Origin of the sequence: Amphibacillus xylanus NBRC 15112 (assembly GCF_000307165.1) — a bacterium.
Lineage (GTDB): Bacteria > Bacillota > Bacilli > Bacillales > Amphibacillaceae > Amphibacillus > Amphibacillus xylanus.
The window spans coordinates 2422199-2479869 of record NC_018704.1 but is presented as its reverse complement, the minus strand read 5'-3'; the positions used below and the strand labels follow the sequence as shown (position 1 = coordinate 2479869).

Here is a 57671-nt window from a genome sequence, read left to right as displayed (position 1 = left end):
TAGTTATTAGGTCCTGGAACGTTCAAAGCACTGGTTTATGGCATTTCTTTAAAGTTTTTAGCTACATTTAAATCTTTAAAGTTATTTATCCTGATCTGTCACATATGTTCTTATATATGAAAGATTTATTTTCGATAACCTATTAAAAAAGGAGAATCTAAATGTGCGATTATTAAAGTATTTAAAAATAATGCACTTAGCTGTTTGGATAATGCTCTTCATAATTATATCAAATGATACAATCCGAGCTGAGGAGTTAGAAGGTGAGCCGAAGGTACTGGTGATTTATACAACAAAGGATGGTGAATTAGGACCCGATCAACGTTATTTAGATTTACTAATTGGTCACTTTACTTCTGATATTCGCTTTGTGAGTAGTGATGATGTGAGAAAGAGTGATTTGCAATCTGTAACGCATTTATTCTATTTTGGTCAGTTATCTACGTATTTACCAACAACGTTTTTACCAGCACTTGATGGATTTGATGGTACCTTTGTAGCAATTGGTTACAATACAGAAAAGCTGGGCCAACGGTTTAATTTTATTGATACTAGACATGAGATTAATATCGATCAAATTTCGATTATAGGAACGAATAAGATTTTGGATATTAGTGAGTCGTCAATTGTTGAAGTAGAACCCGATCAAGGGTCTGAAATTCTGATGAGCGGTCTCATGAAGAGTGAAAATATCAACTATCCTGTGATGGTAAGGCATGAGCGCAATTATTATTATGCATTTGATTATATTGATTCAAGACAATCTACGCTATTCGCTGAATTATTACATGATGTTTTCCAGGTTGATCATGAGCATGCATATACGGGATATATTCGTTTGGAAGACGTTCATCCATTAGTTGATCCGGAACCACTTAAAGAGATTGCTAGCATTTTAAAGGAAAAGAATATTCCCTATATGGTTGCTGTTATACCGATTTATACGAATCCCATTACAGACCGAAGATATACTTTTGCTGATTCTCCGAAGCTATTAAAAGTATTGAGGCAGATTCAAAGAGATGGAGGAAGTATTGTGCTTCATGGGTATACTCACCAGTTTAGAGCTTCAGAAACGGGTGAGGGTTTTGAGTTTTGGGATGTGGAGAATAATTCACCAATTTATGCTCCAGCAGAACGGGAAATCACCCTGAAGACAGAGCAAGATTTCCCTTCACAAAAAGCGTATGACATTTACATTGACGATTTACAAGCATTTGAAAAATCATATACAGAAGCAAAAATCAATGATGGAATTGATGAGTTAACGAAATATGGTTTGTATCCGTTGGCGTTTGAAGCGCCGCATTATACAATGTCACAACATGGTTATCAGATTTTAGCTGATTACTTCTCTACTTATGTCGGGCAAGCCCAACTGAGTGATCAAGACTGGGAGATCATGGACACTGCTCCGTATATCACTTCTCCTTCATTTTTTCATAATATGCAGCTGCTTCCTGAAACGATGGGCTATGTTCAACCTGACTTAGAGGAGCCGATTCAAAGGATGATCGATCAAACGGAAAGATTAGGGCTCGTTCGCGATGGGATGTTTGCAGCCTTTTATCATCCTTATTTAGGCGCAGAAGGATTTCGGGAGTTACTATCAGAATTAGAAAAATTGCCAAATATGTCGTGGATAAATTTAAAAGAGCTGGATGTATGGGTAAAGGGTGAAAATGTCTCAATCTATACGAGAGATGGAGTAATTATATCAGAGTATGGCCGATATAAAGTTCTACTTTCATCCTTCGAAGCCATTGTTTATTACATTGGTGAATTTGTTCATTATCTTGCTTGGATAATTGCAGGATTAAGCTCGATTGCAGTAATAACATTTATTATTTGTGCTTTTTATTTAGTTAATAGAAATAAACTATTAGAGGGGTGAATCTCTTGGCAGATCTATTAATCTATCTAGCGCTATTACTCATTTGGGCAATGCTGCTTTACCATGCATTTCTAATGCTGGGGGGATATTTTCATGCATTAAAGTATCGAAACTTTAAGCGAGAACTTAACCTGCCAATCGAAGATTACCCTAAGGTTACGATTCTAATCCCTGCCCATAATGAAGAAATGGTAATTGAACAAACGATGCAATCAATGATTCGTCTTGATTACCCAAAGGAAAAACTAGAAGTACTCGTGATTAATGATAATTCTAGTGATCTAACAGGCCAGATTATTAATAGCTACGCTCAAGAATATCCATTTATTAGAGCGATTCATATTAGACCGCCACATGGGGGAAAGGGGAAGTCAGGTGCATTAAATCATGGATTAAAGGATGCGACTGGGGAAATAGTTGCTGTCTATGACGCTGATAATACACCAGAGCCTGAAGCAATCCGTAATTTAGCTCTTGGGTTAATGGTAGATAAACAGGCGGGTGCCATTGTAGGAAAGTTCCGTGTCATTAATGCAAATCGCAATTTGTTAACGCGGTTAATTAATATTGAAACATTGGCTTTTCAGTGGCTTGCTCAAGCAGGCCGGTGGTTCTGGTTTAAGATGACAACAATTCCTGGAACGAACTTTGTTATTCGTAAATCGATATTAGATGAACTTGGTGGCTGGGATGAAAAGGCACTATCAGAGGATACAGAATTAAGTATTCGTGTCTATAACCTTGGTTATTATATTCGCTTTTTCCCTGAAGCGATTACGTGGGAACAGGAACCAGAGAATATACGGGTCTGGTGGCGACAAAGAACGCGTTGGGCGCGTGGGAATGAATATGTTGTTATGAAATATTTATTTAGCATTCACAAGTTAAAGCATAAAAAGGTGATCATTGATATATTTTACTTTTTGTTTACTTACTTTTTATTTTTTTCTGGGGTTATAATTTCTCATGTGATTTTCATCGTTAATCTGTTTTATGATTTAGAGCTATCGATTGGCTATGTCTCATATGTATTACTAATTACCGGTTTTTTACTTTTTGTGACGGAAATTTGTTTAGCGCTGAGTATTGAACGAAAACAACTTACAACAAAAAACTTCTTTATTATCTTATTGATGTATTTTACTTATTCACAAATGTGGATTTTTCTAGTCGTGTATGCCGCGTTTATTGAGTTAAAACGCGTATTATTTAATCAGGAAGTAAAATGGTATAAAACGCAGCGATTTAAACAATTAGAACAAAAAACACACTCAGCATAATTCGGTAATAGAGGAGGTGGTTCAATGCTTAAAATTATGGTGATCTTTGGGACTCGTCCTGAAGGGATAAAAATGGCTCCACTTATAAATGCATTAAAACAGGAAGAAGAGATTCAGTGTGTCGTTGTTAATACAGCCCAGCATAGAGAGATGCTTGATCAAGTTTTGTGTCTTTTTGATATCGAGCCTGATTACGATCTTAATTTAATGCAGGTGGGACGACGTGTAGAAGAATTAGTAGGTGTTATGATGTCGGAATTATCAGAAATTATAACGAAGGAAAAACCAGATTTAGTACTTGTCCATGGTGATACGATGACAACATTTATCGGTGCTTATGCAGCATTTCTCAAGCAAGTACCGGTAGGACATGTGGAGGCTGGATTGCGAACATATAATAAGTTTTCACCATTCCCTGAAGAGATAAACCGCCAGATGGTGAGCAAAATTGCCAGCTACCACTTCGCACCAACTGAAAGAAACAAAGCATATTTGTTAAAGGAAAATATTAAAGAAGACTCTATTTATGTAGTAGGCAATACTGTGATTGATGCTCTGCTTCAGGTAGCTTCGAGACAGCAAGAATTGAGTCGGGAGCTAGACGATATTCTATCTAATTCTCTAAAGACGATATTGTTGACCACGCATAGACGAGAAAACTTAGATGATCTACAAAGTATCTATGAAGCGGTCAATCACTTAGTTGAAGATCACCCGAATATACAAGTCATCTTCCCAGTTCATAAAAATCCACTCGTTCGTGACCAAGCGATTCGATCATATCGAAATAAAGATCGGGTTCATTTGATTGAACCACTCGATTATGAAACTTTTGTTCATGTTATGAAGCATGCTTATTTAGTCATTACTGATTCTGGTGGAATTCAGGAAGAAGCACCATCATTAGGGAAACCAGTATTAGTTGCAAGGGATACAACCGAACGACCAGAAGGAGTTGAAGCGGGTACGCTAAAGTTAGTTGGAACATCACCAAAAGCTATTTATAAAGCATGTCGCAAATTGATTGTAGATTCCTCTGAGTATAAAAAAATGACTGAAATTAAAAATCCATTTGGAACTGGTGATACATCAAAGAGAATTATCGACATTATAAAATTAAATTTTCATGAGAAACTTAAACAAGATGACTTATTAAATCCGGTTAAAGTTAGGTAACTAAGCAAACAAATGGGCATATCCAAACTTAAATAGTAGAATGAAGATAAGAACTAATCTTAGGAGGAGTGTTACGATGGCAAAATATGAACTACCAGATGTGTGGCAGTGGGAAGATGAAAACTCAAATAGAAGTGGGAATCGTCCGACTGCCGGCGAACGTTTTGAGCAAAAATTACCCGTTGGAGACAAGCCTTTTCAACTCTATTCTCTAGGAACACCGAATGGTATTAAGGTGACGATTATGCTGGAAGAATTAAAAGAGTTAGGTGTTGATGGTGCAGACTATGATGTCTATACAATTAATATTGGGCAAGGCGATCAATTCGGTTCAGATTTTGTTAAAATCAATCCTAATTCCAAGATACCGGCTCTCGTTGATCAAGGTCAAAGTCCAAGGGTGGAAATCTTTGAATCAGGGTCAATTCTATTATATTTAGCTGAGAAATTTAATAAGCTCATTCCAACAGATGTTCATGGCCGGACAGAAACGCTTAATTGGTTATTCTGGCAAATAGGCGCAGGTCCTTATGTAGGTGGAGGTTTTGGTCACTTTTTTGCTTATGCACCAGAACCGATGAAATATCCAATTGATCGTTTTACAATGGAAACGAAGCGTCAGCTTGATTTACTTGATAAAGTCTTGGCTGATCGAGCATATATTGCTGGTGATGCGTACACAATAGCCGATATTGCAATTTGGTCTTGGTATGGCCGTTTAGCTTTAGGTAAATTATATGAAGGTTCTTATCAATTCTTAAATATGGATGAATATACTCATGTCTTAGAGTGGGCCAAACGGATTGCAGACAGACCAGGTGTTCAAAAGGGTTTGGCAGTAGAGTACAAATCTATAGAAGATTAATTTTTTAAAATAGATTAGTTATCCCCTTTTTAAATGATTTAATGCACAAGTTAATTAGCCAATAAACACCAGGCTAATAACTTGTGTTTTTTAATTTAAAAAATGTCGACTTATAGCGAATTATGTTAAACTATTTTAAGAGAACGATCGAAAAGGGGAGCAAGCATGAGTGTTTTTCAAGACTTAAAAAAATATAAAGGGCTACTCGCAATTGTATTTTTCCTGACATTGGGTAATACAATTGGTGAACTGTACTTACCCCGGTTACTATCATTAATCGTAGATAACGGGATAGCGGTAGAAGATGTTCAGTATGTACTTAAAATTGGTGGAATCATGTTGATTGTGACACTCCTGACGATTTTAGTACGTGGTTCAGCATCATTTTTCTCTGCAAAAGCAGCGATGGCTTTTTCACGAGATCTACGTAAAAGGATTTTTAATAAAGTAAACCATATGACTTTTGATGAAACAGAGACGTTAGGGATTTCATCTTTAATAACACGGACGACTAATGATGTGGGGCACATTGAACAATTTGTTCTACTCATGATGCGACCAATTTTACGAGCGCCACTTCAATTTGTTGGTGGTTTAGTGATGGCATATTTAACACATCGACGTTTAACCGCAATCGTGTTAATTAGTATGCCAATTATTTTTGTGCTGATTTATTTTGTTATTAGAGTGGTAATTCCATTTTTCCCGCAATTACAAAAGGCTTTAGATCGGGTTAACTTATTACTACGTCAACGATTAACTGGATTAAAAGTGGTTCGTGCTTTTTCTAGAGATGAAGAAGAGGAAGCAACCTTTGATCAAGCTAATAATCAATACTACCAATTATCGACACGGATTAATAATACGATGAGCACGGTGCAGCCTATTTTAGCTTTTGTTGTTAGTGTGACAACAGTTATTGCAGTCTATTTCGGTGCGAAATTTATTGTCGATGGCACGATGAATATTGGGGAACTTATGGCGTTTATTCAGTATACTGCTCAAGTCATGACTGGACTCGTCATGATGTCACGTATGCTGACGATTATTCCGCGGACATCTACATCAATTTCAAGAGTTAAGGAAGTCATTGATTATCCATCACGAAAAGTAGGTGGAACAACACGATTGAATGAATCCATGTATGCAATTGAAGCAAAAGATCTAACGTTTTATTATCCAGGTGCTAACTTACCTGCGTTATCAAAGATTAATTTTTCTTTAAAAGCAGGGGAGGTACTTGGGATTATCGGTGGTACGGGCTCAGGTAAATCAACATTTTTAAAATTACTGATGCAGTTTTATGAACCGACGGAGGGTGACCTGCTGATTAATGGAATCCCAATTAATGAGATTAACACAGATGATGTCCGTCAGCGTTTGAGCTATGTCCCACAGCAGAACTTCTTTTTCTCAGAATCAGTTCGCGGTAATATGCAGTATAGTAATCCTGACATTACGGACGAAAAGATTATTGAGGATTTAACTGTAGCTAAGGCACGAGAATTTTTACCTAATGATAATCCACTAGATTCAAAGGTCGTTCGTGGTGGTGCTAACTTCTCTGGTGGACAAAGACAACGCTTAGCAATTTCGAGGGCTTTAGCACGTGATGCCAATGTGTATATCTTTGACGATTCATTTTCTGCTTTAGATTACCGAACGGATTATGAGATTAGACAAGCGCTTGAGGATCGATTAGAAGGTGTGATGACAATTATCGTCGCTCAGCGTGTTGCAACGATTCGTCATGCTGATAAAATTCTAGTCTTAGAAGATGGAGAAGTAAAAGGCTACGGAAGTCATGATGACTTATTAGCTCATAACCCTGTGTATCGTGAAATTGCTCTCTCACAGGGAGAAGAGGAGGTGAGCACAGATGAATCAAAAGCATAAACAAGGTACATTAAAGCGTCTGCTCAGCTATTTAAGTAACTACAAGCTCATTTTGATCATTTCACTTGTGTTCACTGTAATAGTCACGATCATTCAAGTATTTACACCCGTTATATTAGGAAGAATTCTTAACCATTTGCAAATTGCATTTCGCGATCAAATTCCTGTTGATCTTGAGCGAATTTTGAAGATTGTTTTATTATTAATTGGCATGTATCTCGTATTAGCAGTGGCAGATATCGTTAAGGAACGAACACTCGTCTACTTATCACAACGATTGATTAGAGATATGCGTACAGAAGTGTCTAAGAAAATTAAGAAAGTGCCACTCAAATATTTTGATAATCAGTCAACTGGAGATTTGATTAGTCGGATGACAAATGACATTGATAAGGTTGGTCATAACATTCAGGTAAGTGTCAGTCAGATATTTGGTAGTCTGATGCTAGTGTCTGGGATCTTAATTATGATGTTAAAGATTAGCTGGATCTTATCAGTTGCGTTCTTACTCACGGTACCTTTAAGTTTCTTAGCAACAAAATTTATTACAAGTCGTTCGCGTCACTTTTTCCAAGAAAAATCAAGTGGTTTAGGGCGAATGGTTGGTTTTGTTGAGGAAAACTTTACTGGAACAGATTTAATTAAGGCATTTAGTTATGAAGAGCAATCAGATGAGGATTTTAGAAAAATTAATGACCACCTTTATGAAGTTTCTTGGCGAGCAAGTTTTATGGCAGGTGTGCTGTTGCCGGTTATGACATTCATCGGTAACCTTGCCTATGTAACGATTGCCATTATCGGTGGTGTGCTTGTTATCTCAAGAAGTATTTTGATTGGGGATGTCCTTGCCTTCCTGCAATATTCACAAAATATTCGACGTCCAATTGAAATTATTGCTGAGATGGCGAACCAGCTGCAGGAAACTCTCGCTTCAGCAGAACGTGTCTTTAAATTCCTTGATGCGCCAGAAGAAACTGAAAATGATACGAATCAAATTCATGCACCGATTCAATCGATTATCTTTGATCAGGTTAATTTTGCTTATGAGAAAGATAAGCCTGTCATTAAAAATCTTAATTTAAGTGTTGGGAAGAATGAAACGGTCGCCATTGTAGGTCATACTGGTGCAGGGAAATCAACAATCATAAATTTACTCATGCGCTTTTATGATGTATCGTCTGGTCAAATTCTGATTAATGGAACTGATATTCGGACAGTTACAAGAGAGAATCTTCGTTCGTTTTTCGGCATGGTTTTACAGGATACGTGGCTAATTCAAGGTACAATCTATGATAATATACGCTACGGGAATCTTAATGCAACTAAAGAAGAAGTCATTGAAGCGGCTAAAAAAGCTTATGCGCATCACTTTATTTCATCGTTACCAGATGGCTATGGGACTGAAATTAATGAAGAGGGTAATAACTTGTCACAAGGTCAGCGTCAATTAATTACTATTGCGCGTGCCTTTGTCAGTGATCCAGATATATTAATTTTAGATGAAGCAACTTCTTCTGTTGATACGCGTACAGAGCGGATGATCCAAAGTGCAATGACGAATTTGATGAATGGTCGGACTAACTTTGTTATTGCCCACAGATTATCAACAATTGTTGATGCCGATGTGATTTTAGTGATGGATAAGGGACATATTGTTGAGCAAGGTAATCATAAACAATTACTAAAACAAAATGGAACTTACGCAGACTTATACCGTAGTCAGTTTATGGAGTAAAGCAGTCGGATACTATCCGATTGCTTTTTTTTGGTTCTACAATTTTTGTTTTGGAGCATATGAATTGACAATATACCATATGGGGTATAAAATATACCTATATACAATGAGATTATAATGTAATTTCTGTCGTTAAGCGTAACGACTAATTTTTCACAAAAAATTATACCCCTATGGGTAATTAAGAAGTTTGACAGTCATGTTACAAAATAAGAAAATCAAGGAGTGAAATTAGAATGAAAACGATAATGGCTAAAGATCTTCAAGAAAAAATGAACCGTGGTGAGCCTGTGCAGATTATTGATGTTAGAGAGGACTTTGAAGTGTCAACAGGGAAGATACCTGGTGCAAAGCATTTGGCGTTAAGTAGAATTGCGCACGAATTGGGTGAACTGAATAAAAATAGTCACTACTATATCGTCTGTCAATCAGGCGGTAGAAGTGCACGTGCTTGTGAATTTTTATCTCATCACGGTTATCATGTTACAAATGTAAATGGCGGCATGATGGCATGGCCGGGTAAAGTAGAATAGGAGGGCTAGCTATGACGAGAAAAGTACTAATTGTTGGTGGAGTTGCTGGGGGAGCATCTGTAGCTGCGCGGGTAAGAAGATTAGATGAGCGTGCAGAAATTATTATGTTTGAGAAAGGGCCTCATGTATCCTTTTCAAATTGCTCATTACCTTATCATTTGAGTGGGATAATAGAAGACAGTGAAAAGCTTGTGTTATCATCACCAGAGACTTTTAAAAAACGCTACAATATTGAAGCAAGAGTTAATCAAGAAGTCATTAAAATTAATCGAGATGCGAAAACTGTTACTGTTAAAGATTATCTGACAGATCAAACGTATGAAGAAAGTTATGACAAATTGGTTCTTTCACCTGGTGCTAAACCGATTCGACCAAATTTAACAGGCGTAAATCGTGATCATGTTTTTACAGTACGGAACGTTGTCGATATTGAGAGACTAAATGCATATATCAAATACAATGGTATCAAGGATATTGCGGTAGTGGGTGGGGGCTTTATTGGTGTTGAAGTTGCTGAAAATCTGAGACTTGCTGGCTACAATGTGACGTTAGTTGAGTTTGCTAATCAGGTGCTGGCACCATTTGATGCTGATATGGCGCAGATACTTCATAAGGAACTAATTGATCAAGGCGTTGAACTCGTATTAAATGATGGATTAGCAGAGATTTCAGAACAATGTATCATTACTAACTCGGGTAGGAAAATTGAAGCGCAAGCAGTCGTTTTAGCTATTGGTGTTCAACCAGAAACAGACCTAGCGAAGGATGCTGGCCTTGAGATTGGTGAGACGAATGCAATTAAAGTTGACTCTAACTATTTAACAAGTGATAAACATATTTATGCAGTAGGTGACGCAATTGAAGTCTATCATCGCTTGTTACAAAAACCAACTCGATTACCTTTAGCTGGTCCAGCCCAAAAGCAAGCTAGAGCGGCAGCTGATCATATGTATGGCATGCCGATTCGTAATAATGGTGTGATCGGTTCATCTTCAATTCATGTTTTTGAATTGAATGCTGCTTCTACAGGATTGAATGCTAAAACAGCTGAGCAAGCAGGCATTAAGTATGATTATGTTTATATTATGCCACAAGATAAAGTCGGCTTAATGCCAGATAGTCATACACTGCATTTTAAGTTAATCTATGAATATCCAACAGGCCGAATTTTAGGGGCACAAGCGATTGGGAAAGGAAATGTAGATAAACGAATTGACGTTGTGGCAACAATGATTACGATGAACGGTACGTTAGAAGACTTAAAAGATTTAGAATTAACATACTCACCTATGCTAGGTACAGCTAAAGACGTCGTAAATCATGCTGCATTAGTTGGCCTAAATTTATTACATGGTAGATACAAAGAAGTGAAGGTATCTGAGGTGAGAGAATTAGTCGAAAGTGATGCGTTTATCATTGATGCTCGAGAAGCGCATGAATTTAATGCAGGTCATTTAAAAAATGCAATTAATATTCCTTTAAGTGAATTTAGAGACAGATTAGATGAAATACCTAAAGATCGACCTGTTTATATTCATTGCCGTTCTGGTCAACGAAGCTATAATATGGTGATGGCATTAACTCACTTAGGCTATGACCATGTATATAATATTTCAGGATCTTATTTAGGCATCAGCCTTTACGAATACTATCATGATCTTATATCAGGAAGAGATAAAATAGTTACCAATTATAACTTTAATTAATTTAGTAAAAGAGGGTATACAACAATGTATAGCCTCTTTTTTTTTCGTGCGAAAATGCCTTACTGTAAGAACCTCAACAAAATAGTAAACAAAGCAGGTATTTACTGAATTAGCGGTGAACTTAATACAATACAAACGCTATCTATTCGGTTATTTAGTAGCTTTTTGCATACTACTAATACAAGCAAAATATTTGTTAAATAAATATACTATTTTGTATAAAATAACTGTATAATAGCTTTGTATTTTAACACGTTATTATAAGGAGATAGAAATGAAAAATGATTCTATTATTCAATTTCGTAATGTAACAAAACAGTTTGATGATGAAACGATAATTATAGATAATGTAAGTTTTGAACTTGAACGTGGTAAGTTTTATACGCTGCTTGGTCCGTCAGGTTGCGGAAAGACTACAATCCTACGTTTAATTGCGGGATTTATTGAGCCGACAGAAGGAGATATTTTATTCTACGGTAAGAAAATTAATCATCTTCCAGCGCATAAACGTCAGGTGAATACGGTGTTTCAAGATTACGCTTTATTCCCACATTTGAATGTATTTGAAAACGTAGCTTTCGGATTGCGAATTAAGAAATTAAAAGAGTCAGCCATTAAACAAAAAGTAAAAGAGGCACTGACTTTCGTGAACTTAGATGGCTATGAAAATCGGGAAATCAACGAGCTTTCTGGTGGTCAAAAACAACGTGTCGCAATTGCCCGTGCGATTGTGAATGAGCCAGAGGTAATCTTACTTGATGAGCCTTTATCGGCATTAGATTTGAAATTACGTACACAGATGCAATATGAATTACGAGAAATTCAACGTCGTCTTGGGATTACGTTTATTTTTGTTACGCATGATCAAGAAGAGGCGTTAGCAATGTCAGATGAGATTTTTGTCCTTAATAAGGGGAAAATTCAACAAAGTGGTACACCGATTGATATCTATGACGAGCCAATTAACCGGTTTGTAGCGGATTTCATTGGGGAATCGAATATTATTGAAGGAAAGATGATCGAAGACTTTGTCGTTGAGTTTGCTGGTAAGCGATTCGACTGTGTCGACGGCGGTATGAATAAAAATGAACCTGTTGAAATTGTTATTCGTCCAGAGGATTTAGAAGTTAAACCAGAAGGCCAAGGGAAATTGAATGTTATTGTTACCTCCAGACTATTTAGAGGCGTTCATTATGAAGCACAATGTCGCGACCTTGAAGGTAATGAGTGGCTCGTACATACAACTAAGAAAATTCAGGTTGGTGACAAGATCGGCTTAGACTTTGAAGCAGGTAATATTCACGTCATGCGTTTTAATGAACGCGAAGAAGACTTTGATCGTCGGATCGAGCAGTATACGGAGGATGAAGAAATTGAACAATAAATTCATTCGTAACTTGTATATGGTTCCTTATGCTGTATGGGTTCTTATATTTGTAGTAGCACCGATTTTATTATTACTCTACTATTCATTTTTTGATATTCATGGTGAGTTTTCTCTCATAAATTATCAGCGCTTTTTTACACCTGTCTATTTAAAGCTAACGATTAGCTCATTTTGGTATGCATTTATTATTACGGCAATTTCGTTGCTTGTGTCTTATCCAACTGCTTATTTCTTATCGAAGACAAAGCATAAGCAGCTATGGTTATTATTAATTATCGTACCATCATGGGTGAATCTATTGTTAAAGGCTTATGCTTTTATCGGGATATTTGGTGCGTATGGAGCAGCTAACTATATTCTTGAATGGATTGGTATTGGCTCAAGGCAACTATTGTTTACTGATTTTAGTTTTGTGTTTGTCGCGGTCTATAATTTCATTCCATTTATGATTTTACCGATATTTAATGCCATTAATGGCTTAAACCCAGCATTAATTGATGCTTCACACGATTTAGGTGCTTCAAGACGGACGACATTTAGACGTGTTATTTTCCCGCTGACACTTGAAGGGGTGAAAATTGGTTGTCAGGTTGTCTTTATTCCGGCACTATCATTATTTATGTTAACGCGATTGATTGCAGGAAACCGTGTTATTACACTTGGAACAGCAATTGAGCAGCATTTTCTTGTGACGCAAGACTGGGGGATGGGGTCTACGATTGCCGTATTCCTTATTTTAATTATGTTTATTATTATTCGGATTACTGGATTTAGAAAGCGAGGTGCATAAGATGCAAGCAAAAACTTCACCAGCAGCTAAGATATTTTTAACTATTGTGATCTTCGTTCTTTATGCACCAATTATTTATCTCGTGATTTACTCCTTTAATAGTGGCGGTTCGATGAGTAGCTTTGAAGGCTTTACACTGGATTGGTACAAAGAATTACTCGGTGATACGCGATTATTAATTATTGTTTTGAACACGCTTGTTATTGCATTGTTATCAGCACTATTTGCTACAATTATTGGCACATTTGGTGCGATTTGGATTTACCATCTAAAAAGAAGTAAAAGTACAATTATCGGCTTGAATAATGTGCTTATGGTAAGCCCTGACGTTATTATTGGTGCATCGTTTTTGATATTATTTACGATCGCTGGTATTAGGTTAGGTTTCTACTCGGTATTGCTATCACACATTGCCTTTTGTATTCCAATTGTCGTATTAATGGTTCTTCCGAAGCTGATTGAGATGAACCCGACGTTAATTGATGCGGCAAGAGATTTAGGAGCGACGAGAATAGGTGTATTTACAAAAGTTATTATTCCTTACATTACACCAGGGATTTTTGCTGGTTTCTTTATGGCATTAACGTACTCACTAGATGACTTTGCAGTTACATTTTTCGTAACGGGTAACGGTTTTTCTACGCTATCAGTTGAAATTTACTCAATGGCGCGACAAGGCATTTCATTACACATTAACGCCTTATCAACAATATTATTCTTCTTTACCCTCATTCTTGTGGGAATCTATTATCTCATTTCCCAACGTGGCGGTATTAAATTGGGAGGGTTAAGACGATGAAAAAAATTATGACTGCTTTTGTTGGGATTGTGCTAGTTTCAAGTCTTTTGCTTCTAGTTATTAACCGTCTAAATGCAGCGAAGGGCTATTCCGGTGCTGACACGTTGACTGTCTTCAACTGGGGCGATTACATTGATATGGATTTGGTCAGTCAATTTGAAGAGGAAACGGGTATAACGGTTATATATGAGACGTTTGATTCTAATGAAGCGATGCTAACTAAAATTCAGCAAGGTGGTACGACATATGATATTGCTGTCCCTTCAGAATATATGATTGAGAAAATGATGGAGGAAGATCTGTTAATTCCTTTAGATCATGAAAAGCTACCAAATTTAATTCATATTGATGAACGTTTTATGGATTTACCCTTTGATGAAGGTAATAAATACTCTGTCCCGTATTTCTGGGGAACAGTCGGTATTTTATTTAACCCTGAACTACTACCAGACAAAAGCTTTACAAGTTGGAATGATTTGTGGGATCCAGATTTAGAAAACGGGATTTTACTTATTGATGGAGCTCGTGAAGTGATTGGAATGGGGCTAAATTCATTAGGCTATTCACTTAACGATACGAATCGCGATCATTTAGACGAGGCATTGGAAAAACTCAACACATTAACGCCAAATGTTAAAGCGATTGTAGGTGACGAGAACAAGCTGCTTATGGCTAACAATGAAGCGGCTGTTTCAATTGCTTGGTCTGGTGATGCAAGAGATATTATGTGGGAAAATGAGGCGTTAACATACGTCGTCCCAGAAGAAGGATCGAACTTGTGGTTTGATAATATGGTTATACCTAAAACGGCCGATAATATCGAGGGCGCCCACCAATTTATCAACTTTATGCTTGATCCTGAAATTGCAGCATTAAATACAGAGTATGTCAGCTACTCAACACCGAATCAATCAGCTATAGAATTATTACCAGAAGAGATGGTAGGGGACGAACGCTTTTATCCGCCAGCTGAGTTAACAGAACGACTAGAGGTATATGAGAACCTTGGAAGAGAAATGCTTAGCCTATACAATGAATTATTTTTACAATTTAAAATGCATAAAAATTGATTACAATATGGCTTAGAGAAGAGAACATCTAAGCCATATTTTTATTTTTTCAGAAAGCGTATTTGTACGAGAATAGATCTGAGAGAATGAGGGTAAATCATGAATGAGAAAAACTTTCGAGAATTTGAGTTGAGTAATGAGATTATTGATTCGTTGTCTAAGTTAGCGTATGACCATCCAACAGAAGTACAGAGTCAAGTGATTCCACTAATGTTAGCAAAGCGTGATTTAGTGGTTAAGTCACAAACAGGCAGTGGTAAGACAGCGTCATATGCCATTCCTATTTGTGAATCAATTGATTGGTTAGAGAATAAGCCACAAGCGTTAATTTTAACACCGACTAGAGAGCTTGCTGCTCAAGTAAAAGATGACTTTATTAACATTGGTAGGTACAAACGAATTAAAGCGACAGCTATTTACGGCAAGCAACCATTTGCAAAACAAAAATTAGAATTAAATCAGAAGATGCATGTCGTTGTAGGGACGCCGGGACGAATTTTAGACCATATTGGTAAAGGCACTTTACCCCTTGAGAAAATTAACTATCTCGTAATCGATGAAGCTGATGAAATGCTTAATATGGGGTTTATTGACCAAGTAACGGATATTTAAGAAGGATAAATATCTTTCCTACGCTGCAAGAGAAATGATATCGTTTATACATTCAAGAGAAGATGAAAGTTAGTCGTTAAATAGATTTGTGTGACGGAGTGAGAGCCTAAGTCAAAATTACTTGATTTAGGCTCTGTGTTATTGTCAGCATGCCAGATTAGCAAACTGAGATTAGGCGAGAACCGGTATCATGATGAACTTTTGCAACTAACGATGGGTGAATTTTTCATAAAAAAATTATCTAACATTAGGTTCGGTGAAATGCTTAAATGTTCCCCAATTCTCAAGTGTTTTAAGACTGTCATGTTGTGAGTTAAATTGAATGAGGATCGGTGCATGATCAAGATATGGATGTGCAGTAAATAACGCTCTGTCACCATATCTAATTGCAGTTAAAGCAGTAGGGAGCTCTCGTTTGAAGATCTCATTTCTTTTACGAGCTGCATCAATTGGAAACTCACCTTGATCAATATAGATGTTGATAAAGAACCATAAACAATGCTCATCTAATCTCCACTCCCCTAAAACTTCATCACGTGTAGGGTTAATTTTTTCCCATGCAAAATTGGTCCCAATATCCAAAAATAATTCACCAGTAACATCAGAGTGTGTTAGCGTGTAACGCCTTGGTATTACAGGTTGGGTTAAGGTTGTTTCATTAATAAAGTTAACAGAAAGTTTTTCAGGATTAAATGTACTCAAATTATCAACTCCCATCATATAGTTATCAATATGCGAATAACCAGATTCGGTTCGTGAGCGTAATATTTTTTTATTTGGCTTTAGGAGCTTATAAGGTATCGATTTAATAGAAGGATAATAGAGGAAGTTGTATACTATTACCAAGGAGTGATAAAAGTGAACATTCATCCAATCAATGCATTCAAAGATAATTATATTTGGGTAGTCGAGCAAGATTCACAGGTTGTCGTCGTTGATCCTGGTGAGGCAAAGGGTGTTTTAGATTATCTATATAATGAACAGAAAAGCTTAAGCGCCATTTTGCTAACGCATAATCATGATGATCATACTGGCGGGGTCGAGCAAATTTTAGCTGAATATCCTAATACCCCAGTACATGGACCTGCGGAAACTCAACCTCTAAGTCAGTATGTATTAAAGGAAGGCGATTCGTTTAAATTATTTGGGCGAACAGTGACTGTATTGGACACACCAGGCCATACAGAAGGTCATATTAGTTACTTAATCGATGAAGCTCTATTTTGTGGTGATTCACTATTTTCAGCTGGAACTGGTCGTGTTTTTACCGGCGATTATCAAGCACAATTTTTGTCGCTGCAGAAATTCAAACAGCTTGATAACATTGTGCGTGTATACCCAGCTCATGAATATACAGAAACGAATCTACGCTTTGCTCAATCTATCGAACCAGCTAATCAGCACGTATTAGTCGCGTTAGATGAGGTGAGAGCGTTAAGAAAAACTGGTAAACCCACATTACCATCGACAATAGGAAGAGAAAAGAAAATAAATCTACTCCTCCAAGCAGAAACTCTTGAACAATTTATCAAATTACGCCAAGCACGTGATGATTTTTAAAAAACATTGCAAGGTTAGTGCTAATCTATAACGTTTGGTAGGGAAAATGAGTTAAAAGTTGATGATAACTCGCAAATCTTTAAAGTTTGAGTTGAAAAGTGGTTAAAAAGTAGATGGTAAGTCGCAAATCTTTAACGTTTGAGTTGAAAAGTGGGTTAAAAAGTAGATGATAAGGCACTAATCTTTAACGTTTGAGTTGAAAAGTGGGTTAAAAGTAGATGGTAAGTCGCAAATCTTTAAAGTTTGAGTTGAAAAGTGGTTAAAAAGTAAATGATAAGGCACTAATCTTTAACGTTTGAGTTGAAAAGTGGTTAAAATGCAGATGATAATGCACTAAACTATAACTTTTGCTCCAAATAGTAGCGCAAAAGTAGATGATAAGCGCATAATCTTTAACGTTTTGATTAAAAAGTCGTTCAACCGTAGACGATAAAGCCCTAATCCTTAATGTTTGGTCTAAAAAGTCGTTCAACTGTTGACGATAAAGCCCCAATCTTCAACGTTTTGGCGGAAAATTAGTCTAAACGTATAAGATTTCCGCTATACCATTGATAATCTGTTTAACAAGCGAAAAAACTCACACCAAAATCCTTATAGGCAGACACACAATTACGCCCATTGCATAAATTGTCTATAGAGGAGCGTGGTGCAAATGTCTTTTGTATTTCCAGTTCAGATTCAAACGCTAAATATAAGTGATGGTCCGAATAAAATCGTTTATTATCCTCAGGCAGTAAAAATGAAGGATCAAGCATTAGAAAATTTAATCAATCAAACAATTGTTAGCCAAACTCAAGAGCTAATTAATCTTCAAGTTGGCAATATGCCGACAACAGTAGTGGAGATGATCGGGTTATATGAACTGAAAAATAATCAGCGTGATGTTTTAAGCTTGTCGCAATCAAATTACACATACCATTACCATGCAGCTCATGGCATGACGTTTATTAAATCCCTAACTTTTGGCCTAAAGGAAAAACAACTATGCGAGCTAAAAGATTTATTTAAACCAGGAAGTGATTATGTAAAAGTACTTTCGGACCTAATCAAGATACAAATTGAGCAACGGGATATTCCGATATTAGGGGAATTCAAAGAGATAAAACCTGACCAAGATTTTTATATTGCTGACAAATCACTAGTCATATATTTTCAACTTTATGAAATCACGCCATATGTTTATGGTTTTCCGATGTTTCCTATCTCAGTGTATGATCTTGAATCTATTATCGATGAAAATGGTCCACTCGGGCGTATGCTTGCTAGTCAATAATTTTTTCATAACACACATCAGTTTTAGTAGATGTGTGTTATATTTTGTCGCAAAAAATCATATGTAGTTTGTCTTAGACAAAAAGTCATGTCAAGATGAAAATTTAGTAAATCTCCAACAATACTAAATATGGACACAAATTGTTCATTGACCCCCAATATGTTGCGTGATATAGTAAAAATACTACATAATATTTCATTTTGAAATGGAATCCAGTGAGAATCTGGAACGGTCCCGCCACTGTATGAGCATTAGCTTAAGTCAGGTCTTTTCTCAAGATGAACTTACAAAATTCTTGTTATTTCGAGGCAAAGTAACAAATTAGCTCCCTAGAATGAAGTATGCCTTTTAGGGTTTTTTTATGCGTTTAGAGACATGACATAATATATGCAGCAAAATCAAACGAACTATACGACCAAGACTGAAAGGGGTAATAAAACAATGATGGATACAAAAATGGTGAAGAGGCCAGCTATTAAACTAGCAATCGAAAAGAGGGATGGCCGATCACAAAAATACGATCCAGCAAAAATAAAGAACGCACTTATCCAAGCGGTTCAGAATACTAATTTATCTTATTCAAAACAAACAATTGAAGAGATTACATATGAAGTAGATGAAAATATTCAAGCAAGTGCACCCGCAGTAATCACAACATCTCTTATTGATGATTATGTTTTGAAGCGCTTACAAAGTTACGGTATGCTTGATTTAGCTGATAGCTATGTCCAACGACGTAAGGAAAAAGCAGAAATACGAAAAAATAGTCGCGATATTAACCGCAAAATTGATCAGCTATTAGAAAAGGATCCAACGGTGGTTAATGAGAACGCGAATAAAGATAGTAATGTTTTTAACACACAACGTGACTTAACCGCAGGAAGTGTTGGGAAAACGATCGGTTTAAGAATGCTTCCTCCACATGTAGCAAATGCGCATGAAAAAGGCGAAATTCATTATCACGACTTAGACTATACACCATATGCACCGATGACTAACTGCTGTTTAATCGATTTTAAAACAATGTTTGAACAAGGATTTGAGATTGGAAATGCAGAAGTTGAATCACCGAGATCGATTCAAACGGCCGCAGCACAAACAGCACAGATTATTGCCAATGTCGCATCAAGCCAGTACGGAGGATGTAGCTTTGACCGTGTAGATGAAGTTTTAGCACCGTATGCACAATTAAACTATGAGAAAAACCTCAAAACAGCTCAAGACTGGATTGAAGGAGAAGAGCGTCAAAAGGCATTTGCTTTAGAAAAAACTAAAAAAGATATTTATGATGCAATGCAAAGCTTAGAGTATGAAATTAATACACTCTATACATCACAAGGACAAACGCCATTTACAACTTTAGGTTTTGGTTTAGGGACAAGCTGGATTGAGCGTGAAATCCAAAAATCAATTTTACAAATTAGAATTAACGGTTTAGGTAAGGAAAAACGAACAGCTATATTTCCAAAGCTTGTTTTCACATTGAAACGGGGCGTAAACCTTGAACCGCAAGATCCAAACTATGATATCAAGCAATTAGCTCTTGAATGCTCAACTAAACGAATGTATCCTGACGTTTTAAGCTATGACAAAATTGTTGAATTAACAGGTAGTTTTAAAGTACCAATGGGCTGTCGCTCATTCTTACAATCTTGGAAAGATAAAGATGGCAATGAAGTAACATCAGGCCGAATGAATTTAGGTGTAGTGACGTTAAATTTACCACGGATTGCAATTGAAGCAGGTGGAGATTTTAATAAATTCTATGAATTACTAGACGAGCGTCTTGCTGTTATGAAAGATGCATTGGTCTTTAAAGCAAATCGAACAATGGAAGCAAAACCAGTTAATGCTCCCATCTTATATTTACATGGTGCATTTGGGGAAAAACTAAAAACAACTGACCCAGTGTCGAAATTGTTCTTGAACAAACGTGCAACTGTTTCATTAGGCTATATTGGTCTATATGAAGTAGCAGCTGCATTTTACGGAAAAGCATGGGAGGATAACCCAGAGGCAAAAGACTTCACATTGGATGTTATCAAACGATTAAAATCAAAAGCAGATGAGTGGGGTAATGAAACAGATATACACTTTAGTGTCTACTCAACGCCAAGTGAAAGTCTAACAGATCGTTTCTGTAGACTAGATTTTGAGAAATTTGGTCCGATCGAAGAGATTACTGATAAGGGCTATTATACTAATAGCTTCCACTATGATGTAAGGAAATCACCAACACCATTTGAAAAGCTAGACTTTGAGATGGAATATGCACCATATACAAGTGGTGGCTTTATTCACTACTGTGAATATCCTAAAATGCAAACAAATCCAAAGGCACTAGAAGCCGTATGGGATTATGCATATGATCGAGTCGGGTATTTAGGTACAAATACACCAATTGACCACTGCTATGAATGTAATTATGATGGTGAATTTAACCCGACTGAAAGAGGCTTTGAGTGTCCAAGCTGTGGCAACACTGATCCTGAAACATGTGATGTTGTAAAACGTACGTGTGGTTATCTTGGTAATCCGCAAAAACGTCCAATGGTTAAAGGCCGTCATGAAGAAATTGCCTCACGTAAAAAGCATATGAAAGGATTTGATTGTAATTAAGTCAATTCCGATTACATGGACAGCAGAACGCTTTAGCCTCGGTCATATTGCGGACTATAAACCTTACAACTTTGTTGATGGTGAAGGGGTAAGATGTAGTCTCTATGTTAGTGGATGTCCATTTGCTTGTCGAGGTTGCTACAACAAAGCGGCTCAAGATTTTTCATATGGATACCCATATACAAAAGAATTAGAAGATCAAATCATTGAAGACTTGAACGCTGAATATTGCCAAGGACTTAGTCTATTAGGTGGCGAACCCTTCTTAAATACCCAAGTAACCTTATCATTGTGTAAAAGAGTGAGAGCTGAATTCGGTGATACAAAGGATATTTGGGCATGGAGTGGCTATACTTATCAGGAACTTTTCAAAAGCAGTCCAGATAAAATTGAGTTACTAAAGTTAATTGACGTATTAGTAGATGGTAGATTCATCGAAGCCAAAAAAGACTTAAACTTAGCATTTAGAGGTAGTTCAAATCAAAAAATTATCGATGTGAAAAAGTCAATCCAGGCTGATCAACTGATGCTCTGGAATAATGGGAACTATATTTAAAAGCTATAAAAAATACATGTTATGCGACCAAAAACGCACCTGTCTTAGATTCTTTCGAGACAGGTGCGTTTTATATTATTTGATTTGTCAATTTAAGCTAGACAAATGTGATTCATCGATGTAACTCATAAACACTTCCAAAGGCGTTCGATAATTTAGTGATTTTCTAGGTATTTGATTTCTCTTGTCTGCTGCAGACACAGATGTTTGATCAGCTTTGTAAAATTCATTTCCTTTAATAAGCTATCGCTAGTTCTGAAAATTTGCTGTTATGCCAAAAGTGGCTGCCATGCCAGTCTCTCCATGTAATGTGGTGCACTTGATCTTGGATGTGTGATTGGGGAGCCTGGTATATTGCTAAATCTACTATTTCTAGTAGGGCAAGTGAGTTAATGTATCAGTTTAAACCTATTAAGTTGCAACAATGTTCAATAAAAAATGAGTACGTTAAAGTGATTAAGAAGTATTTAGCCTCACAAGGTTAATAGATGAATGTCTTTTTTTATTTGTCTACTAAACGAGTTAAATAATTTTATAAAAATAAACGCCTGGCCAATTTACAGCCAGAGCGTTTATTATTTTGTAAAAAATTAAATTTCCATAATTCCGCCTCGTGAAGCATTCGTAACAAGCTTCGAGTATCTCGCTAACCAACCAGTTTTAATCTTCGGTTCAAATGGTTTAAGATTTTTTGCACGCTCAGCTAACTCCTCGTCTGATACGTTAAGATTAATTGTTCGGCTTGGTAAATCAATTTCAATCACATCACCATTTTCAACTAAAGCAATCGGTCCGCCTTCTGCCGCTTCTGGTGAAATATGTCCAATTGAAATACCACGTGAAGCACCGCTAAAGCGACCGTCAGTTATCAGTGCAACTTCAGTTCCTAGTCCGCGACCCATAATTGCAGAGGTTGGTGCAAGCATCTCTGGCATTCCAGGTCCACCTTTAGGCCCTTCATAACGAATCACGACAACGTGACCTGCTTTAACCGTGCCATTATCAATTGCTTCTTGAGCTTCATTTTGCGAATCAAACACAATTGCTTCACCAACGAATTTCTTAATCGAAGGATCAACAGCACCAACTTTAATAACAGAACCATCTGGCGCAATGTTACCATACAGCACAGATAGACCACCAACAGGACTATATGGATTATCTTTTGTTCGAATTACTTCAGGATTTGTAATCTCATGCCCCTTAACAAGTTCGCCCATTGTTTTACCTGTAATCGTAATCCGATCTGGATGAATGGCTCCAGGAATTTTTGTTAACTCATTAATGATCGCTTCAACGCCACCAGCCTTATTGATATCATCCATTGAGATATCAGATGCGGGCATGATTTTTGCTAAATATGGTACTCTTTCAGCGACTTTATTAATATCAGCCATTTCATATTTAATCCCAGCTTCATGTGCAATTGCTAATGTATGAAGCACTGTATTTGTCGATCCGCCCATCGCCATATCAAGCGCAAATGCATCATCGATTGCTTCTTTTGTGATAATATCACGTGGTTTTACATCTTCTTTAATCATGCGGATTAAATGCTTCGCTGCTTCACGAACTAATTCTTTACGCTTATCGCTTGTTGCCACTATTGTTCCGTTACCTGGTAGCGCCATACCGAGCATTTCCATTAAGCAGTTCATTGAATTGGCTGTAAACATACCTGAACAGGATCCACACGTTGGACAAGCATTCATTTCAATATCAAGTAATTCTTCAGCGGACATTTGGCCGGATTTATGCGCACCAACACCTTCGAATACTGATGTTAAGGAAAGTTGTTGTCCAGTCGAGCTGACCCCAGCCTCCATTGGCCCACCAGATACAAAAACAGAAGGCACATTTGTCCTAGCAGCCGCCATTAACATACCAGGGGTAATTTTGTCACAGTTTGGAATATAAAATACACCATCAAACCAGTGTGCATTAATAACAGTTTCAGCAGAGTCAGCAATGAGCTCACGACTTGGTAATGAATAACGCATACCGATATGTCCCATTGCAATTCCATCATCAACACCAATCGTGTTAAATTCAAATGGAATTCCACCAGCTTCAATAATCGCTTCCTTAACAACATCAGCAAACTCACGCAAATGAACATGCCCAGGAATTATATCGATATAAGAGTTACAAACGCCGATAAAAGGTTTATCCAAATCTTTCGTTTTTACTTTCCCAGTTGCATACAACAGACTACGGTGGGGTGCACGGTCAACCCCAACTTTAATCATATCGCTCCTCATATTGAACACACACCTTCTCATTTAGTTATTAATATTATTTTAAAGGCAAAGATGTCTGCCGTCAATGGAATTGTTAGACAACTCTGAATATTAATTAATTTCCAAATCATTAATTGCACGTAAAATATGAATTTTCATTGCACTACGGGCACCTTCGGGGTTTCTTGCTTTCATGAATTCCATAATCATTCTGTGGTCATTAATCGTATCTTGAGATGCCCGATCATTTGCCTGTGACAAAACAACACCAGCATCAATCGCTTGATAAATGACAGGCATTAGCTTGTCGATAAATGCATTGTGTGTAGCTTTTGAAATTGACTTATGAAACTTTTGTTCAACCTCAGTTCGATCTTCACCACGAATAATTTTTTCTTCAATTTGCTTACCAAAATCTAAAATTCGCTCTAACTCAGTATCTGTTGCTCTGATCGTCGCATAATAAGCAGCTTCTGGTTCGAAAATTAATCGCATTTCATATAAATCTCTTGCCCCAATTCGCGCTTCTGAAATTTGATTTAATGATTGTAACGTCTTACTAACATCAAAATCTTCTCTAACAAAAGTTCCTCGACCACGCTTAATTTCTAAGACACCGTTTGTAACTAAGATTCTAATCGCTTCTCTTAGTGTCGTTCGACTAATGTTTAACTTTTCTGATAATTCATTTTCGTTTGGTAGTTTATCACCTGGACCAAACCTTTTTTCAATGGCGATCAACGTCATAATATCATCTGCGATTTGGTCAGATAGTCTCTTTTGCATGATACATTCACCACACTGTTTTTGTTTTAGTATAGCATAAGGCTGTGCAGAGGTAGATCTACGACTAAAGATTTGATTGTGGGAATTTATGAAAAAATTATTTATGAAGCTACTATCCTTTCATTACAAGACTTGGTTCTTTCAATGTAATTTCTTCTCATAAGTACCTGCGAGACTAACTATAACCACTACTACAATCATATTCATCCTAAAGGGGAAATTAGAAGCGAAAAATTAGCAAAAAGATTATAATTGATAGACAATAATATATATTTATAAAGTAGATAGGAGGAGCTTTACAATGAACGAAAAGTACAAATCCTTATTCGAACCTTTTACATTTAAATCAGGTGTCACAATTGATAATCGAATTGTGATGGCACCGATGACCACTAACTCATCATTTGAAAATGGTATGGTGACGACAGATGAATGCATGTATTACAACCGTCGTGCAAAGGGTCTTGGTGCAGTAATTACGGCATGTGCACAAGTCCGTGAAGATGGGAAATTCGCAGGATCATTAAGTGCGGCATCTGATATGCACATTAAAAGCTTGGCAAAGCTAGCAAAATCTATTAAAAGCACAGGTACAAAAGCGATATTACAAATTTTCCATGTTGGACGAAACGGATCAGTAAGTACATTAAGGGGACTTCAACCAGTAAGTGCAAGTGCAGTAGCTTCAGAGCGTGAAGGTGCTGAAACTCCGAGAGCATTGGCAGACGATGAAGTACGTGACATTATTACAGCCTTTGGTGAAGCTACGAGAAGAGCTATTGAAGCGGGTTTTGATGGAGTTGAGATTCATGGCGCGAACACATACTTAATCCAACAATTTTTCTCACCACATTCAAACAGAAGAGACGATCACTGGGGTGGAACATTAGAAAAACGAATGAACTTCCCACTTGCGGTTATTGATTCTGTAAAATCAGCTATTGCAAAACATACAGACAAACCATTTATTTTAGGCTACCGGATTTCACCTGAAGAAATTGAAGAGCCAGGAATTACATTAGATGATACATTAGCTTTACTATCAAAACTTAAAGATCAAGGACTTGATTATATCCATATTTCAACAGGTCACTATATGCAAAGCTCAATACGTGATCAAGACAACAAGACACCTGTCCTGAAAACAATTGTTGAAGCAATCGGTGCAGAGATTCCGATTATTGGCGTTGGTCAAATTATTACACCAGATCACGCAGTTGAAGCTATGGAAAAATTAAACCTACCACTGATAGCTATAGGAAGACAGTTAATTGCAGAACCGGACTGGATTGAAAAAGTGAAAGCTGGAAAAGAAGACAGTATTCGAACAGAGATTAGACCAGAAGATCAAGAAGAATTAGCCCTCCCAGATGCGATGTGGGAATACGTTAATGCAAGCCCAGGATGGTTGCCAATAGTTGAATAAGATAGTGGAAAAGATGACCTTTGAAAATTAGGGTCATCTTTTTTACAGTGATTATGAATAGAAACAAAACAGTTGATTAAAGTATAAGAGAATATATAAAATCTTCCTAAATTAGTATTGTGAAAAATCATTCTCATAATAATTAGCGTTGTACCAACTTTTAACTACACAAATCACTTCGCTAAAAGTTTGACATGTAAACATTTTCACCTCTATACTTGTGAATGCTGTGTTTTTACACAAGTATGATAAAACGGAGTGACAAGATTGGAAAAGAAAGTGACAAGCATCAAGGAAATTACAGCAAATCCAGCTCCACTAGGTCTAATGGGCTTTGGGATGACAACAGTTCTGCTAAATATTCATAATGCAGGATTTTTTGAGTTAGATGCAATGATTTTAGCGATGGGTATATTCTATGGTGGTCTAGCACAAGTAATTGCGGGCATCATCGAATTTAAGAAAGATAATACATTCGGCGCAACAGCATTTACATCCTATGGATTTTTCTGGTTAGCATTAGTAGGGTTAAACGTACTACCTTTAATGGGATACGGTGAAGCGGCTGGTTCATTATCAATGGCTTCATTCCTATTTATGTGGGGAATTTTTACGCTATACATGTTTATAGGAACATTAAGAATTAGTAAAGCTCTTCAAGTTGTTTTTGGAACTTTAACGATTCTATTCTTCTTATTAGCGATTGGCAATTTTACAGGTTCTAGCCTGGTGTTAACGATTGCTGGTTATGAAGGTATTATTTGTGGATTTACTGCGATTTATGCGGCAATGGCACAAGTGTTAAACGAATTATATGGTAAAGAAATTTTACCAATTGGTACTTACCAAGCATAAATGATGGCTTTTACTAAAATTAGTTAAGCAGTCTGATGCATAGAATTTGTTGTAAAGAAGAAGCGTGGCAAAGATGCTCGCTTCTTTTTTTTGCTACAAATATTAGCCAAATGACTTTAGTTTTAATTAATAATCATTACCTTCTATAATGTTTAGCCCATGTCTTGATTTCCTCAAAAGGTATTGGCTGACTGAAGTAGCTACCCTGCATAATATAGCAACCAAGTTCTAATAGTTGATTGACGTCCTTCGCAACTTCAACCCCGTCTGCAATGACCTCTAGCCCAAGTGACTCTGCAAGAATTACGATAGCCCGAATAATTGCCTGTTTACTTGGCTTATCAATATTAATTGAAAATTGGCGATCAAGCTTAACGGTATTAATCGGTAGAATATCTAATAGGCCAATTGACGAATAACCAGTTCCGAATTCATCCATCGATACTTTTATGCCCAGTGTACCAACTTTTTTAAGTTGTTGAATTATATGGTCAACGTCAAGTAACATCATTGATTCTGTAAATTCAATCTCTAAATCATGTGGATTTATACCTGATTTCTTTAAACTTTTATCAATAATGTCGTATAATTTGTCGGTTAGAAATAATTTTGCCGACAAGTTAACTGATACAGGGTGCTTGATTCCTAGAGTTTCTAGAGTATAGAAATGTTTACAAACTTGTTCTAAGAGCCATTTTGAATAAGTGATTAACATTCCGGTCTTCTCTATTAGTGGCATGAATTCGTCAGGGTAAATGGTACCAAATTCAGGATGTCCCCAACGTACTAATGCTTCAAAACCAAATAATTGATTAGTTTTCAAATTCCATTTAGTTTGATACTCGAGGAAAAATTGTTCTGATTTAAGTGCACTGCTTAAATCTTTTTCTAGTTTTAATTTTCGTTCTACTTCAACTTTCATGTCTGTTGTGAAAATTGAATATTGATTTTTCCCATTTTTCTTTGCAACATACATGGCTGTGTCGGCTGCTCGTAATAAGTTCTTATAACTATTTTTTTCTACAAATCCGTTGGCAATACCGATGCTGCATGTGATGTTTAATTCATTACCATTAACATAAAAAGGTTCCTTAAGTTCATCTAACAGAGACTGGGCTGCCTTTTCTGCTAATGATAAGTCAGGGTGATTTAAAATAAAAACAAATTCGTCCCCACCTATTCTGAAACCTTGTGAAAAATCATTCTGGAATTTTTTCAAAGTCAAACCGATGTGCTTTAATAAAAAATCACCAATGTCATGACCAAATGTATCGTTTATTGCTTTAAAATGATCTAGATCAATGAATAGAAGACTGATTTTATTATTAGGATCAATTTTTCTAAAAAAGCGTGTCAGTTCATTTCGATTAGCTAAGCCAGTAACATGATCTTTATAAGCGATTTTTTCTAACATAAAGCGGTCAAAATAGATTGAAGTCCAAACAATTAAAATAGTTATCGAGATGGCAATAATTACTCCGATAAGAAGAAATAAGTCGATTTCATATGTTTTGTGTGCAGGAGTTGAAAATAGCTCCATCGTTGTTGCCGCCATGCCAATATAGTGCATACCGGATACTGCTAGTCCCATAACTAAGGCTGCTAACCATTTTAATAAGCTTGCCCTTGGTTGGCTTTTAAATCGATCAAATAATATTAGTGCGATATATGACGCTAGTAGGGCAATGATAATGGATGTAATCACTAATGAATTGTTAAAAGTCATGACACCGTCCATAATAATTGCCTTCATACCAATGTAGTGCATGCTGATGATGCCACTACCCATGAAAAAGCCACCAACACCAATTTGGTACATGGTCATCTTCTTAAACAAGGTTAAATAAAAAGCTATGAATGAAGAGCCAATGCTAACGACCATGGAAATAATCGTTAAATTCAAGTCATACGTAACGCTAGCATGAGAATAATGAGCAATCATGCCAACAAAGTGCATTGACCAAATGCCTGTACCCATCACGACTGATCCGGAAATCAACCAGAAAATTTTCAGCTTACTTGTTGCGACAGTAATTTTCGCTGTAATAGTAAGTGCTGAATATGATGAAATAATTGCGATTATGAGCGATAGGACAACTAAATATACATTATGCTGTTGAAACATAGGATCCCATCCTTTTATATTCAAGAATACTCTTTACTGATTGTTTGATCTATTACCTTAAATTATGCTAAATAAAAGCAAAAGATATTATTTGATGAAAATTTGAACATATTGTCTTTATATTATCATTTAAAATTGACAAACGCAGGTAGTAATAGCGAGGTAGTCTTTCATCTTAGAGATAAGAATGGATTTTATATTGAAAGTATTAAGAATGGACACATTTCCGGTAGAACTACTTCATCACCTATAACTGGTTTAGCGTTAGAAATGATAAAAAATGAAGCATATACGGATACAAACTATCTAGTAAACTATCGTGGTGTTAGTAAAAAAGGAGACTTTTTAAAGTCTTCAACATACTTTATTAAGAATAGTGATGGCTATTTAGAAGGTCTAATCTGTATCAATACAAATGTAAGTGATTACATCGCTGTTAAGCATCTTTTAGAAGAGTTAAGTTCATTTAGACCAATAGATGAAGAGCCAATCGCTATCGAGCAAGCAAAAGAATATAGCTTAAAGCTAAATGACAATGTCATGGATGAGCACCAAAATAAAACTGATGATAAAATTGAATATTTCTCTCACTCGATAGAGGAGATTATTTACAATATTATACCGGAAGAGAAATTAAGAGATAAAAGTCTAACCCCATCTGATCGAAAGGAAATTGTAAGTACGTTAAATGATAGTGGGATATTTTCGATGAAGGGATCAGTACCAATCGTTGCTGAAATTATGCAAGTATCGATTCCAACGGTTTACAGATACATTAAAGAAGTTAAAAATAATTAATCCTGTAGAAAAAACGTCGTGGTGACTAATTGGTCGTTGCTTATCCGATTATCATTTCAAGATGGTACAGTTAAGTTTATAAATCAATTAGACTAAAACTATGCAGTTTATGGATTGAGTATTAACTATTATTTTGGTAGATAGCTTGCATAAATGCACCAATTGTTTGCAACCAACTACCGATTAAATTTGTTAGTTGTCCTTGTTCATTTGGGCCTAATTTTACTGCTAAGGCCTGTAAAGCATTACCGGTTGCCTGAAGAATGTTAGCGTACAGATTTAAAATATCATTTAAAGATTTACTTTCTATTTGTAGATAATCGGGTATCGATACAATACTGCCAAGTGATTGGAGTAAATCACCTTTTATATTTAAGTTTTTTTGAGTTCCTTTTGAGTGCACAAATATAGATAGGACCACAATTGAATTTCCAATTGCCTGAATTTTATTACCGACAGTTGATAATGAAATGTCACTTGCGCTTTCAGCAATAAGAGCATTTCCTGTAGCTTGCATTGTATTGCCGATTAGCGATAAATATGTTTGGACGCTCTTGCTAATTTTTAAAGATGGGGTATTACCTAAAGCTGGGAGGAGCGTTCCAATAGCTTGTATCCATGAGCCTAGTAATGCTTTCAATTCACTATCCATTTTAATCCTACCCTTATAAGTGTATTTTCAATATTATATTCAGACTATGTGATTGTTGAGTAGGTTTCTCTGATTGGTTAATGTATTCATGACTAAACCAAAAATAAGAAAAAAGGAATCGAATTTTTAGATTATTTGTGTTTACTTAGTTAATGTACTAGAATTGTTAGAAAATACTGACTAATAAAGATGAGGTGGAGTTAAAATGACTAGTGATCGCTATCAAAAAGGAATTAAGAAGATTCAACAGTTAACACAATCACCTGATGATAATCCAACAGGTTTTATGGATATTGGTGAGGGTTTTAGTGATATTGCACCTGATTTAGAAAAGTATGTTGTTGAGTTTGCTTTTGGCGATATTTATTCAAGACCTGGACTAGATGATAAACTGAAGGTGTTGACGACAATTACGGCACTCGTTGCACAAGGGAAACCCCAAATTGAAATGCATATAAAAACAGGTTTAAGTGTTGGGTTAACGCCTGAAGAGATTGTCGGATGTATCATGCACTTAATCGTTTATGTTGGATTTCCAAGTGCATTGAATGCTTTAAAAGTAGCTCAAAAGGTATTTAGAGAACAAGGCATCACGGTAACATCTCCGGAAGACTAATTAGACATTTCATTAATTGAACATATAGACTGTAAGACTTCAAAATATAATGAGGTTTTCGGTCTATTTTTTATTTCTGTAAGTTTTATAGCAATTTAGTTAGCTATGATGCATTTTTACATTTTCTATTTGTTTTTTCCAAAATATCCACTAAATTTTCAATAATAGCAACAAATCCCTAAAATCGGTTAAAAATTTAGATATTAAGTGCTATGATAAGAGTAATTAATACTATTCAATTAAGGGCTGCAATGAGAGGGGTATATTAATGAAGCTAAATGTGGAACAAAGGAAAATTATTGAATTGGAACCTTCTGGTCATTCTCTTATTAAAGGGGTTGCTGGTTCAGGAAAAACCACTGTGGCAATTCGGCGGGTAACATTTTTGAAAAATCATTATTGCCCTGAAGATGATGATAATGTTCTACTTGTGACATTTAATAAAACACTCTTAAAATATATCAAATATCAGTATGAGAACCAAAGCAATTCTGAGGAAGGTTTATTGCAGAGCTTCTTTGAATCAAGTAGCGATGTTGAGATCACTAATATTGATCGGTTAATGTTTTCATATTTTAGAACTTATCTAAAAAAATATAAAGTGTCTTATCAATTGGCTAATACGGCAATGCAACGTAAGGTTTTACTAAAAGCGCTTTTACATTTAAGAGATAAGTTCAGTGATATTAGGATTTTCTCACCTAAATATAGTAGCTTTTTATTAGATGAGATTGAGTGGATTAAAGCCTGCGATATCCCAGATTTAAATGCTTATCAAGAGATTGATCGGATTGGAAGGGCAATTGAAGGTGAAAATACACCGCAAAAGTTAACGAAAAACTCAAGAACGAGAGAGGCTATTTATCAACTTATGGAGCTTTATGATCAGCTCTTGATGAAAGAAGGATATATTGATTTTAAAACGATGAACCTTTTAGCTTTGAAAGCAGCCGCCGAATTCCCTAGGAAGAAGTATACTCACATCATTATTGACGAGAGCCAGGATTTATCTAAAGTACAATTGAAATTTATCAATCTACTATATCAGCAGAAGAGCTACTCATCAATCATGTTCGTTGTAGATAATACTCAAAGTATATATTCGCAGTCTTGGTTAGGGAAGGGTAGACCGTATACAACGATAGGCTATGATATGAGTGGTCGTTCTCGCACTCTTTCAAAAAACTATCGGACTACTACTGAAATATCAAAAGCTGCTTATGGACTAATAGAACATGATGAAGCAATTCAAGGTAATATCGATTTTGTGAAACCGGCATTGATTGATCGTCATGGGCATGCGCCAATCTACCAGTACTTTGTAAATGAGCAAAAGCAGGCTGAATTTTTAATTGAAGAGATACACGCATTACAAAATGATTATCAATTGCGAGATATATGTATTGTAGCTAAAGAGCACCGCCTAATTGAGAGTATTGCAACGACATTAAACCAGACGAAGATTCCATGTGAGATTTTAACAGGTGATGATGCACAATTTGAAACGAACTCGGTTAAGCTTGTGACAATGCACTCAATTAAAGGGCTCGAGTTTAAAGTCATTTTCTTAGTTCATTTGGATAAGGATGTGATTCCAAATGATGTTTATGGAATACGTGATGAGACAGTTTATACTGAAGAACGTAAGTTAATGTATGTTGGTATGACTCGAGCAAATGATTTACTTTATATGACATCTGTTCGGGCCCCGTCTCCATTTATTAAAGAATTGGATTACGATTTGTTGCGGATGAAGAGAGATTCACGAATTCGACCATTTCATTCAATTCCAATTCAGGATTATTTATTCATTGATCAGCTTGTTGATTTGAATGCGAAAGAAGAAGTCATTAGACAATGGTTAATTAGTGAGTTAATTAAAACATTCGGTTATCCTGCTGAACTAATCCAACTTGAATATCCAGTTCAACTATTTTCAAAGCGGGGCTATGTAGATTTAGCTGTTTCTATTGAATTTAATGGGGAAAGAATTCCTTATATTTTTGCTGAGGTAAAAGCATTTGCTACAGGAATTGAGACAGGGGCAGTACAGCTGAAGTCATATATGCGTGCAAATGAACATGTGCGCTATGGTATTGTAACTGATGGTGTGGATCTGATCATTTTTGATCGTAATGAAGAGATTGTTTTAGATATTCCACCATGTCAACCCCAGTTTTTACCGAACGCAAAGCGGACAAGAATATATATGGATTTACGGCATAATCGAACATATGATTATGTGCAAGATACAGAGGATGAAATGAATATTGAGGTTGTTGATCCTTTTACCAAGATGGTTGTTAATGCTGAAGCGAATGTAAAAGTTCCATTACTGGGTGATGTTGCTGCAGGTTTACCTGTGACAGCAATTGAAAATTTTGAAGTAATGATTCCTCTGCTTGATCAATGGGTTATTCAAGAAAACCTCACCTTCGCATTGCGTGTGACGGGAGATAGTATGATAAACGCTGGAATTGATAAAGGCGATATTGTTATTGTGCATCGTCAAGAGGCAGTGGTAAATGGTGATATTGTGGTCGTTATCATCGGTGATGAAGCCACAATGAAACGGATTATGTTTATGGGTGATACACTGTTACTAATCTCAGAGAATACAAACTATGAGCCGATTCAAATGAATCCAAGTGATGTGGTTATTAATGGTAAGGTAATAGGCGTTCTGAAGAAATAAGTGAGTCTAAGTTCCATAATTGTTACCTATTTGACAAGATTGCCAAAAAGGAGACTGACAGATGATTAGTAATCAAGATATAAAACATTTACGTCGTTGTGTTGAATTAGCAAAACAGGCATTAGAGAAGGGAGACGAGCCTTTTGGTTCAGTCCTTGTTTCAGCAGAAGGTGATGTGTTATTCGAGGATCACAACCATGTTGCAAGTGGTGATCATACACAGCATCCTGAATTTGCGATCGCTAGGTGGGCGGCAGAAAATTTATCACCAGAAGACCGAAGTCGTGCAACAGTGTATACTTCTGGTGAACACTGTCCGATGTGTGCAGCCGCACATGGATGGGTAGGTTTAGGACGAATTGTATATGCTAGTTCTTCTGAGCAGTTAGTTCAGTGGTTAAATGAATTTGGTGTTAAGCCATCACGGGTACGTAATCTGCCGATTCAAGATGTGATTCGTGATACCCAAATTGATGGTCCCGTACCAGAACTTGCAGAAGAAGTGCGCGAACTTCATCGAAGGCTTCATCAAGGAAGTTAATAAAAAATCGGTGTCTTTCATTTTAATTGAGAGACACCGATTTATTTTAGTCTAAGCGGTAAATTAAGAACTTACCATAACGCCCGTGCTTCTTATAAGCTTTAATTTTATTGATTAATCTAAAGGGCGTATGATTTTTGAGAAAGTCTTTAAACTCTGGTAATGGATAATAGAAAACAATGTCTACAGTACGACTATGTTCTAGTACCGAATCTAAAATATTATAGACGACTTTTTTAAATATTTTTATTGAAAAAGGATGAAAGAAATAGAATACGTTGTCCTCTGGCTTAATCTGATAATGTTCAGCAAGGCCAAATTTAAATTGAATCGGGGCTTGTAAATGGGTATTTTTCATTTTATAGAGTTCTTTATTTCTTAATGCTTCATCAAATGTTAGGTCATTCATTTCGATACCAGTAACCGGTACATCAAAGTGATAATGGAGGAAAAAAGAGACTCTTCCTTTTCCGCAACCAAAATCAACAACGTGATCCTCAGGTCTTAACTTATAATGTTCAATTAATTGCTCCAATGCTATGTATGGTGTTGCTTCATAACGGTTATATGCTGTCTGCATCTGTTGTGATTCTCTAAGTCCATCTGTTTTGACTTGGAGCATTTGATCAAATTTCCTTTCTATCAATCTTACAAATTCACTCCATCTCTGTATAAATATTCTACCTATCTATTAATACATCGTTTGATAATGAAGTCAAGTCATCTTAGATCTTGAGTGGAATAGATAACAAACTCCATAAGTACATTGTATTCTTCTGTGAGATCATTAATAATACATGTTATGATAAGTTCAACACAATTAAGGAGATAGACAATGAACATACCAATTTTATATGAAGATAATCATTTATTGATTGTTGAGAAGCCAGTTAACATTCCAGTACAAGAAGATAACAGTAAGGATGCTGATTTATTAACAATCCTAAAACAAGATTTAAAAGTTCGCTATCAAAAGCCGGGTAACGTTTTTCTTGCATTGGTTCATCGTTTAGATCGTCCCGTTGGTGGCGCAATTGTCTTTGGTAAGACTTCTAAGGCAGCGTCAAGGCTGTCGGATATGATTCGAAGACACACGATTGATCGTGAATATTTAACAGTTGTTCATGGTAGGCCGAAGCAAAAGAAGGCCAAGCTTGAGCATTATCTGCTAAAAGATAACCGTAAGAATAAGGTATCGGTTGAATCGGCTAAGCACCCAAATGCAAAAAAAGCGATTTTAGAATATGAAGTGATTGATTCTAAAGAAGGATTAAGCTTACTTAGAGTGAAGCTACATACTGGGAGGTCTCACCAAATCCGTGTGCAACTTTCAACAATTGGTCATCCCATTTACGGTGATCAGAAGTATGGACAAAAGCTTAATCAACCTGGGCAACAAATTGCACTCTGGGCACACACACTTTCATTTGAGCACCCAGTCCGAAAAGAACCATTGAGTGTTAAATCAGCACCACCAGAAACATTTCCTTGGGATTTATGGCGTTTTATGTAGTAAAATAGAGAAAAACAGATCAGAAAAGGATGGTTAACAAATGGTAAAAGTTGATAAAAAATCTGTTGCTTTAACGTTTGATGATGGTCCAAATCAAACCTATTCTTTAGAGGTGCTTAAGCTGTTAGAAAAGTATCAAGCTAAGGCGACTTTCTTTTATATTGGTAATCAGATTGAGGCAAATTTAGACGTCGTTGAACAAGTAGTAGCTAAAGGACATGAAATTGGTAACCACACATGGAGTCATCCAGATTTAACTAAAATAAGTCCTGAAGAAGTTAAGCAGGAAATTGAATCTACGTCTGAAATAATTAAAAAGGCAGTAGGCAAAGTACCAGTTATTTTCCGTCCACCGTATGGTGAGATTAATGATCAGGTTGAATCAATGACTGAGTTATCTCCCGTGCTTTGGGAAGTAGATTCAGAGGATTGGCGGACACAAGATCCGGATGAGATTTATCAACTCGTAACAGATAATGTGGAAGATGGTTCGATTGTTTTACTACATGAGATTCATCAAGGAACAGTTGATGCACTTGATCGAATCTTGAAGTTTTTAGTTGAGGCAAACTATCAATTTGTTACTGTATCAGAACTAAATCGTTAAAGGAGCACTCAATCTATGACAACGGTATACTTTGTTAGGCACGCAAAACCTGATTTTTCAATCCACGATGACTTAACTCGGCCTCTTACAAAAGAAGGACTTCAGGATAGTAAACGAGTGACAGATTTCTTGATTGATAAACAAATTGATCACGTTTACTCTAGTCCATATCTGCGTGCGATTGACACAATTAAGGATTTTGCAAAAAGAGCGCAGCTACATATAAAGTTAGTAGAAGATTTCAGAGAGAGAAAAGTAAGTGATGAGTGGATTGAGGATTTCGATGGTTTTGCCAAAAGGCAGTGGCAAGATTGGGATTATAGGCTTCCAGATGGAGAAAGCTTAAATCAAGTTCAACGAAGAAATGTTGCTGCATTGAGAGAATTGATTAATCAGCATCCGAATCAGAATATCGTGATCGGTACACACGGTACGAGTATGAGCACGATGCTCAATTATTTTGATCATCATTTTGATTACCAATTCTTTAACCGAATTAAACATGAGATGCCATTGATCATCTGTGCAAAATTTAACGGTGAGAATTTGGTGGATGTTGAGGAATTCACTATTAACGAGTTAAATTAACATTAAAAGTTAATCATTAGTTTTTCAACAAAAACATAGAGTTTGACTGGTTGAAATATATTAGTCTTATAGTACGCTAGGGACAGTGGTTGTAAGTGTCATATAATGACCTTTTTATATCAATCGATGCTCCTAGCGTTTTAATTTTGGTTATAGTCATTTTTGTAAGTGCTTACAATCGTTTAGTTTGGAAGTTTTTAATTAAAATATATTGTTAGAAAGGATATTATAATGGATTTTACACTGAATCAAGAGATGTTAATGACTGACACTAAATCAGGTGCGTTATTTTATCAAGAGGAAGAAGCTCTGAGTGGAGTAAGAAAAATTGCCAACAAAGTCATGCATGATGTTGAGCTTGTTTTTGGCTATCAACCAGAAGCTACTAAAGATAGGGATATGCTAAGTCGTCATGCTGTATTGTATGGAACAGTTGGGCATAGTCCACTATTAGATGAACTCAATAAAAAGGAACTAATTGACCTAACAGAGATAGCAGGGAAGCGTGAGGTGTTCTTATTCCAGGTAGTTGATCAACCTATTCAAGGTGTAGAAAAAGCATTAGTCATTGCAGGTAGTGATAAGCGGGGAACGATTTATGGTTTGTTCCACTTATCTGAAAAGTTAGGCGTATCTCCTTTAGTTGATTGGAGCGGTGTTTTGCCAGCTCGTAAAGAGTCATTTTCACTAAAAGGTGACTATAAATATGTATCTAAAGAGCCGTCAGTTAAGTACCGCGGATTCTTTATTAATGATGAGTGGCCTGCATTTGGTAATTGGTCAGCTAAAAACTTTGGTGGCTTTAATGCTGAAATGTATGATCATGTCTTTGAATTACTACTAAGATTAAAAGGGAATTACCTCTGGCCAGCGATGTGGTCTGCTCGCTTTAATGACGACGGTCCAGGATTGGCTAATGTGGAATTAGCCGATGAATATGGTGTTATTATGGGAGCTTCGCATCATGAACCGTGCTTGCGTTATGGTGAGGAGTACAAGTATTTACGTGGTCCTGATTCAATTTATGGTGATGCTTGGAACTTTATAACGAATAGAGAGGGTATCACGAAGTTTTGGGAGGATGGATTAAAGCGTACAGGTCACTTTGAAAATATTATTACAATCGGTATGCGTGGTGAAGCAGATACGAAGATTATGGGTGAAGATGCAACGCTAGAAGATAATATTAATCTATTGCGAGATGTCATCCAAACGCAAAATAAGTTAATTAAAGAACATGTTAATCCAAACCTAAAAGAAGTACCGAGAATGTTGGCACTTTATAAAGAGGTTGAACCGTTTTTCTATGGTGATGAAAATACTCCTGGCTTAATTAACTCTGAAGAGCTAGAAGATGTTATTTTAATGCTTTGTGATGATAATCACGGTAATTTACGCACGCTTCCAACTGAGGATATGCGTAAACACTCAGGTGGCTATGGTATGTATTATCACTTTGATTACCATGGTGGCCCAGTTTCGTATGAGTGGATCAATAGCTCATACTTGCCGAAGATTTGGGAGCAAATGACGATGGCTTATGACTTCGGTGTACGAGACTTATGGATTGTGAATGTTGGTGATATCGCTACTCAAGAGCTGCCATTGTCGTTCTTCCTTGATTTAGCTTATGATTTTGATAAATGGGGAACAAATGCGATTAATAAGACTGATGATTATACAAAACAGTGGATTGAACAACAATTTGCAGGTGTGTTCAATTTAGAGCAAAAGGATAAGGTTTTTGAATTATTAAATGGCTATACTAAAATAGCTCATAACCGTAGACCTGAAGCAATGAATGTTGATGTCTATCACCCTGTAAACTACCATGAAACGGATCAATTACTTGATCGAATTGATCATTTATTAGGACTGGCAGAAGAATTGTATCAGGAAGTAGATCAACAACATTTTACAGCTTACTTTGCATTAGTTTATTATCCAACTGTTGGCAACTTAAATCTACAGAAAATGTGGTTACTCAACGGTAAAAATAAATATGCTGCTCAATTAAACCTTATTGAGGCGAATAAGCTAGCTGAACAAGTAAAGGCTTGTCTGAAGAGGGATCAGGAGATTGTTGATGAATATCATACGATTGCTGATGGTAAATTCTACGGTATGGGGTTATCCGAGCATATTGGTTTTGTTCATTGGAATGAAGATGAGAATAAAAACCCTGTCCTATCCTATGTGTTACCGGTGAATAAACCAAGACTTCTTGTCTCAATTGATGGTACAGAACTAAGAAGTGAAGGTAGTCCATGGCATGTGAATACTTTGCCATTAGTCGACTTCTTAGAGCCAGATGTGAATCAAGCTTCGTTTACTATTTCAAGTGTGAGCGAGAAAAAAGCAGAGTATCATATTTCTACTGATCAGGATTGGTTATCATGCTCAGCAGCAAACGGCGTTTTAGATGGTAAAAATAAATTGTCAGAAACGATCCATGTATTTGTTGATCGAGATGGGTTAGCTGATCAAGCTGAAGGACGCATTACAGTTAAAACACCAGTTGGCAAAGTGACGATTGTCGTTCCTGTAGTTAATAACGATTTTACAAATTATCCAGATATGACATTTGTAGATACAAAAGGTTATATCTCAATAGAAGCAGAACACTTTGCTACTCAAAAGGCGACTGAAAATCTAGATGGTACGCTGAATCGTTTTGAAGTCCTAGATGGCTACGGTAAGACTTTATCAGCAATTAAAGCATTCCCGACAGATACACATTATCAAGTTGGTAAAGATGCACCATTTGTTGAGTATCATTTTGTTACACAGGAAGCGGGTGTATATGAGCTTGAATTTTATTTACAGCCATCCAACCCTGTAACGCGAGAGGGTACAATGTATGCTGGTATTCAAGTCAACGAAAATGATGTTGATGTAATCAATGTCCTTCCTGATGGTTATCATGTAGATGGACCACACTGGGGAATAGATGTGATCAATAATATTCGTACAACTAAAACAAAAATAACTTGTGAGCAAGGCTTAAATAAATTACGAATTTATGCAGTAAGCCCTGGCTTTGCGTTAGAAAAAATTGTCATTTACCCGGATGGTAAAAAGTTAGCTAATAGCTACTTAGGTCCGAATGAAACGTATTATGTTGGTAGATAAAATAAATAGTATTACGAAATACCCAAAAGCAAAATAGCTTGCTTTTGGGTATTTTTTTATCTCTTCTGTTCTAGTTTTTTTGGAAAAACCATATAGATAGGTTAGCTAGATTAAATAATTTTATAGAAAAGGGATAATGAAAATGATCTATATAATTTTCGCTTTATTGTTTGTTTCAGTATTTGAAGTCTTTGCACATAGCTCAATTATCAGTTCGTTTATGGTTGTCTTGGGCGGGTCTGATATGATGCTAATTATTTTATTTGTTGTGTATTTAATGGCGGTAATGATCGGAGCCATTCTTTCTGGTTATTTGATTGATCAAGTAGGTGCAAAATTCATTTCAATCATTGGGTTGTTCGCAGTATCTGGGATATTAGTTGTTTATCTATTTGTTCATTCACCGGGTCAATTGTTAACGATTAGATTTGTCCATGGCTTATTTAGTGGGTTTTTATTTACTAGTATACTTGTTCAATTATCAACAATTGAGACATCAGTAGTTAAAGGTAGTTTTATAAAATATTCAGCTTGTATCATATGTCTGGCTTCATTTCTTGGATCAAGTTTTGGTGTTATTATGAGCAAACATTTTGTTGTTGAATCTGTATTTTACTCAATCAGTTTGTTAATATTTGCGCTCGGTGTTGTTAGTATTTTTATAATAAAAGAACCTGAAGTAGCGCAACGAATATTAAGCTTCTCAAAATACCTTAAGGCGACATTTGTCTTAGTCAATCAATCAGTAATGGGCTATAGCTATTCTGCTGCGCTATTATTGATGTTTACTCAAGGCACATTGCACTACCTACTACCACAAAAAATAGCTACATTAGGAGAATCATCTAGCTTAACGGTGTATTTGCTCACTGTTTTTATTCTAGTTAGTAGTATTGTATTACTCCTACCAACTAAAAAACTCTTTGAGCGTTTTTCAACAGAGATCATCATAATCTTTGGAATGCTAATATTGTCTTTATGTCTATTCATGATTAGTTTTATTAATTTAGTTCCCATTCTGTATATATTAATGACCATGTACGGGTTTGGATTTGCTTGTGTATTATTACCGATTTTACAAGGTGTTGTAGAGGGTCCTTCAGACGTTAATCGAGGCATTGGCTTTGGATTATTAATTTGTTTTATGGCATTTGGTGTGTTGGCAGGGCCATTTGTTACAGGCGTTTTTCCGACTATTTCACTATCATTTTTAATTGGTGGATTTATTTTAGCGCTCTGTTCAGCTTATTATGGATTCTCGATTAAACTAAATCAAATAAACTCAATGATTAACAACTAATCCCAGGCGAATCAATTTTTATAGAATTTAGTTTATTAACTTAATAATAAAAATTTTCAAAAAACGGTTGACAATTAAAAAGTTCGCTATATAATTGGATTTACAACTTTTAATAAAAAACTAAATAGTTTGTTTTTTCTTATCCAGAGAGATGGAGGGACTAGGCCCAATGATATCTCGGCAACAGATTCATTTATGAAAACTGTGCCAATTCCTACAAGTGCGATATGCATTTGAAAGATGAGAAAGAGCGGTTTCTAATTTTCGGATAGAATCCTTTCTTTTCATCTTTTGAAAAGGAAGGATTTTTTGTTTTTGCAAAAGTTTTCTATGTGGGGGGAATGGTTCGTGATTAAGTTCAGTGATGTATCCAAAACGTTTACGATTGGAAAAAGGCAGGTTCATGCTGTTCAAGATGTGTCACTCGAGGTGAGTGAAGGTGATATTTTTGGCATTATTGGCTTTAGTGGTGCTGGAAAAAGTACATTATTACGGCTTGTTAATCAGTTAGAGCGACCGACAAAGGGCTCGGTTTTTATCAGGGATATAGATATTAGTAAGCTATCGGCCAAACAATTGCGGAAGCAGCGGAGCCAAATCGGGATGATTTTTCAAAACTTTAATTTATTAACATCACGTAATGTTGCTGGAAATATTGCTTATCCACTTAAAGTAGCCGGCTATAACAAACATGAGATTAAAGAACGAGTTACTGAATTACTTGAATTCGTTGGATTATCTGATAAAGCCAAGGACTATCCTGAACAGTTGTCAGGAGGTCAAAAACAACGAGTAGGCATTGCAAGAGCACTTGCTTCGTCTCCTGAGATTTTGATTTGTGATGAAGCAACCTCAGCTTTAGATCCAGAAACAACGCAGGATATCTTGAGGTTGCTAAAGAAGGTGAATCGTGAACTAGGCGTAACCATTTTATTAATCACTCACGAAATGCATGTAATTCAATCTATTTGTAATAAAGTTGCGGTAATGGAAAGTGGTCGAGTGATTGAGTCAGGTCCGGTCTTTGATGTTTTTACAAATCCGAAGCATACGACTACACGTCGCTTTATTCAATCGGTACAAAAAGATTTACCTTCAGATACGATTTTACAAGAGTGGCAGAGAAATAATGGCGGCAAATTATATCGTGTTATCTTCAAGGGTTCATCTACTGTTGATCCATTACTATCAACGATTACAAAGAAATACAACGTAGATTTTAATATTATTTATGGCTCAGTCCAGGAATTACAGGAGCAGCTTTTTGGCAATATGATAATTTCTCTTATTGGGGATGAAGGTAATAAGCAAAAGGTTCTAACTGAATTATCGAATCTAGTTGAAGTGAGGGAGGTTGATATTAATGAACGTTGATTGGATAACTTTTTGGCCGAGAGTCGTTGAAGCAACAGGTGAAACGATCTTCATGGTTGCGAGTACACTGTTCTTCGGTACAATTTTAGGCTTAACGATTGGGTTATTGTTATATGTTTCAAGAGATAATCATCTGCTTGAAAACAAGTTTGTCTTCAATCTATTAAACTTTGTTATTAATTTAATTCGCCCAATTCCATTTATTATATTTTTAGTTGCAATTTCACCAATTACGCGTCAAGTCATTGGCACAACGATTGGTACGGTTGCTGCGATTTTCCCAATGACGATTGTGGCGAGCTTTTCGATTGCTCGAGTTGTTGAAAATAACCTTGTCAATATTGATCCAGGTGTCATTGAAGCAGCTCAGGCTATGGGGGCAGGTCCATTGAGAATCATTTGTACTGTGCTAATCCCAGAAGCGCTTGGTCCACTGATCCTTGGCTTAACATTTATGACAATTAGTTTAATCGACTTTTCAGCAATTGCAGGAACAGTTGGAGGGGGTGGTTTGGGACATCTGGCAATGACTTACGGCTATCAACGGTTCGATACAAGTGTGATGGCGGTGACGGTGTTAATATTAATCGTTCTTGTTCAAAGTGCTCAGTGGGTTGGTAACACAATTTCTAGAAAGATCATGAGAAAGTAATTTTTGAAAATAAGGGAGAGATCTAATTATGAAAAAGTTTAAGAGTTTATTAGTTTTACTTGTCGTCTTGTTTCTAGTCGCGTGTGATTCAACAAGTGGTAAGACTGCAACAGCAGATGATCCTGTACTTGTCAAAATTGGAGTGAACGGTTCAGACGGTAAGCAGTGGCCAATTTTAAAAGAAAAAGCTGCAAAAGAAGGCATTGAAATCGAGTTAGTTGAGTTCACCGATTATACAATTCCAAACAATGCACTTGCTGAAGGTGAAGTTGATTTAAATGCTTTCCAACACTTTTCCTTCTTAGCACAGTACGTTAATGAAAGTGGCAATGACCTTTATCCGATTGGTTCAACAGTTTTTGCACCGTTAGGTCTTTATTCAGAAAAAATAACAAATATCAGTGAATTAAAAGCAGGCGACAAAATTGCAATTCCAGATGACCCATCGAACCAAGCACGAGCATTGCGATTATTAGAGAGCGCTGGTTTGATTACACTTGCAGATGATTTTGGTCTGTTTGGTGATCCAAGCAAGGTAATAGATAACCCACTAAATCTTGAAATTATCCCAATGGTAGCACAGCAAACACCGCGCGTTTTACCAGATGTCGCTGGATCTATTATCAACAACGGAATTGCCGGTCAGGCTGGTTTTGATCCTGCGAATGACCCAATTTACAGAGAATCAGGTGAGGATGAGAGTGTCTATCCATACATCAATTTGATTGCAGCTCGAACAGAAGATAAAGATAACGAAGTCTATAAAAAGATTGTTGAATTGTATCAAGAACCAGATATTGCAGCAGCCATTGCTGAAGATACAAATCACGGGTCGTTTATTATTGAGTTATCCGATGAGGAAATTGAACAGTTATTTGAGGAGTTAAAGCAAGGGAATTAAATTAAAAATTCATAGGGGGAATTTATAATGACAATTAGTAAAACTGTAGAACAGAGGCTATTTGAGTCAATTGAAGAAAACCGAGAGTTATACATTAAAACAAGTCATCAAATTCATGAAAAACCTGAAATCGGCAATCAGGAGTACTTTGCTTCTGACCTTCATAGTTTTAATTTGAAAAAGTTTGGTTTTCAAGTTGAGCAGGGTGTCGCAGGACACGAAACGGCATTTTATGCAGTTAAGGATAGTAAAAAGCCTGGCCCTACTATTGCATATCTTGCAGAGTACGATGCATTACCTGGTCTTGGTCATGCATGTGGTCATAATATAATTGGAACAACAAGTATCGCTGCTGCAGTTGCGTTAGGTGAAGAGATTGAAAAGACAGGCGGCCGTGTTGTTGTTCTAGGTACACCAGCTGAAGAGGGGGGCCCTAATGGTAGTGCGAAGGGTAGTTTTGCAGATCAAGGCTTCCTAGAGGATGTTGATGTTGCTTTAATGCTACATCCAGGTGGTAAAACAAGCTTAACACCTGAATCATTAGCTGTTGACCCACTCGACTTTAAATTTTATGGTAAGCCAGCACACGCCTCTGGTGCACCACATTTAGGTGTCAATGCATTAGATGGTGTGATTCAATTATTTAATGGTATAAACGCCTTACGACAACAACTACCTAGTGATGTTCGGATTCATGGAATCATTACGCATGGCGGAGATGCACCGAATATTATCCCTGAGTTTGCATCGGCACGATTTTATATTCGTGCGGAATCATGGAAGAAGACCGAAGAAACATCTGAAAAGGTGCGTGCAGTTGCAAAGGGAGCAGCTTTAGCAACGGGTACAAAAGTTGTTATCGAACGTTTTCAAAATGTGGTTAAAGATTTAGTGCCAACACCGCTATTAGATGAAGTATTGGCAGAAGCATTAACAGCGGTTGGTGAAGAGGTTATTATTGAAAAACGAAAAGGTAAAGGTTCAACAGATGCAGGTAATATCAGTTATGAAGTTCCAACTGCACATGGTGGTATTAAGATTGGTCCGGATGATTTAGCTGGTCATACTGTCGAATTCCGTGAAGCGGCAAAATCACCTGAAGGAGATCAAGCAATTATTACAGGTGCTAAAGCTTTAGCGATTACCGGGTACCGCTTGTTAACTGATCAAGATTTATTAAATAAAGTAAAAGAAAATCATCAGCAAGCGCTCGAACAAAAACGTGCCTTAGCATAATTAAAAGGTTCAATGTCAAATAGTGTCGGTTGGTTTTATAATTAGCTGAGAATAAATTTCTATTAATTTTAATTAAGATACAACTTGTTCACCGCAGGTGAAATACACTCGCTTTCTTACGTTTAGTCAAGTGTTTAAATCCCTTTTTTTAATTAATTCCCGGAGGGGTACCCCTCCGGGAATTAATTAAAATTTTGCACTTCGAATAGACCTTGTGTTTTTTGTCTTTTTTCAAGGTCTATTGTGTTATAATTAAATCATAGTATGATTATTGTTGGCTTGAAGCTTTCTCATAATCATACAATAGGTCGTTTTGAATAAGATGAAATGTGACTTTCAAGAATTTATTCATACAAGCGACTACTGCAACCTTATGATGCTTATTATAGGGTTGTTTTTTTAATTTATAATAATAATCAACTAAATGATTTATTTGTTTTCCTTTAGCAGAAAGCATTGAGACAATCATAAAATACAAAATACCACGCAGTCTACTATTACCTCGTTTATTTATACGATCTTTATACTCCATATTTCCAGACTGATATCTTACGATATCTATACCGGCGTATGCATTTAGTTGTTTATTATTTTTAAAACGTGTTAAATCCCCTAGTTCAGCTATGATTCTACAGGCTAATTTATCTTTTATTCCGGGAAATGACCGAAGGATCCTGTATTCTTTACGGTCTTTTGACATTTCTGTCATTCTTTGAATGATTTCATCTTGCTCTTCCTCCATCTCTAATATTTTCTTGGCATAATCCCTTACTAACTCACAAGAATAGTCTGTTTCATCAACTGCTGGAAATGAATCCTTTGCGATTTCAATCAATAAAATTGCTCTTTCCTCTAACTTTTTTAATGAATAGTTTTTCTTAGTGCATTTTTTAATACGATTTTTAATAACTGTTTTAGATCGTTTTAATATCAAGTTTGGGTGAGGGAATACTTGTACAAGATTATAATAAAGTTTTGATTTGTTAATAAAAGCCGTATCAAAGTCTGGGAAAGATAATTGTAATGATGCATGTAGTCGATTTTTGTACTGAATCTTCTCTTTCATAATCTCATCATAGCGACGTGACATTGTACGCATCTGTTCGTAATAAGAATCTTCGCGATAAGTTTGGAAATAATCGTTTTTAAAATGATTCTTAGCCAGTTGATGCGCATCACTTATATCTGTTTTGTTTCTTCTTAGAGATTGGGTGTTAAGGTGTGCTAATAAAGGATTTAAAGAATAATAAACGAGATTATTCTCTCGTAAGAATCGTTCTAAAGCAGCCGAATATACTCCAGTCGCTTCAAAAACAAATTCTAAGGTATAATTATTCTTTTCACTTAGATCTTTAATGATTTTACTTAAATTAGAGAATCCCGTTTTTGAATGAATTAACCTCCCTTCAAATTCACAGTTACCTTGCTCGTTGTAAGCGGCCATGGTACTACTCTTTCGACTAACGTCGAAAGCAATAACGCATCTCATTTTCTTCTCCTCCTTAATATTTTTGTAGAAGTCTCCACTTTACCTTATCGATTCCACTTTCTTATACACGGTCTCTGGGGACCCAACATACTAAGCTGATTCAAATAAGGGAGTGAAGTTAGCCAGTTTCCGATCGTCGAACTCAAGGTCCTTAGCGTGATTCGGCTTTACTTCACTTCTACTATAAAAAAATAGTAGCACAAAACCTGGCCTAGGTCTTGTACTACTAATCTTAGTATGTTTCCGCGGGCACGGTTTTTAGCTAACTAAGGCAAGCAAAGAGCGCTTGCCTTAGTGGATCTTCAGCTCGTGCTGGGACTGCGATTACTCGTCCCACCGAAAAGACTTATTCCCGCAGGAGTCTCGTGTATTTCACCTGCTGTTTTTCACTTCCTAATTAAATGGCTGCTATTTTAACTAAGCAGTTTCCTCTTGATTTCGTTCCTCTATAAATGTAAGTGATCTAACCTTATGGTTATCATTCTTTATTAATTATTAGACTAATCATAGCTCTTGTTTTTAGATGATCAAAATTTCTATATCCAAACCCGGTACGTTTCATTGTTTTTATTTTATTGTTTATCCCTTCTAAATGTCCATTTGATAAATTATAGTGACAAGAATTTTGAATCGCTTCCGAATAATATTCTAAAGTTTGAAGGGTTGTTCGTATATATCTCCGGAGTGGTCGCTCTTTACTACGCTGTAGGTGGTATTTAAAATGATTGAAATTACCGATGAACAAGCTGTATTTTAAATCATTAATTAGCTCATAGATCCAACTAAATTCTGTATCAATTGATAAGAGAGAATTAACCATCATTTTTTCAGTCAAGGAATCTACTGGCCTTTTTCTATGAAAACACAAAAAAGGTGTCAGCGAATTCGAAAAAAGAACTTACCAACACCAAAAATTATCGAACCTAATAAACTCATTAGGTGCATCAGTAGGTTTTTGTCATGCAAAATTGGAATTCATTTTAGGGGTATTTGGAAAGAACTTGTCGTTACAGCTATCTCAATTGTTGTCCTTGCAACAGCAATAATCGGTTTCTCAGAATTGTTAAACAAATCCTTCACCAAAATAGTAGGACCAGTTATCGCTTTAAATGAACGGGAAAGTAACAGCAATCTATCAGTACATAATAATCTCCAAAGTTTCGAAATTGGAGATGAAATAATTGAGCCGGAAATAAACATGTATGGTAGTGAAGACAACAATGTGGAAATATTAACCTGTGATTTTGAGGGCAAAGATATTGTGCTTTCTTTAAACTATGGGATTCCCGATAATGTAAGTGACTATGAGGGTAAAGTAGTTATTTCTGTTGATAGTGAAGAAGTAGAAACCTATTCTGATAAAGTCCATGCTTCTTCTGAATTTAATATCGACAAGGTAAATGAACTTACAATAACAATTGAAGGAAATGCAAAGTTGTGGGATGTTACCTTTAAAGAAATGAAGTATTGGTGGAACTAATAAGCTAATTAGGCGTCAAAAACGAATCGTTATCTTGACGCCTACTAGGTTTGCTATTTGCCAAACTCTTTTTCAACCGTTACTAATGCTTCACCAATCACTTGATGCATATCATAATATTTATAGTTAGCCAATCTTCCACCAAAGATGACTTTAGCTTCTTGATCAGCTAGATCTTTATATTTTTTATAGACCGTATTATTTTCATCATCGTTAATTGGATAGTATGGCTCAAGCCCCTGTTCCCACTCCATTGGATATTCTTTTGTGATGACGGTTTTCTCTTGTTTACCAAACTCAAAGTGTTTATGTTCGATAATTCGTGTATACGTCGTTTCACTGTCAGTATAGTTAACAACGGCATTCCCTTGAAAATTGTCCGTATCATCTAAAACATTCGTTTCAAATTTCAAACTACGATAATTTAGGACGCCAAATTGATAATCGTAAAATTGATCAATCATACCTGTGAAAACAATTTTATTTGCGAGTGTTTCTAATTCCTCTCGCTCTTTAAAGAAGTCGGTTTTTAATTTAACATCAATTCCATCAAGTAACTTTTCAAAGATTTGAGTATAACCCCCAACAGGAATCCCTTGAAATCGATCATTAAAGTAGTTATTATCATAAGTGAAACGAACGGGGAGTCTTTTAATAATAAAAGCAGGTAGTTCATTTGCTGGCCGACCCCATTGTTTTTCTGTATAACCTTTAATTAATTTTTGATAAATATCGGTACCGACGAGCGAAATAGCTTGTTCTTCTAGGTTGCTCGGTTGTGAAATATTAGCGGTCTTTCTTTGTTCCTCTATCTTTCGTTTTGCTTCTTCTGGACTCGTTACTCCCCATAATTTATGAAATGTGTTCATGTTAAAAGGAAGATTATAGATTTCTCCCTTATAATTCGCAATCGGTGAGTTTGTATACCGGTTAAATTCAGCAAATTGATTCACATAATCCCAAATACGTTTGTTGTTAGTATGGAAAATGTGAGCACCATATTCATGAACTTGAATTCCTTCGACTTCTTTTGTGTAAACATTTCCGCCAATATGGTTGCGCTTATCGATTACTAGGCACTTTTTGCCCCTTTGTTTTGCTTCATAGGCAAAAATCGATCCAAATAGGCCGGCACCAACAATTAAATAATCATACATAGCTTAGATACTCCTTTTGTACATCGATAAAATATTTCTGTTTTTCATATTATTTCACAAGCAAAACCAATTAGCAATGCTAGGGGGGAAACTTGTATAACCATAGAGGTGTTTGTAGTATAATGTATAGTAACTAGACTATATACGACACGATTGGAGTATAGGAGAAATTTTTAGGAGGATAAAAATGATACGAGTTGCAATTGTAGAAGATGAGGTTAATTATCAAAAGCAGCTGATAGAGTATCTTCAAAGGTTTGAGAAAGAACGAGATGAAGCCATCCAAATTGAAACCTTTACCGACGGTGATCAATTTGTTGAAAATTATCAGGCACAGTTTGATCTGATTTTAATGGATGTACAAATGCCGTTGATGGATGGTATGTCGGCGGCAGAGGAAATTAGAAAGATAGACTCAGAGGTCGTGATCATCTTTATTACGAATATGCCACAGTTCGCCATTAAAGGTTATGCTGTTGATGCTTTGGACTATATCCTAAAACCAATTTCATACTTCCAGTTTTCAGAACGCTTAAATCGTGCAATTAATCGGATGGAAAGAAGAGAGACTCAACATGTGACAGTTAAATTGAAAGATGGTGTCATACGGCTAGAGACTTCTGATATTTACTTTATTGAGAGTCAGGGGCATGATCTAATTTTTACGACAAAGAAAGGGAGCTATGTTGCAACGGGAACAATGAAAGACTTAGAAAGTGAATTAGAGAAATTCCATTTCTTTCGTGGGCACCGAGGTTATTTAATCAATTTACAGCATGTCGATGGCACAAATGAAAACGGCGCTATAGTGGGTGGAGCAGAAATCCCAATTAGTCGTTCTAAAAAGAAACCTTTTATGAAGGCGCTCGCTAGTTATTGGGGTGAGGTGATTAAATGATTGATGTTCTCCCTGATATTCCACGAGTATATACAGCGTTAGCCGAGTGGATCGCTTGTATTATTTATATCTCTATCTTGAAAAGGCATCTGAGACGTTCCCATCTTGTCTTGTTCGCTAGTCTCGCTTTAATTGTTCAAATCACCTTTTTGGTTGTAACCGATTATTTATCGCTAGCTTTTTGGATTCCAAGTATGGCGATGGCTGTTATATTAATGTTTATTTTTATCTATAAAAGCACACAATTAAACTTTTTGGATGCGGGTTACTTTACGGTCAAAGCATTTGTTTTGGCAGAGTTAGTCGCTTCTTTTCAATGGCAGTTACATAATTTTTTCTGGAAACAGGGCTTCACAGATTCTTTACAAGAAATCATTTTATTGATTTTAGTCTATGGCAGTGCGTTTTTGGCTATTTGGTTTTTAGAAAGAAAGCATATTCCAGAAGACGGTATGATGAATGTTAGTCGACGTGAATTAGTTTCTGTTGTTGTGATTGGGGTTGCCGTTTTTGCGATTAGTAATTTAAGTTTTGTCACATCAAAGACACCTTTTAGTGGTCAATATGCGCAAGAGATTCTTAATATTCGTACCTTAGTTGATCTAGGTGGATTCACAATCTTGCATGCGTATCATCTTCAATTAACTGATCTAAGAATTAAGCATGAGTTAAGAGCTATGCAATATATTCTGCAAAGTCAATATACACAATATCAACAATCTAAGGAAAGTATTGAGATGATTAATTATAAATATCATGATTTAAAAAATCAGATTATCGCTCTAAAAGCAGAGACAGATTCAGATAAGAGACATGCTTATTTAGAAAAGATGGAAGAAGAAATTAAAGCATACGAAGCTGAACACAAAACAGGCAACCATGTATTGGATACAGTTCTTAAAAGTAAAAGTTTATACTGCATCAAGAATGAGATTACATTAACTTGTGTAGCAGACGGATCATTACTAAATGGAATGAGTACAGCTGATATTGCTACAATTTTTGGGAATGCTTTAGATAATGCAATCGAATATGAACAAAAGGTTAAAGACAAGGAGAAAAGGCTGATCCATGTATCGGTTTTTTCAAAAAGGAATTTTATTATGATTAGAGTAGAAAATTACTTTGAAGGTGATTTAATAATTGAAGGTGATTTACCTAAAACGACAAAACGAAATACATACCTTCATGGTTATGGCTTAAAAAGTATTCAACATACAGTTCAGAAGTATGGTGGTGTGGTGAATGTTAATCAAAATGGGAATTGGTTTGAGTTGGAAATTTTGATGCCAAAACTGAATTAGAGTCTTTTTTAGACGACTGGATGAGCGTAAGTATGCACATCCAGTTTTTTTAATGAATGACAGTTCATGCGGAAATAGGTACAGCTCGTGAAACTTAAAATAATATTAAAAAAGACGTGCTATGATATAAAATATAATTTGAAATTGTGATTTAAATGAAAGCGTAGACAAATGATGTGGTACTATTTCAAAGCTAGCTTTCATTTAGAGAAGAGTTTTAATCATTAGGAGGATTTGCTATGAATGTGGCCAGTATAACTAGGATAATATTTATTGCGGTTGTTATCATATCTGCATTGATATTAACTGTGGCTTTTATTAGGGGTAGGAAGAAGCGTAAGATTGGTGGAGTTATAAACAGAAAGCAAAAGTGGGGAACTGCTTTGCTTAGTCTCTTGTTGATTATTGTTGTTGTTGCAAATGGGGCTATCTATGAGTTAAATAACATCATTAATCAATACTTTTCAACAGTTGTGGTTAATGAGGCAACTGTAACAGAAGCGGCAGATGCATCGAGAGACTTAACGCAAAAGATTGTAGGAGAAGGAATTGTTCTTTTGGAAAATAAGGAAGGTATCCTACCTTTAGATGGGTCTTCAAAAATTAATGTATTTGGTATGTCGTCTATTCGCCCGATATATGGAGGTATAGGCTCAGGAGCAGGAGATGAATCGGCTAATGTGACTTTACAACAAGGGCTTGAACAAGCAGGGTTTACAGTGAATGACGAGTTAACAATGTTTTATGAAGATCGCGCCCCTGCGGAGAGTTCTACTAACATCTTTGCTCTACAGGGTGGTAATTATGACATATTTGAACCTTCAGCTAATGAATATAGCGAAAGTATAATTAATAATGCGAAGGAATTTTCGGATGTAGCTCTCGTCATGTTTTCTCGAAGTGGTGGGGAAGGTGGCGACTTGCCGATGGATATGTCGAGCTATGAAGGTGGCGATGCTGATAAACATTACTTAGAGCTACAAAAAGTAGAAAGTGATATGCTTGAATTGGTAAAGAGTAACTTTGATAAGGTAATTGTCGTAATCAACTCTTCAAACGCAATGGAATTAGGTTTTCTTGAAGAGGAAGGTATTGACGCTGCTTTATGGATTGGAGGACCTGGTTCTACTGGATTTACTGCTGTTGGGCAGGTGCTTTCTGGAGAAGTGAACCCCTCTGGCCGACTTGTCGACACTTATGCTTATGATTTAACTACAGCACCAGCTTATTATAACGCAGGAAACTTTGACTATGTTAAAAATGGTAAGACTACAGGTGAACATTATTTAGAGTACGCTGAAGGTATTTATGTGGGTTATCGTTATTACGAGACACGATATGTAGATAACGAAACTGGTGAAGTTGATCAGGAAGTTTATGATGACGTAGTTCAATACCCATTTGGATACGGAAAGAGCTTTACGGAATTCACACAAGAACTTGTATCACATGATGAAAAAAACGGGAAAATTTCAGTTGAGGTAAGGGTTACAAATACAGGAGATGTTCCGGGCAAAGAGGTCGTTCAAGTTTACTATACACCGCCATATATCATAGGTGGAATTGAAAAATCTCACGTTGTATTAGCGGATTTTGGAAAAACCAAGATTCTTGAACCAAATGAATCAGAGACAGTAACGTTAGAGTTTAATGTCGAGGACATGGCGTCTTATGATTATAAGGATAATGGGTGCTATGTGCTGGACTCAGGTAATTATCAAATTAAGGTGATGAGTGATGCACATAATGTGATTGACTCATTTGACTATAGTGTTGAGAAAACAGTAGTTTTTAATGAAGACAATCCACGTTCGGGTGATTTAACGGCAGCGGTGAATCGTTTTGATGATGCTTTAGGTGATGTTACTTATGTATCACGTGCTGACTGGGAAGGTACATTACCTAAAGAACGAGTTGAAACAAAAGAAGCATCAGATGAGTTACTCTATACTCTAAATGCCAATAATGCAGTAGCAATATATGCTCAGGATGATGATACTGGAATCGCGGATATCACTACTGGTGCAAATAATGGCTTAGTCTTGGAAGATATGGTTGGCATCGATTATGAGGATGAGAAATGGGATAAGTTACTAGACCAATTAAGTGTAAGTGACATGTCAAACCTTATTGGGTATGGTGGATTTGGAACAATAGAGGTCGAGTCTATTAAAAAAGACCGAACAATTAATATTGATGGTCCTGCTGGGCTAAATTCATTGACAAACAGCGACCTCAAAGGTGTCCAGTTTCAGAGTCAAGTAGTTTTGGCTTCAACATTTAATAAGGAACTTGCAAATGAAATGGGTATCGTTTTTGGAGATGAAGCTGTTAGCCGAGGTGTTGCAGGTCTATATGCGCCCGGGGTTAATCTACATCGCACACCATTTTCAGGTAGAAACTTCGAATACTATTCAGAAGATCCGATTTTAACTGCTAAAATTGGGAGCGAATTTGTTCAAGGGCTTAAATCAAGAGGTGTTTTCGCAACGGTTAAACACTTTGCATTAAACGATCAGGAAATAAATCGTTCAGGTGTAGCTGTATGGTCTAATGAACAGGCTATCCGAGAATTGTATTTGAAGGCTTTTGAGGATATTGTAAAATCCGGCCAAACAACAGCGATAATGAGCTCTTACAATAGAATTGGAACTGTTTGGGCAGGTGGAAATAAAGCATTACTCACAGATGTTTTGAGGAATGAATGGGGCTTTGTTGGTATGGTTATATCTGATTACGCTAATGGTGATTATATGAATGTTGATCAAAGTATTCGTGCAGGTGGCGACATCATGCTAAGTACATTGGGAGACACACCGACAGAGGCTAGTACATCAACTCATACAGGTAAGCAAGCTATGCGCCGAGCGACTAAAAACATCTTATATACAGTTGTAAATAGCCATGCAGTCACAGAACCTGTAACTTATGGGTTCCCATACTGGTTACTGTTATTGGGTACTATCAATTTTGTATTACTAGGAATAAGTCTAACTGGCTTTATAAAGCTAACATCAACAAAAGAAAGTCTAGAAAAATCAAAATAATCAAAGGTATATCAATAAGCTGTTATTTTGTTTTAAAATAGTAATTTTATATTGATCACGTTATTAAATAAGTACTTTACTAATTATAATTTATGGAGGTTTAACTAATGAAAAGAGAAATGATGAAACGATTAATGGTGTTCGGAATGGTAGTATTAATGGCTCTATTTATGGTTGCGTGTAGTGAAAATGATGATATTCCAGAAGCTGAAGCGCCAGTAGATACAGAAGAACAAACAGAAGGTGAAGATTTGAATAACGATGTGGAAGAAGAGGGTGTTGAAGAAGTGGCTCCTGCGAGTACAGATGAACTTCTTGCTTCAGTGGCAGATGAGGATTCATACTTAATACTTGAAGGTGTAGGTGCTGGCTGGGCTCCAACTATTATGGTGTTATTGAATGATGGGACATTTTATGGCTTGGTAGACTATGCTGGAGAGGCTACAGTTAAATTTGTTGAGGGTGGATATGAAGAAACAGATGGAGTAATTACGACTAAAGGTACGCAGTATAATACAGGAGAAGAAATAGAGTACGAAATTACATCTTCGGATGGAGTATATACAACAACTATTGCAATACCTGATGCAGGCATTGATGTAGAGCTAACTGGAACTTTAGAGTAAATAAAGTAGTCATTCACAACCCGTTAAGTGATTGCTAACTTAATGGCTGAATTAAGGTTAGATATTTCTATCGGCTTATTGTTAGAAGTAAAATAACTAATACTCAATTTGAAAGCAGTCTATATAATATTTAACAACAAATGGATAGGTAATCCTAGTAGAGGTTACCTATCCATAAAATAGAATATTGCGATGTTTATCAACGATTATTTTCCTCACTTAAATGACAGGGAAAATGAGTTTATATCTATTGATATGTGTGTTTAGAATTAGTTTTCTAATTAACAACTTATAAATCAAACTTAGGTAATAGAGTGGTTTATCAGGGCTAAAAATGGCGTTATAGATGTCGGAATATTCAGATAATTGAAGTTGCATTTATATTTAATAAAGTAAATGAATAATTTTTACTCTAAATAACAATTTATCATTTAATTTATTACTTGCAAAATATACAGAAAATAAAGCAATTTAATTTGATCAGAAGATTAAAATGACGGGTGTTTGAAGAAGCAATTTAAAATTATAAATGAGGAATAAAAATGAAATATAATACAATAATTAATCAAATGACTTTAGCAGAAAAAGTATCCCTAATGTCAGGCAAGGACTTCTGGCAGTCAGAGAATATTGATCGTTTAGGCATCCCAAGTATGTTTCTTGCAGATGGTCCACACGGCATTCGTAAGCAAGCGGCTGCTGCTGACCATTTGGGACTTAATCCGAGTATTCCAGCAACTTGTTTTCCAACAGCTGCAACAGTTGCGAATAGTTGGGATGTTAATTTAATTAATAAAATGGGGCAATATTTAGGAATTGAAGCTGCTAATCAAAAAGTTAATGTTCTGCTTGGACCCGGTATCAATATGAAGCGAAATCCTTTGGCAGGTCGAAACTTCGAATACTTTAGTGAGGATCCATACTTAGCAGGGAAATTAGCAGCAAGTTTAATTCAAGGCATTCAATCAAAAGGAATCGCGGCTTCAGTTAAACACTTTGCTGTTAATAATCAAGAAGAAAGACGAATGGCAATTGATACAATCGTTGACGAACGAACACTTAGAGAAATATACTTAACTGCTTTTGAAATAGCTATCAAAGAAGGTAAAGCCAAAACAGTTATGTCCGCATATAACAAGTTAAATGGCACGTATGCAAATGAAAACCCTCATCTATTGAACACTATCCTCCGCAATGAATGGGACTACGATGGTGTTGTTGTGACTGACTGGGGTGGTAATAATGATCGGGTGGCAGCTCTTAAAGTTGGTAATGAATTGGAGATGCCGACGACGAATGGAGAGACAGATCAGGATATTTATCAAGCGATTAAAAGCGGTGAATTAAAAGAGGAAGTATTAGATGAAGCGGTTGATCGTTTATTGGAATTGATTATGTCGACGACTTCTGCACTTAAAGAATCAAACGCTAGTGTTGATGAAAAGAAACATCATCAACTTGCTCAGAAGATTGCCGAAGAATCGATTGTTCTCTTAAAAAATGAAGAAAATATTTTACCATTAAATAATGATGTAAACGTAGCTGTGATTGGTGACTTTGCAAGAGAGCCTCGTTATCAAGGGGCAGGCTCATCGGTTGTAAATCCGACCATATTGGAAAACACACTAGATTCTTTAGCTCAATCAGGGATTAAAAGTATTGGCTTTGAACCTGGTTTTAATCGCTATGGAAAGAAAAGCAATAGAAAAATAGCAAAGGCATGCGCACTTGCTGAAAAAGCAGAAGTCGTACTTTTATATCTCGGACTAGATGAAGTAACGGAAGCTGAGGGATTAGATCGAGAAAGTATTAAGATTCCACAGAATCAAATTGACCTTTTAAATGAAATCTATCAAGTCAATCAAAATATTGTTGTCATTCT

At 36.2% G+C, this 57671-nt stretch carries 46 protein-coding genes, 2 pseudogenes and 2 riboswitches (1 of these 50 cut by a window edge); of the genes and pseudogenes, 38 read left to right on the top strand and 10 right to left on the bottom strand.

The genetic code is table 11. The annotated features are described in order from the left end of the window. Nucleotides 1-163 precede the first annotated feature (163 nt). The 13 genes and pseudogenes from AXY_RS11745 to AXY_RS11685 form a co-directional block, all read left to right on the top strand. A complete protein-coding gene (locus tag AXY_RS11745; RefSeq protein WP_015011045.1) occupies nucleotides 164-1894 on the top strand; it encodes a DUF2334 domain-containing protein in 1731 nt (576 codons plus the stop codon). A 5-nt stretch (nucleotides 1895-1899) separates the two neighbouring features. Next, entirely contained in the window at nucleotides 1900-3174 is a 1275-nt protein-coding gene (locus AXY_RS11740; RefSeq protein WP_015011044.1) for a glycosyltransferase family 2 protein, read from the top strand. A gap of 24 nt (nucleotides 3175-3198) precedes the next feature. Continuing rightward, the gene (gene wecB / locus AXY_RS11735) at nucleotides 3199-4350 is read left to right on the top strand and encodes a non-hydrolyzing UDP-N-acetylglucosamine 2-epimerase (protein ID WP_015011043.1); all 1152 of its coding nucleotides are present in this window, start codon (nucleotides 3199-3201) and stop codon (nucleotides 4348-4350) included. A 76-nt stretch (nucleotides 4351-4426) separates the two neighbouring features. Beyond that, a complete protein-coding gene (yghU, locus tag AXY_RS11730; RefSeq protein ID WP_015011042.1) occupies nucleotides 4427-5215 on the top strand; it encodes a glutathione-dependent disulfide-bond oxidoreductase in 789 nt (262 codons plus the stop codon). 165 nt (nucleotides 5216-5380) lie between these two features. Next, the gene (locus AXY_RS11725) at nucleotides 5381-7111 is read left to right on the top strand and encodes an ABC transporter ATP-binding protein (protein WP_015011041.1); all 1731 of its coding nucleotides are present in this window, start codon (nucleotides 5381-5383) and stop codon (nucleotides 7109-7111) included. After that, the gene (locus AXY_RS11720) at nucleotides 7095-8846 is read left to right on the top strand and encodes an ABC transporter ATP-binding protein (RefSeq protein ID WP_015011040.1); all 1752 of its coding nucleotides are present in this window, start codon (nucleotides 7095-7097) and stop codon (nucleotides 8844-8846) included. Before AXY_RS11725 ends, AXY_RS11720 begins: the two co-directional genes overlap by 17 nt. A 236-nt stretch (nucleotides 8847-9082) precedes the next feature. Next, nucleotides 9083-9379: a rhodanese-like domain-containing protein gene (locus AXY_RS11715; RefSeq protein ID WP_015011039.1), complete on the top strand. Its 297-nt coding sequence runs from the start codon at nucleotides 9083-9085 to the stop codon at nucleotides 9377-9379. Between the two features lie 11 nt (nucleotides 9380-9390). After that, entirely contained in the window at nucleotides 9391-11085 is a 1695-nt protein-coding gene (locus AXY_RS11710; RefSeq protein WP_015011038.1) for an FAD-dependent oxidoreductase, read from the top strand. Between the two features lie 274 nt (nucleotides 11086-11359). Beyond that, nucleotides 11360-12469, top strand: a complete 1110-nt coding sequence (locus tag AXY_RS11705; RefSeq protein ID WP_015011037.1) for an ABC transporter ATP-binding protein — start codon at nucleotides 11360-11362, stop codon at nucleotides 12467-12469. Beyond that, the gene (locus tag AXY_RS11700; protein WP_041450197.1) at nucleotides 12459-13262 is read left to right on the top strand and encodes an ABC transporter permease; all 804 of its coding nucleotides are present in this window, start codon (nucleotides 12459-12461) and stop codon (nucleotides 13260-13262) included. Before AXY_RS11705 ends, AXY_RS11700 begins: the two co-directional genes overlap by 11 nt. Before the next feature lies 1 nt (nucleotide 13263). Continuing rightward, on the top strand, nucleotides 13264-14061 hold the full coding sequence (locus tag AXY_RS11695) for an ABC transporter permease (protein WP_015011035.1): 798 nt from the start codon (nucleotides 13264-13266) through the stop codon (nucleotides 14059-14061). Then, entirely contained in the window at nucleotides 14058-15131 is a 1074-nt protein-coding gene (locus AXY_RS11690) for an ABC transporter substrate-binding protein (protein ID WP_015011034.1), read from the top strand. Before AXY_RS11695 ends, AXY_RS11690 begins: the two co-directional genes overlap by 4 nt. A gap of 99 nt (nucleotides 15132-15230) precedes the next feature. Continuing rightward, nucleotides 15231-15740, top strand: a pseudogene (locus AXY_RS11685) (DEAD/DEAH box helicase); the annotation flags it as partial. A gap of 240 nt (nucleotides 15741-15980) precedes the next feature. On the opposite strand, the gene AXY_RS11680 reads toward AXY_RS11685, so the two are convergent. Further along, entirely contained in the window at nucleotides 15981-16445 is a 465-nt protein-coding gene (locus AXY_RS11680) for a staygreen family protein (protein ID WP_015011032.1), read from the bottom strand. A 156-nt stretch (nucleotides 16446-16601) separates the two neighbouring features. Between AXY_RS11680 and gloB the strand changes: the two genes are divergently transcribed. The 4 genes from gloB to nrdG all read left to right on the top strand — a co-directional run bounded on the left by gloB (nucleotide 16602) and on the right by nrdG (nucleotide 21751). Beyond that, nucleotides 16602-17303, top strand: coding sequence for a hydroxyacylglutathione hydrolase (gene gloB, locus AXY_RS11675; protein ID WP_015011031.1), 702 nt, complete (start codon nucleotides 16602-16604; stop codon nucleotides 17301-17303). Nucleotides 17304-17955: 652 nt separating this feature from the next. Next, entirely contained in the window at nucleotides 17956-18576 is a 621-nt protein-coding gene (locus AXY_RS11670) for a DUF3298 and DUF4163 domain-containing protein (protein ID WP_015011030.1), read from the top strand. A 182-nt stretch (nucleotides 18577-18758) separates the two neighbouring features. Beyond that, a riboswitch (adenosylcobalamin (AdoCbl) riboswitch) is annotated at nucleotides 18759-18903 on the top strand. Between the two features lie 114 nt (nucleotides 18904-19017). Further along, complete coding sequence (nrdD, locus tag AXY_RS11665; RefSeq protein ID WP_015011029.1) at nucleotides 19018-21195, top strand: anaerobic ribonucleoside-triphosphate reductase; 2178 nt, start codon at nucleotides 19018-19020, stop codon at nucleotides 21193-21195. Next, nucleotides 21182-21751 (top strand): anaerobic ribonucleoside-triphosphate reductase activating protein, encoded by a 570-nt coding sequence (gene nrdG, locus AXY_RS11660; RefSeq protein ID WP_015011028.1) that lies wholly within the window; start codon nucleotides 21182-21184, stop codon nucleotides 21749-21751. The genes nrdD and nrdG overlap by 14 nt, the downstream gene beginning before the upstream one ends. A gap of 87 nt (nucleotides 21752-21838) precedes the next feature. Here nrdG and AXY_RS13040 read toward each other — a convergent pair. The 3 genes and pseudogenes from AXY_RS13040 to AXY_RS11650 all read right to left on the bottom strand — a co-directional run. Further along, nucleotides 21839-21943, bottom strand: a pseudogene (locus AXY_RS13040) (IS30 family transposase); the annotation flags it as partial. Nucleotides 21944-22341: 398 nt separating this feature from the next. Further along, nucleotides 22342-24012 (bottom strand): dihydroxy-acid dehydratase, encoded by a 1671-nt coding sequence (gene ilvD, locus AXY_RS11655; protein WP_041450196.1) that lies wholly within the window; start codon nucleotides 24010-24012, stop codon nucleotides 22342-22344. 90 nt (nucleotides 24013-24102) lie between these two features. Further along, on the bottom strand, nucleotides 24103-24777 hold the full coding sequence (locus tag AXY_RS11650; RefSeq protein WP_015011024.1) for a FadR/GntR family transcriptional regulator: 675 nt from the start codon (nucleotides 24775-24777) through the stop codon (nucleotides 24103-24105). Nucleotides 24778-25078: 301 nt separating this feature from the next. Here AXY_RS11650 and AXY_RS11645 point away from each other — a divergent pair, with 301 nt between their 5' ends. After that, on the top strand, nucleotides 25079-26203 hold the full coding sequence (locus AXY_RS11645) for an NADH-dependent flavin oxidoreductase (protein ID WP_015011023.1): 1125 nt from the start codon (nucleotides 25079-25081) through the stop codon (nucleotides 26201-26203). Nucleotides 26204-26470: 267 nt separating this feature from the next. Further along, a complete protein-coding gene (locus AXY_RS11640; protein WP_015011022.1) occupies nucleotides 26471-27058 on the top strand; it encodes an acetate uptake transporter in 588 nt (195 codons plus the stop codon). Between the two features lie 136 nt (nucleotides 27059-27194). Here the strand turns inward: AXY_RS11640 and AXY_RS11635 are convergent, their stop codons facing one another. Further along, nucleotides 27195-29183: a bifunctional diguanylate cyclase/phosphodiesterase gene (locus AXY_RS11635; protein WP_015011021.1), complete on the bottom strand. Its 1989-nt coding sequence runs from the start codon at nucleotides 29181-29183 to the stop codon at nucleotides 27195-27197. Nucleotides 29184-29318: 135 nt separating this feature from the next. Here AXY_RS11635 and AXY_RS11630 point away from each other — a divergent pair, with 135 nt between their 5' ends. Beyond that, nucleotides 29319-29981, top strand: a complete 663-nt coding sequence (locus tag AXY_RS11630; protein WP_155835512.1) for a helix-turn-helix transcriptional regulator — start codon at nucleotides 29319-29321, stop codon at nucleotides 29979-29981. A 121-nt stretch (nucleotides 29982-30102) separates the two neighbouring features. Here AXY_RS11630 and AXY_RS11625 read toward each other — a convergent pair whose 3' ends face one another. Then, on the bottom strand, nucleotides 30103-30633 hold the full coding sequence (locus tag AXY_RS11625; protein ID WP_015011019.1) for a DUF6944 family repetitive protein: 531 nt from the start codon (nucleotides 30631-30633) through the stop codon (nucleotides 30103-30105). Nucleotides 30634-30838: 205 nt separating this feature from the next. Here AXY_RS11625 and AXY_RS11620 point away from each other — a divergent pair, with 205 nt between their 5' ends. From AXY_RS11620 to AXY_RS11610, 3 genes are all read left to right on the top strand, one after another. Next, nucleotides 30839-31249 carry a carboxymuconolactone decarboxylase family protein gene (locus AXY_RS11620; RefSeq protein WP_015011018.1) on the top strand — a complete coding sequence of 137 codons (411 nt, stop codon included), beginning with the start codon at nucleotides 30839-30841 and terminating at the stop codon, nucleotides 31247-31249. Nucleotides 31250-31517: 268 nt separating this feature from the next. After that, nucleotides 31518-33944: a transcriptional repressor LexA gene (gene lexA, locus AXY_RS11615; protein WP_015011017.1), complete on the top strand. Its 2427-nt coding sequence runs from the start codon at nucleotides 31518-31520 to the stop codon at nucleotides 33942-33944. Nucleotides 33945-34005: 61 nt separating this feature from the next. After that, complete coding sequence (locus AXY_RS11610) at nucleotides 34006-34485, top strand: nucleoside deaminase (RefSeq protein WP_015011016.1); 480 nt, start codon at nucleotides 34006-34008, stop codon at nucleotides 34483-34485. Nucleotides 34486-34531: 46 nt separating this feature from the next. On the opposite strand, the gene AXY_RS11605 is transcribed toward AXY_RS11610, so the two are convergent. Beyond that, the gene (locus tag AXY_RS11605) at nucleotides 34532-35107 is read right to left on the bottom strand and encodes a methyltransferase (protein WP_015011015.1); all 576 of its coding nucleotides are present in this window, start codon (nucleotides 35105-35107) and stop codon (nucleotides 34532-34534) included. Between the two features lie 213 nt (nucleotides 35108-35320). Here AXY_RS11605 and AXY_RS11600 point away from each other — a divergent pair, with 213 nt between their 5' ends. The 9 genes from AXY_RS11600 (at nucleotide 35321) to AXY_RS11560 (ending at nucleotide 45788) form a co-directional block, all read left to right on the top strand. Continuing rightward, complete coding sequence (locus AXY_RS11600; protein WP_015011014.1) at nucleotides 35321-35998, top strand: RluA family pseudouridine synthase; 678 nt, start codon at nucleotides 35321-35323, stop codon at nucleotides 35996-35998. A 40-nt stretch (nucleotides 35999-36038) separates the two neighbouring features. After that, nucleotides 36039-36605, top strand: a complete 567-nt coding sequence (locus tag AXY_RS11595) for a polysaccharide deacetylase family protein (protein ID WP_015011013.1) — start codon at nucleotides 36039-36041, stop codon at nucleotides 36603-36605. 15 nt (nucleotides 36606-36620) lie between these two features. Beyond that, nucleotides 36621-37193 carry a histidine phosphatase family protein gene (locus AXY_RS11590; RefSeq protein ID WP_015011012.1) on the top strand — a complete coding sequence of 191 codons (573 nt, stop codon included), beginning with the start codon at nucleotides 36621-36623 and terminating at the stop codon, nucleotides 37191-37193. 231 nt (nucleotides 37194-37424) lie between these two features. Continuing rightward, nucleotides 37425-40325 (top strand): glycosyl hydrolase 115 family protein, encoded by a 2901-nt coding sequence (locus tag AXY_RS11585; RefSeq protein ID WP_015011011.1) that lies wholly within the window; start codon nucleotides 37425-37427, stop codon nucleotides 40323-40325. Between the two features lie 142 nt (nucleotides 40326-40467). Further along, the gene (locus tag AXY_RS11580; protein ID WP_041450192.1) at nucleotides 40468-41625 is read left to right on the top strand and encodes an MFS transporter; all 1158 of its coding nucleotides are present in this window, start codon (nucleotides 40468-40470) and stop codon (nucleotides 41623-41625) included. 136 nt (nucleotides 41626-41761) lie between these two features. Continuing rightward, a riboswitch (SAM riboswitch) is annotated at nucleotides 41762-41872 on the top strand. A 101-nt stretch (nucleotides 41873-41973) separates the two neighbouring features. Beyond that, nucleotides 41974-42999 carry a methionine ABC transporter ATP-binding protein gene (locus AXY_RS11575; RefSeq protein WP_015011009.1) on the top strand — a complete coding sequence of 342 codons (1026 nt, stop codon included), beginning with the start codon at nucleotides 41974-41976 and terminating at the stop codon, nucleotides 42997-42999. Next, nucleotides 42989-43651, top strand: coding sequence for a methionine ABC transporter permease (locus AXY_RS11570; RefSeq protein ID WP_015011008.1), 663 nt, complete (start codon nucleotides 42989-42991; stop codon nucleotides 43649-43651). Before AXY_RS11575 ends, AXY_RS11570 begins: the two co-directional genes overlap by 11 nt. Nucleotides 43652-43679: 28 nt before the next feature. Beyond that, entirely contained in the window at nucleotides 43680-44552 is an 873-nt protein-coding gene (locus AXY_RS11565) for a MetQ/NlpA family ABC transporter substrate-binding protein (RefSeq protein ID WP_015011007.1), read from the top strand. Between the two features lie 27 nt (nucleotides 44553-44579). After that, nucleotides 44580-45788 carry a M20 family metallopeptidase gene (locus tag AXY_RS11560; protein ID WP_015011006.1) on the top strand — a complete coding sequence of 403 codons (1209 nt, stop codon included), beginning with the start codon at nucleotides 44580-44582 and terminating at the stop codon, nucleotides 45786-45788. 268 nt (nucleotides 45789-46056) lie between these two features. Here AXY_RS11560 and AXY_RS11555 read toward each other — a convergent pair whose 3' ends face one another. After that, entirely contained in the window at nucleotides 46057-47277 is a 1221-nt protein-coding gene (locus tag AXY_RS11555) for an IS110 family RNA-guided transposase (protein WP_015009979.1), read from the bottom strand. A gap of 478 nt (nucleotides 47278-47755) precedes the next feature. Next, a complete protein-coding gene (locus AXY_RS13230; protein WP_407919041.1) occupies nucleotides 47756-48097 on the bottom strand; it encodes a transposase in 342 nt (113 codons plus the stop codon). 36 nt (nucleotides 48098-48133) lie between these two features. On the opposite strand from AXY_RS13230, the gene AXY_RS11545 reads away from it, so the two are divergent. Then, nucleotides 48134-48757 carry a hypothetical protein gene (locus tag AXY_RS11545; RefSeq protein ID WP_015011004.1) on the top strand — a complete coding sequence of 208 codons (624 nt, stop codon included), beginning with the start codon at nucleotides 48134-48136 and terminating at the stop codon, nucleotides 48755-48757. A 53-nt stretch (nucleotides 48758-48810) separates the two neighbouring features. Here the strand turns inward: AXY_RS11545 and glf are convergent, their stop codons facing one another. Next, on the bottom strand, nucleotides 48811-49914 hold the full coding sequence (glf, locus tag AXY_RS11540; protein ID WP_015011003.1) for a UDP-galactopyranose mutase: 1104 nt from the start codon (nucleotides 49912-49914) through the stop codon (nucleotides 48811-48813). Nucleotides 49915-50101: 187 nt separating this feature from the next. On the opposite strand from glf, the gene AXY_RS11535 reads away from it, so the two are divergent. From AXY_RS11535 to AXY_RS11515, 5 genes are all read left to right on the top strand, one after another. Further along, entirely contained in the window at nucleotides 50102-50812 is a 711-nt protein-coding gene (locus AXY_RS11535) for a LytR/AlgR family response regulator transcription factor (RefSeq protein ID WP_015011002.1), read from the top strand. Beyond that, nucleotides 50809-52116 (top strand): GHKL domain-containing protein, encoded by a 1308-nt coding sequence (locus AXY_RS11530; protein WP_015011001.1) that lies wholly within the window; start codon nucleotides 50809-50811, stop codon nucleotides 52114-52116. Before AXY_RS11535 ends, AXY_RS11530 begins: the two co-directional genes overlap by 4 nt. Nucleotides 52117-52355: 239 nt before the next feature. After that, a complete protein-coding gene (locus tag AXY_RS11525; protein ID WP_015011000.1) occupies nucleotides 52356-55163 on the top strand; it encodes a glycoside hydrolase family 3 protein in 2808 nt (935 codons plus the stop codon). 107 nt (nucleotides 55164-55270) lie between these two features. Continuing rightward, nucleotides 55271-55789, top strand: a complete 519-nt coding sequence (locus AXY_RS11520) for a hypothetical protein (protein ID WP_015010999.1) — start codon at nucleotides 55271-55273, stop codon at nucleotides 55787-55789. 542 nt (nucleotides 55790-56331) lie between these two features. Next, nucleotides 56332-57671, top strand: the 5' portion of a protein-coding gene (locus AXY_RS11515) for a beta-glucosidase (RefSeq protein ID WP_015010998.1). The gene runs 1081 nt beyond the window's last position; only the first 1340 of its 2421 coding nucleotides appear in the window; it begins with the start codon at nucleotides 56332-56334; its stop codon lies beyond the right edge, outside the window.

Bases quoted from the DNA above. Each gene is read 5' to 3' on its own strand.
- AXY_RS11705 (WP_015011037.1), top strand. From the start codon at position 11,360: ATGAAAAATGATTCTATTATTCAATTTCGTAATGTAACAAAACAGTTT.
- AXY_RS11635 (WP_015011021.1), bottom strand. From the start codon at position 29,183: ATGTTTCAACAGCATAATGTATATTTAGTTGTCCTATCGCTCATAATC.
- AXY_RS11720 (WP_015011040.1), top strand. From the start codon at position 7,095: ATGAATCAAAAGCATAAACAAGGTACATTAAAGCGTCTGCTCAGCTAT.
- AXY_RS11525 (WP_015011000.1), top strand. From the start codon at position 52,356: ATGAATGTGGCCAGTATAACTAGGATAATATTTATTGCGGTTGTTATC.
- AXY_RS11715 (WP_015011039.1), top strand. From the start codon at position 9,083: ATGAAAACGATAATGGCTAAAGATCTTCAAGAAAAAATGAACCGTGGT.
- ilvD (WP_041450196.1), bottom strand. From the start codon at position 24,012: ATGAGGAGCGATATGATTAAAGTTGGGGTTGACCGTGCACCCCACCGT.
- AXY_RS11670 (WP_015011030.1), top strand. From the start codon at position 17,956: ATGTCTTTTGTATTTCCAGTTCAGATTCAAACGCTAAATATAAGTGAT.
- AXY_RS11650 (WP_015011024.1), bottom strand. From the start codon at position 24,777: ATGCAAAAGAGACTATCTGACCAAATCGCAGATGATATTATGACGTTG.
- nrdD (WP_015011029.1), top strand. From the start codon at position 19,018: ATGATGGATACAAAAATGGTGAAGAGGCCAGCTATTAAACTAGCAATC.
- AXY_RS11600 (WP_015011014.1), top strand. From the start codon at position 35,321: ATGAACATACCAATTTTATATGAAGATAATCATTTATTGATTGTTGAG.
- AXY_RS11570 (WP_015011008.1), top strand. From the start codon at position 42,989: ATGAACGTTGATTGGATAACTTTTTGGCCGAGAGTCGTTGAAGCAACA.
- AXY_RS11560 (WP_015011006.1), top strand. From the start codon at position 44,580: ATGACAATTAGTAAAACTGTAGAACAGAGGCTATTTGAGTCAATTGAA.
- AXY_RS11565 (WP_015011007.1), top strand. From the start codon at position 43,680: ATGAAAAAGTTTAAGAGTTTATTAGTTTTACTTGTCGTCTTGTTTCTA.
- AXY_RS13230 (WP_407919041.1), bottom strand. From the start codon at position 48,097: ATGGTTAATTCTCTCTTATCAATTGATACAGAATTTAGTTGGATCTAT.
- AXY_RS11725 (WP_015011041.1), top strand. From the start codon at position 5,381: ATGAGTGTTTTTCAAGACTTAAAAAAATATAAAGGGCTACTCGCAATT.
- AXY_RS11535 (WP_015011002.1), top strand. From the start codon at position 50,102: ATGATACGAGTTGCAATTGTAGAAGATGAGGTTAATTATCAAAAGCAG.
- wecB (WP_015011043.1), top strand. From the start codon at position 3,199: ATGCTTAAAATTATGGTGATCTTTGGGACTCGTCCTGAAGGGATAAAA.
- yghU (WP_015011042.1), top strand. From the start codon at position 4,427: ATGGCAAAATATGAACTACCAGATGTGTGGCAGTGGGAAGATGAAAAC.
- AXY_RS11605 (WP_015011015.1), bottom strand. From the start codon at position 35,107: ATGCTCCAAGTCAAAACAGATGGACTTAGAGAATCACAACAGATGCAG.
- AXY_RS11625 (WP_015011019.1), bottom strand. From the start codon at position 30,633: ATGGATAGTGAATTGAAAGCATTACTAGGCTCATGGATACAAGCTATT.
- AXY_RS11620 (WP_015011018.1), top strand. From the start codon at position 30,839: ATGACTAGTGATCGCTATCAAAAAGGAATTAAGAAGATTCAACAGTTA.
- AXY_RS11585 (WP_015011011.1), top strand. From the start codon at position 37,425: ATGGATTTTACACTGAATCAAGAGATGTTAATGACTGACACTAAATCA.
- AXY_RS11530 (WP_015011001.1), top strand. From the start codon at position 50,809: ATGATTGATGTTCTCCCTGATATTCCACGAGTATATACAGCGTTAGCC.
- AXY_RS11595 (WP_015011013.1), top strand. From the start codon at position 36,039: ATGGTAAAAGTTGATAAAAAATCTGTTGCTTTAACGTTTGATGATGGT.
- AXY_RS11580 (WP_041450192.1), top strand. From the start codon at position 40,468: ATGATCTATATAATTTTCGCTTTATTGTTTGTTTCAGTATTTGAAGTC.
- AXY_RS11545 (WP_015011004.1), top strand. From the start codon at position 48,134: ATGAAAACACAAAAAAGGTGTCAGCGAATTCGAAAAAAGAACTTACCA.
- AXY_RS11690 (WP_015011034.1), top strand. From the start codon at position 14,058: ATGAAAAAAATTATGACTGCTTTTGTTGGGATTGTGCTAGTTTCAAGT.
- AXY_RS11555 (WP_015009979.1), bottom strand. From the start codon at position 47,277: ATGAGATGCGTTATTGCTTTCGACGTTAGTCGAAAGAGTAGTACCATG.
- AXY_RS11610 (WP_015011016.1), top strand. From the start codon at position 34,006: ATGATTAGTAATCAAGATATAAAACATTTACGTCGTTGTGTTGAATTA.
- AXY_RS11645 (WP_015011023.1), top strand. From the start codon at position 25,079: ATGAACGAAAAGTACAAATCCTTATTCGAACCTTTTACATTTAAATCA.
- AXY_RS11710 (WP_015011038.1), top strand. From the start codon at position 9,391: ATGACGAGAAAAGTACTAATTGTTGGTGGAGTTGCTGGGGGAGCATCT.
- glf (WP_015011003.1), bottom strand. From the start codon at position 49,914: ATGTATGATTATTTAATTGTTGGTGCCGGCCTATTTGGATCGATTTTT.
- AXY_RS11695 (WP_015011035.1), top strand. From the start codon at position 13,264: ATGCAAGCAAAAACTTCACCAGCAGCTAAGATATTTTTAACTATTGTG.
- lexA (WP_015011017.1), top strand. From the start codon at position 31,518: ATGAAGCTAAATGTGGAACAAAGGAAAATTATTGAATTGGAACCTTCT.
- AXY_RS11520 (WP_015010999.1), top strand. From the start codon at position 55,271: ATGAAAAGAGAAATGATGAAACGATTAATGGTGTTCGGAATGGTAGTA.
- AXY_RS11590 (WP_015011012.1), top strand. From the start codon at position 36,621: ATGACAACGGTATACTTTGTTAGGCACGCAAAACCTGATTTTTCAATC.